A 54,428-nucleotide genomic window follows, 5' to 3' on the forward strand; every position below is an offset into this window, starting at 1 on the left:
GCCCTGCTGGAGGACGGATTCGACGCGGTTGCGGAGTTGTGCGCGGGTCTCGATGACTTCCTCCTCGGTTTCGAGCCACGCGCCTGTCATCTCCACGCCGAACAGTTTCAGGGTGCCTTTGGCGACGCTGTCGCCGATGCGCATGATGGGGCTGATGAGGCGCGCGAACCAGTACAGCGGCGTCGCGCCGTACTCGCAGACCTGCTTGGAGCGCTCGACGCCGAGGTACGTCGGCGTCTGCTCGCCGTGCGTGAGGTGGAGGAGGTTGATGACGAGGAACGCGAGGACTGCGCCGGCACTCACGGACGCCAGCCACGTTTCGTGGAATACGGGCTCGAAGAGGGCGGCGAGCGCGGGTTCGGCGACGATGCCGACCGCAATAGACGAGGCCGTGATGCCGACCTGACAGCTTGTGAGGTAGATTTCGAGGTCGTGGGTCATCTCCCACGCGCGTTCGAGGGCGGGCGTGTCGAACTCCGACTCGGGGTACTGGCGAACCCGCGTGAGCGCGAACTCGATGGCGACGAAGAAGCCGTTCGCGAGAATCAACGCGAGCCCCGCAACCAGACGGAGCATGACCTCCGGCGTGTTCATCGTCCGGGTGGTTCCGTCGCCCACGGAATATCGCTTGGGGCGGGTCGCCCAACCGAAAGCCATTCTTCGGCGCTCGCGCTACCACGTGGTATGCTCTCTATCGCGCTTGCCGGGAAGCCGAACGCCGGCAAGTCGACGTTCTACACCGCCGCGACGCGCTCGGAGGTGGACGTCGCGAACTACCCGTTCACCACCATCGACGCGAACCGCGGCATCACCCACGTGCGCACGGAGTGCCCGTGTCTCACTCGCGAGGAGCGCTGCGGGAACGAGAACTGCCACGACGGCAAGCGCTACGTCCCCGTCGAACTGCTGGACGTGGCGGGCCTCGTGCCGGGCGCCCACGAGGGGCGTGGGCTCGGCAACCAGTTCCTCGACGAACTCACGAACGCGGACGTCATCGTGAACGTCGTGGACGCCGCGGGCGCGACCGACGAGGAGGGCGAACCCGTGGAGGTTGGCACCCACGACCCCATCGAGGACATCGACTTCATCGAGGAGGAGATGGACCTCTGGCTGGCGGGCATCGTCGACCGCAACTGGGAGACCGTCGAGCGCCAGTCCCGCAGCCCCGGCTTCGACATCGAGGAGGCCGTGACGGACCTGATGACGGGGTTCGGCGCGACCGAGTACGACGTCGCTGCCGTCCTCCGCGGGATGGAGTACTCCGAGGACCCGGTGCAGTGGACCACCGAAGACCGCGAGGCGCTCGCGCGCGGCATCCGCCAGCGCACGAAGCCCATCGTCGTCGTCGCGAACAAAATCGACGTCGCGCCCGCCGAGAACGTCCGGCGCCTGCTCGACCTCGACAAGCCCGTGATACCCGCGACCGCGCAGGGCGAACTCGCGCTCCGCCGCGGCGTCGACGCCGGCTTCGTCGACTACGACCCGGGCGACGAGGACTTCGAGATAACGGGCGAAATCAGCGAGGGCCAGCGCGAAGCCCTCGACGAACTCCGCGAGACGGTGACCGAGTACAGCGGTACGGGCGTCCAGGCGGCGCTGAACCACGCGGTCTACGACCTGCTGGGCATGGTCACCGCCTATCCCGTGCAGGACCAGTCGAAGTGGACCGACGCGAGGGGCAACGTCCTCCCGGACGCGTTCCTCCTAGAGAACGGCTCGACGCCCGTGGACCTCGCGTACGCCGTCCACTCGGACATCGGCGAGGGCTACCTCCACGCGGTGAACGCCAAGACCAACCGCGAGGTCGGTGAGGGTTACGAACTCGAAGAGGGCGACGTCGTCAAAATCGTCTCCACCGCGAAGTAGTCACCCCGAAGCGACGAACACGCCCACGGACCGCTCGACGACGAAGCTACCGTCGCCGATTTGCTCGCGGAACTTCTCTTCCAACTCGAAGGCGTCGGTGCCGTCGAAGCCCGGCAGCGAGAGCAGGGACGCGACCAGCGGCTCGGGCTTCGTAATCTCGAGTTCGTCCTCGAAGTCCCGGCGTTCGACGCTCGCGAACTGCTCTCGGAGTTGGTCGGTGCCGTTCTCCAGCGCGAATCCGCCGTCGGCTGGCCGGCCGCCGAACGCGGCGACCGCGTCGAAGACGGCGGCGAGGTCGTCGATCCCGGTCGTCGCCGCGTACAGCGCCCCGTCGGGCTTGAGCACGCGCCGAATCTCCGAGAGTGCCTGCTCGCGGTCCCCGTCAGCGAGGTGTGAGAGCACGAAGTGGGCGGTGGCGGCGTCGAAAGTGTCGTCCGGGTAGGGGATGTCGCGGGCGTCGACCGAGTCGAAGTCGAACTCGCGGTCGACGTCCTCCAGCGCCTCCATCGCGTCCATCATCATCCCCGCGGAGTTGTCCGTCACGGTGACGTCCCAGCCGGCGGGAATCCGGTCGGCGTTGGCGGTCCAGAGCGCGCCGTGCCCCGAGCCCAGCGAGAGCACGACGGCATCCTCGGCGAGGTCGAACTGGTCGAACAGCCACTCGTGGGGAGAGCGGTCGGCCGTGGCGAACCGCGCGTGCAAGACCTGTCGGGCGGCGAGGTTCGATGCGTCCGCGTACTGGTCGGCGAGCGCGTCCTCGTCCTGCCAGGCGTCCATAGCCGTCCAGACGCCGCCCGCACCCTTCAGCACACCGCTCTCGCCGCGAGCGCGCTACGCGAGCGGCCGAAACCAGACCGCGGCGACCAGCACCGCGAGGAAGACGTAGCAGCCCCGCACGAGCAACATCGTCGCGACGGTTGGCTCGGCGCGTGCCGCGAACCACGCGACGACGGCGAACGCGGCGACTGCGGCGACGGCGCTCGGCGGGAAGACGGCGAGCGCGGCGAGCGCGACCACGCAGGCCATCGCAGCCGCCATCAGACCGTACGCGAGCCGCCGCGCACCGGGCTTCCCGAGTACGACGGCGACGCTGCGCTTGTCGATGGAGCGGTCGTAGTCGTAGTCCTGCGCGTCGTCGACGACCTTCACGCCCGAGAGCAGCACGAGCAACACGCCAGCGAACGCGACTGGGCGGACGGCGAGCGACTGGACTTGCGCGTAGTAGCCGCCGATGAGCGCGATGGAGATGCCGAGGGGGTAGCCCGTCGTCGTCGTGACGGGGTTCGTGTCAAGTTGGGGCGCGTGGTGGTATCCGACGAGCCACGCGGGCACGGCGAGCGCGGCCGCACCGGGGCCGACGAGCCACCAGAGGCCGGCGACGCAGGCGAAAAACGACAGCGACGCACCGCGGATGGCGAGCCGGCAGCCGTCCGGAGTGAGCGGGTGGTCGTCGTCCTCGCCGCGCACGTGGAAGTCCACGTAGCCGTCCTTGACGTGGGCGGTGTAGACGGCGAAGAACATCGCGGCGAGGTGGACGCTCGCGACGGTCAGCGAAAACTCGCCCGCGAGCACGGCCCCGAATCCGGCCGCGGCCAGCGGCGGCAGCATGAACACCGGGTGGACCTGCGACGCGAGCGCCGCGGCGGTCGCGCGGCCTCCACTCCCGTGTCGAGTGGTGTGCATACACATAACATAGTTCGCGGGCGGCATAACTGTCAGGGAGCGAACTACGCGGCCCGACGAGTGGAGAACGGAGGTGCCGCTACTGGAGCGCGTTCGTCGCCTCGCGCATGATGCCGAGGGCCTCGCGGAGCTGTTCGGTGTCCGTGGCGTAGGAGATGCGGGCGTAGCCCTCGCCGTGCTCGCCGAACGCGTCGCCGGGCACGACGACGACGCCGCGGTCGATGACCTCGTCCACCCAGCCGTCGGGCACTTTCGGCATCGCGTAGAACGCGCCCTCCGGCTTCGGGACGTCGAGGCCCATGTCTTCGAGTTCGTCGAGCACGAGGTCGCGGCGCTGCTCGAACTCCGTGACCATCTCGTCGACGACGTCCTGCGGGCCGCTGAGCGCGGCTTCGGCGGCGTGCTGGGCGGGCGCGCTGGCACAGGCCTGCGAGTACTGGTGGACGCGCAGCATGCGCTCGGCGCGGCGCTCGCTGGCGGCGACCCAGCCCAGCCGCCACCCCGTCATCGAGTACGTCTTCGAGCACGCGCTCACCACGACGACGTTGTCGGTCTCCGCGAACTCCATCGGCGAGCGGTGTTCGCCGTCGAAGACGATGTGCTCGTACACCTCATCGGAGACGCAGAGTACGTCGTGCTCGTCGGCGATGCGTGCGAACTCCCGCATGTCCTCGGGGGACTGCACCGCGCCCGTGGGGTTCGCTGGCGAGTTCACGACGAACGCCGCCGTGTCCTCCGTAATTCTTTCTTCGACGGTCGCGGGGTCGAGGGTGAGGTCCTCGCGCAGCGGTAGGCCGACCGGCTCGCCGCCCGCGATGCGCGTCAGCGCGTCGTAGGAGACGAACCCGGGGTCAGGGAACAGCACTTCCTCGCCGGGGTCGACGTGGGCTTCCAGCGCAAGGTGGAGCGCCTCGCTCCCGCCCGAGGTCGCGATGACGCCCTCGGGCGCGACGTCGAGGTCGTTGTCGCGCTCGTGCTTCCGGACGATGGCGTCCACGAGTTCGGGCGTCCCGCGGTTCGACGTGTACGCGTCCGCGTCGCCCGCCTCGATGGCGTCGACGGCGGCCTGCCGGGCGTGCTCGGGCGTCGGGAAGTCGGGCTGGCCGAGCCCGAGGTTGATGGCGTCCTCGCCGGCCGCCTCGAACACTTCCCGGATGCCGCTGATGGAGATGGCTTCGACTCGCTGGGAGAACTCCGTCATACGAACGACCCGGGCGTCGGACGCCATAATTCCTCCTGTCCGGCGGCCACCTTCTGCGAGCCGAACCGTTTTCTCCCGCAGTCCACGAACGGGAATATGGACCTCTCTGTCGTCGACCTCTCCCCGGTTCCCGAGGGCGGCACCGCGACGGACGCCTACGCGAACACCGTCGAGGCCGCCCAGCAGGCCGAACGCCTCGGCTACTCGCGCTTCTGGGTCGCCGAGCACCACGGCATGGGCGACACGCTCGCCGGAACCACGCCCGAAGTGTTGCTCGGCCACCTCGCCGCCGAGACGGACGAAATTCGCCTCGGCTCGGGCGCGGTCCTCCTCAACCACTACAGCCCGTTCAAGGTCGCCGAACAGTTCGGCGCGCTGGACGCGCTCGCGCCGGGCCGCGTCGACGCCGGCCTCGGGCGCGCGAACGGCTCGCCGGCCGTCGACCGCGCGCTCGGCACCGAACGCCACGTCCCGAATCCGGACGAGGACCATCGCGAGAAAATCGAGGCCGTCGTCAACCACCTCTACGACGACTACCCCGCCACGCACGCCTACAGCGACGTCGAGATTCCGCTCTCCGGCGAAGCGACCCCCGTTCCGTGGGCGCTCGGTTCCAGCCCCTCCAGCGCGGAAATCGCGGGCAAACTCGGCCTGCGCTACTGCTTTGCGGCGTTCATCCGCCCGCAGTTCGCCACGCACGCCTTCGAGGAGTACCGTCAGGCCTTCCAGCCCTCGCAGTTGGCCGGCAGCGTCGACGAGCCGGAGGGCATGGTCGCCGTCAACGCCGTCTGCGCGGAGACTGACGAGGAAGCCGCGCGGCTGCGCGCGACCGCCGAAGCCTCCTTCGAGCGGATGCAGCGCGGCGTCACGGGCACCGCGCCGTCCGTCGAGGAAGCCATCGCCGAACTCGGTAGCGTCCCGGAGCCGACTCCTGAGACGCTGGACGAGGACGAGTGGCCGCGCGCCATCTCCGGCAGCCCCGAGAGGTTGAACGGCCTCTTAGAACAACTGGCGGACCGCGTCGGCGTCGACGAAGTGATGATTCAGCACGTCGTCGCCGACCACGACGACGCGCTCCGCTCGCACGAACTCCTCGCCGATGCCGTCGGCCTCACGCCGCGCTGACTGTCGTTCGACAGGACGGTCATAGCGGTAGCAGCGCGGAAACTCACTCCCTTCGGGGTGGGTTCCTGACAGGGGTAGTGGCTCGTCCTACGCGGCCTGCTCGTCGACCGGACGGCCCGCTTCGGTCCCGACACCCGAGAATTCGAAGCGCGTGCCGCCCGCGTCGCTCTCCGTGATGGCGACGTCCCAGCCGTGCGCGTCCGCGATGCTGCGGACGATGTTGAGCCCGAACCCGGTGCCGTCCGGGTTCGTCGAGTAGCCCACGTCGAACACCGTCTCGCGGTCCGTTTCGGGGATGCCGGGGCCGTCGTCGCTGACGTAGAAGCCGTCGGCGTCGTCGAGGCTGCCGACGGAGACGGTGACGTCGTCGCCAGCGTGCTCCAGCGCGTCCTGCTGAGCGTGCGAGGCAGGGTTCGTGGAGCCATGTTCGACGGCATTCCGGAAGAGGTTCTCGAACAGTTCGCGGATGCGGCTCTCGTCGCCAGATATCGTGCCGAGCGACGGCTCGGTGTCGAGTGTCGCCGCCTCTGTCTCGGTGGTCGCCCAGGCGTCCTCGACGACCGCGCGCAGGTCGACGCTGTCGAACTCGCTCACCAGTTGGCCGGTCCGCGCGAGCGCCAGGATGTCCTCGACGAGTTCGTTCATCCGTCTGAGCGCGTCCGCCGCCCGCCGGAGGGCGTCACTGTCACGGTTCTCCCGTTCCAGCGAAATCGAGCCCTCCGCGACGTTCATCGGGTTGCGGAGGTCGTGGCTGACGACCGACGCGAACTCCTTCAGGCGGTCGTTCTGACTGGCCAACTCGCGCTCGCGGCAGCGGAGTTGCTCGCGCGCTTCGAGCGAGGTGATGGCGTGCCCGATGGTCTCGCCGAGTTCCATCAACACCTCCCGCTCGGGCCCGTCGAAGACGTACGGGCGGTCGGCGTACACGCTCAAAATTCCGTGGACGGTGTCGCCGTCCACAATCGGGACGACCGCCACCGATTCGACGCCGTGCTCGGCGAACAGCTCCCGCCACGGCTCCATCGACGGGTCCGCCGAGACGTTCTGCGAGTACTGAATCTCGCTCGTGCGGATGGCGCGCCCGCCGGCACCCTGCCCGTGGGCGTCGTCGCCGTCGACAGCGATGACGACGGACTCGTAGTACTCGTCGTCCAACCCTGCCCACGCGTCCGGCCGGAGTTCGCTGTCGGCCGGGTCGTAGCGCCCTATCCACGCCGACTCGTAGGGCTCGGACTGCTGGAGGCGCTCGCAGACCTGCTGTTCGAGTTCGCTGCGGGTGTCCGCGTTCACGATTTCCCGCGTCGCGATGCGGAGCGTGTTGTTGATGCGGTTCAACTGGTCGACCTGAACCTGCTGTTCGCGGCGGCGCGAGTCGTAGACGCCGACCAGGTAGCCGATGAGGCCGCCGAGCGTCGCGGCGTTCAGCAGCGTCAGTGAGGCGTTCGCCGGCAGCGGCCCGGTGACGAGGACGCTCGCGAACAACCACGCCGTCGCCGCAGCGAGCACGACGACGCCGACGGCGACCCACGAGAACACGCGCGTGACGAACTGGTCGGCGACCACGTCGTTGCGCACGAGTTGCACGCCCGCGGCCACCACGAACGTGGCCAGCACTAACGGGAGGAGCCCGTTCACGACGACGCGCGCTGGCGCGCCCCACAGCACGCCGACGGTCCGCACGTGAAACGCGGAGAGGACGAGGCCAAGCACCACGATGGCGGTGCCGCCCGTCCGGGACGAGAGAGACACGAGTATGCCAATCGTTCGTGCTATTCGGGTAAGAGTCTACCCCCGGCGGGACGAGCGAGGGCGGCGTCACACGGCTACAGTTCGATTCGCTCGACGAGTTGGTCGCTGTCGCCGCCGGTGTTGAGCGCGACGATGCGGACGTCGTTCTCGATGCCGGACTTGTGGAGTTTCTCCTTCAGGAGGTTGTCGACCTGGTAGACGCCCGCGGCGTTGCGCATCTCGATTTCCACCAGCACGGGACGTTCGTCGCCCTCCTCGAGGGTGACCGAGTCGATGGCCTGGCTGGAGATGGTGTTGATGCCACGGCCGCCGCGCTCGTAGGGGAGCCGCGACCGCCCGCGCTCCATGTCGAGGCCGTCCGCGACCCGGATGACCCCTGCCTCTGTCGTGAGCGGGTCCTCCTCGGTGTGGTGGCAGAGAATCGCGTGCAGCACCTCGGCTTTCACGCGCACGGCCTCGGGCGTCGCGTAGAACTCCGGGAGGATGCGGTCGAGGAGGTCCGCCGCCAGCGGAATCGAGTAGTACGCGTGCTCGTCGCGGTGGACGACGTGCCCGATGTCGTGTAGCGTCGCCGCGAGCGCGATGATGACACCCTCGTCGGCCTCGCCGAGCCCCTGGTCGGCCGCGCCGTTGAACTCGACGCCGCCGCGCTTCAACAGGTCGTAGAGTTTGAGCGCGCGATTCCGGACGATTTCGATGTGCTTGGTCCCGTGGTCGTTGTACCCCTTCCGCTTGACCGGGTTGACGTTCTGCGCGTCGAGGTACGTCGTAATCTCGGGGTCGTCGGTGACGAACGCCAGCACCTCGTTCAAGCGCTCGTCCGGGAACGCGTGGTCCGCGTTCGGGTCGTACTCGCGGTCGGCGTCGGACTGCGTGGCGTCGCTCATACGTCGCCGATTCGTGGGCCGCCGTGAAAAACCGTGTGACGGTACCGGCTTCCTCGCAGTCGCCTCCCCGGAAGCGAGAGCGGTCGAAAACGGACCGCTCGTGTCCGCTCGTTGGCGTTACTGCGACACTGAAAGGAGCATAAAGCCTATAATTGCGAACAGGCTACCACCGAGTAGCGATGTTCACCAGTACTCCCCTGTTCATCGGCGGGTTGCCGGGCGGCATGGAGTGGGCAGTCATCCTGCTCATCGCCGTCCTCCTGTTCGGCGCGAACAAGATTCCGAAGCTCGCCCGCTCCAGCGGCGAGGCAATCGGCGAGTTCCAGAAAGGCCGCGAAGAAGTCGAGCAGGAACTCCAGGAGATGCGCGACGGCCCCGAAGCCGAGGGCGAGACCGAGACCGAGAGCACGGAAACCGAGACCAGCGCGGACTCGACGAACGCCGACACGGACTCCGAAACTCCGTCCGGCAACTAACGTAACCGTTTTTCTCTGCCCCGTCCTCGCTCGACGTAGAGGGCGTGTGGCCAAGCGGACACGGCGAGAGGTTCCTAACCTCTAGACCGCGGGTTCGAATCCCGTCACGCCCGCTCACTCGCGGTGCTCGTTCACGGGCGTGACGTTGTCTCGTTCGCTATGCTCACGAGACTCCCGTCACGCCCGTGCAAGCCGGAGCGAAGCGACGGCGCATCTATCTTTCCATAAGGAGAGACTCCCGCCGTTTACGCCGGGAGGATGTCACGCGCGGAACTCTGTGTAGCGGCTCACTTTTCGCCCGTCCGCAGCTGGTCGAGTTCGGCCGTTTCGCTGAGGTCGATGAGAGCGCGGTCGAGTAACTCCCGAACGACGAACTCCTCGTAGTGCTGGGTCTCGCAGTATTCACAGGGCTTCATCTCCCGGGCGACTGACTCGATTTCGTCGCCGTGTTGCTCGTAGAGCGTTTCGACGACGGTGGCTAGTTCCTCCGTCGCGGTCTCCCGTGCACGCGAGAGTGTTTTTTCGCTGTCCTTCGGGAGGTCGTACGAGAAGATGCGGGTGTTCGATTTGTAGTGCTTCCTCGTGGCACCACCCGCTTCTTCGAGCCGAGCGATTTCGACCATTCCAGCGTCCTTCAGGACGTTCACGTGGTGTCGAACCGTCGTCTCGGCTTTCTGTTCGCCACGCCGTTCTAACTCCTCGTGTATCGCCTCGATTGTCAGCTCCTCGTCAGCGAGCATATCGAGAATCTTCGCTCGAACGTCGTTCTCCAGTGCTTTCGCTTTCTCCGGATTGGTTGTCACGACGTCCCGGATGGGCACGTCGGATTCGAGCAAGGCCATTATCGTGAACCGCAGTAGGTGTACGACGACAGTAAGAGTGACGCAATCCGTGTTATCGGACTACGACACGAAAGATACCATTATAATTTTTCTCGTAATGGTTATGGGTGTCGTACGATAACGTCACATCGAGATGGGAACGACGCAGAGCCAATTCGACGTCGGCGGGATGTCTTGCTCGTTCTGCGCCGAGAGCATCGAGAAGGCCTACGACAGAACCGAGGGCGTCGAGAACGTAGCTGTGAGTCTCGCTCACGAGGAAGTCCTCGTCCGGTACGACGACGAGGCGGCGAGCGAGGTCGAGGTGAAGGACACGCTCCGCGACCTCGGCTACACGATTCGTGACCCCGACAAGGAAAAGCAGTACGAGGAGCAGCGCGAAGAACTCGCCGAAGGAAAGCGACGACTCGTTCTCGCTGGAGGCGCGTCCATCGTCGTCGCCGCGTCGATGGGCTGGATGCTGTTCGTGGTGGGCCGCTTCGAGTCAGCGTCACTGGCGATGGACCTCGCTACGCTCGCGTTGGCGTTGGGCACGATGTTCGGTCCCGGCCGTTACATCGTCGAGAAAGCCTACCAGAGCCTCCGTCGCGGCATCTTCAACCAACACGTGCTATTGGAGGCTGGCGCGTTCGCCGGGCTGCTCGGTGGCTTCCTCGGCCTGCTCGTCTTCCCCGGCTTCCCGACCGTCCACTTCTTCGCCGTCGCCGTGTTCATCACCACCTATCACGTCCTCTCCGAGTACACCAGTCTCGTCGTCCGTACGCGGGCCTCACGGGCCGTACGGGGTCTTCTCGCGCTCCGGTCGGACACCGCTCGTCGGGTGACCGACGACGCAGTTGACGAAGTCCCCGTCGACGAGCTCGAAGTCGGCAACTGCGTCCGCGTCAAGCCCGGCGAGAACGTCCCCGTGGACGGCGAGGTTGTCGAGGGCGAATCGACAGTGGACGAATCCGTCGCCACTGGCGAGTCCATCCCCGAGGAGAAGGGCGAGGGCGACGAGGTAATCGGGGGCAGCGTCAACGAGACCGGCACGCTGCTCGTCGAGGTGACCGCCACCGGGGAGGACGCGTTCCTGAATCAGGTCGCCCACGAAATCGAGGAGGCGCGGGCGACGAAACCCGGTATCGTTCAACTCGCCGACCGCGTCCTCAGATACTTCGTCCCCGCCGTCCTGTTCGTCGCGGCGCTATCCTTCGGGTTCTGGTTGGTTGCGCCGCTCGCGTGGGGTGCCGACCCGAACGTTCGACGGGGAGCATTCGCGGCGCTCGCCGTCCTCGTCCTCGGCTACCCCTGTGCGCTCGGAATGGCGACCCCGCTCGCGCTGATTCGGGGCGGCGGGGAAGCCGCAAACCGCGGCATCCTGATGCGCAGCGGCGACGCGTTCCAGATATTCCCGGACGTCGACCACGTCGTGCTGGACAAGACCGGCACTATCACCGTCGGTGAATCTGCCGTCAGCGACGTAATCGCCCTCGCAAGCGACGAGGCCGAGGTACTGGCGACCGCGGCGAGCGCGGAGGCCTTCTCGGCGCATCCGCTCGCCGACGCCATCCTCGACCACGCGGCTGAACGCGGCGTCGACTACGCCGACCCCGAGGAGTTCGACTCGGTGACGGGTAGGGGCGTCCGGGCGACCGTCGACGGCGACGACGTGCTGGTCGGCAAACCGCACTGGCTCGCTGACGAAGGGATCGACCTGTCGCACGCGAACGACGACATCGAAGCCCTCCAGCACCGTGGCCTCACGGTCTCGGGCGTCGTCCGCGGTGGCGAACTCGTCGGACTGGTCGGCATCGGCGACGAAATCAAGGACGACGCTACGGAGACGGTCAAACGGATGCAGGACGCCGGAATCACGCCCGTGATGATTACAGGCGACAACGCGCGCACTGCCGAAGCGGTCGCCGAGAAAGTGGGCGTCGACCGCGTGATGGCCGACGTGCTGCCCGACGAGAAACGCGAAGAAATCGGCCGACTACAGGACGAAGGGCATCGCGTGGCGATGGTCGGCGACGGCATCAACGACGCGCCCGCGCTCACCCAAGCCGACGTCGGCATCGCCATCGGTGCCGGGACGGACATCGCTATCGAGTCGGCAGACGTCGTACTGATGGGCGACCGCTTGGGCGGCGTGATGGACGCCTACGAGATTGGGGCGGAGAGCTACCGGAAAACCCGGCAAAACCTCGTTGCCGCGTTCTCGTTCAACGGCATCGGTGTGGCCGCGGCGACGACCGGGCTCGTCCATCCCGTGTTTGCGATGATTGCGATGGTGCTGTCCGTCTCAGTCGTCCTCGCCAACAGTTTCGCGGGCCAACTCCTCTCGGGTGGGGGCATCAACGCGGAGTTCGCCGTCGGAGACAGCGATGGGGGTGAATCCGGGAGAGAAGACGCGGCAGCCGATTAGGCCAATACGTCGTAGCCCGCTCGCTCGATGGCGGCGTGAAGGTCGTCGTCTGACACGTCGTCTTCGACGACCACTTCGACGGTGTCGCCCTCGTTATCGGCGTCGACTCGGGTGACGCCGCTGATGTTCTCGAGAGCGTTCTCGACGTTCTGTTCACAGCCAGTACACGACATACCGGTGACAGTGAGTGTTTCGCGCTTCACGTCGTAGATTATCGTTCCACGCCAAAGACCGTTCCGACGAGCGTTGTACTGGTGTCGCGGTCGTCTTCGTGCTCGTGTAGCTGTCGCGTTGCGGTCTGCGTTCGGCCGTTCACCCGCGCTCGTGGTCGTTCTCCGACAGTTCTCCGTCACCTTCTTGCGTGTCACCGGCGAACTGGAAAGGCATGGACGCGCGCGGGCAGACGGAGATTATCGGGGTGGTGCTGTTGCTCGCCATCACAGTCGCCGGGGTCGGCGTCGTGGTCGTGGCGGGTGGCAGCGCGCTCGACGCCGCACAGGACCAGTCGTCGGTCCAGCGCGCCGAGCAGTCGATGAGTCTCTTCGACGCGCGCAGCGCGCTCGTCGCGCTCGGGCGGTCGGACGGCCAGTCGCTGACGCTGGCGAACTCCGAGCGCGGCAGCTACGAGGTGCGGCCCGACACCGGTCGCATGGTCGTCGTCAGGGAGGGCGAGGACGGTTCGACGACCGAGTACTTGAACACGACGCTGGGGTCGGTCGTCTACGAGAACGGCGACACCGAGGTCGCGTACCAGGGCGGCGGCGTCTGGTACTCGCGGGGCGCTGGCGCGGAGATGGTGTCGCCGCCGGAGTTCAACTACCAGGACGCGACGCTGACGCTCCCCGTGATTCGCGTCACCGGCAGCGAGCAGACGGCGGCCGGCGCGCCGACCGCTCGCGTGACGCGCGACGAGGCCGCGTCGAATCGCTCCGTCTTCCCCGGGCCAGGACGGACGAACCCGCTCCAGAACGGTACCATGACCGTTGCCGTGGAGAGCGACTACTACCGCGGCTGGGCGTCGTTCTTCCGGTCGCGGACGAGCGGGAACGTCTCCGTGATTCCCGACGAGAACCGCGTCGAACTGGAACTCGTCGCGCCCGGGACCGGCGGCCAGTTCACGCTCGACGAGACGCCGCTGGAGCTCCGCGGGCTCGCGGGTGACGACCCCCTGGAGTCGCTGACGTTCACGCTGAAACCGAACAAGAACTCCGACTTCAGCGACCTCCACTGGACGCTCGTCGCCGACGACGGCGGCTCCCAGCGCTTCGAGTTCGACATCCAGGGCTCGAACGTCTGCAAAGACGGCAATCAGCCCGAAGTCACGCTGGAGTACACGAACGGCGGGACGACGCACACGTGGAGTGGCGACAACCGCTTCTCGCAGAACGACTCGACGTACGCGTACTCCTGTTCGGAGGACGACAACACGCCGACGATGCACCTCGACTTGACCGGGGACACGAACCTCACGTATCAGAGCGGCGGCGGAGCACCCGTCGCGAACAACTCCACGGGGAAGCTCGTGAACTACGCGCTCGGCGAGATGGGACCGAACGTCGACTTGAAGCTGCTCTCGAAGGGCAAACAGAACCCGTCGGGGAACTCCGCGAGCACCGACCTCCCGGCGTCCACGGGCCGACTCGAATACGACTCCTCCGGCGAGCACGTCGTCACGTTCCTCCACATCACCAAGAACGCCGTGAACGTGACCGTCCGGTAGTCAGGCCACCGCGACGTCGATGTAGACACCCTGCACGTAGACTCCTTCGCCGGGGAGCGGACACTCGACTTCACCAGTTCGCCCGTCTGCGGGGCCGTCACAGTTCTGTCCGAACTCGGCCTCGAGGTACTGCTCCCAGGCCGCGGCGCGCGGCGACGTGACGGTGAGGTTCGCGGGCGTCGAGAACGACTCGACGTCGCGGGCGCTGACGGTCGTCCGGACGAGCACCCGCTGCGTGCCGTCCGTGGAGACGCCCCGGCTGGCCGGCTCCGTGGCGACGATGGGGACGAGCGTGCGGTCGCCCGCCGAAACGCGCGGCTCGCTGAACAACACCGCACGGTCGCCGTACTGCCGGAACAGCGCGCCGTTCGAGTAGACGAGTCGGTCACCGTCGTCAGCGCGATACACCACTGGCCTGGTCGTGGCTTGGTAGGACGCCCCGCCGTCGGTGGAGACGTTGAACGTCACCGGCTCGCCGAACCCGAGCGCGCCGTCCGACAGCAACACCTCCGTCGCGCGGCTGGGTGCGCCGCGGACCGCGAGGTCGTCGACGTTCGAGTCGAGGATGTCGAACGCGCGCTCGGTGTTCGAGAACTGCTGCGCGTCCCGCGCGCCGGTGAGCGCGTCGAACCCGCCGACGTAGACGACCGCGGTCGTGGAGACTATGATACCGAAGATGAGCACGAATCCGAGCGTGTCGCTGACCGCGCGCCGGTCCGAGAAGCCGTCGACGCGCACGCTACGCATCCTCGACCTCCAGGCGGTTGCCCTCGTAGACCACGACGAAGTCGCCGCCCGAGACGGTCGCGTTCTCGACCGGTATCTCCGTCTGGAATTCGACGGTGATGGTGACGGCCGAGCGGTCGGCGTCGAGGACGACGTTGCCGTTCCCGGACTCGTTGACGTGCACGTCGTAGCTGAAGCCCGCGACGTTCGACGGTGCTTCGACGGTGTACCGAACGCTGCCGCCGTCGCTGGCGCGCGCGAGCGTGTCGGCGGCCGCGAGGTCTGCGGCGACGCGGTCGCCGACGACGCGGAGTTCGGTCTCGACGGCGCGGTCGCGCTGAGTCTCCACGAGCGACCCCGCGGAGAACAACAGCATCGTCACGAGGATGGCGGCGACGCCGACGTTCAGCACGTAGCCCAGCGCCGTGGAGACGCCGCGGTCGTCCCCGCGCCACGACCGGCTCACATCCGCCACACTACCACCTCCACTTCGACGACGGCGTACGCGTGGCCGGGCGCGTTCGGCGCGAAGTAGCGCTCGCCTTCCGTCGCGTCCACGTCCGCGAGGGTCTTCGCCGTCGGCTCGAAGCGAGTGCCGTTGCGTTCGGTCACCGACTGGTTGTCGTAGAGCGTGACCAGCCGCGTGGCGGCGACGGCGTCCGCGCTCGGCTGGCCGTGGAACGCGAGCCGGCGGACGCGGCGCTCGCCGTCAGAACCGACGTAGTAGGCGTTGACGTTGTACGCGACCGCGCGGTCGCCGAACGTCTCCTCGACGGCGAGCAGGAACGACGCGCCGGGGGTTTCGCCGACGTAGTACCCCTCGTTGCTGGCGTTCGTGAACGCCGCCGCGGAGCCGTTCCAGTAGCGTAGCGTGCGCGAGAGGTTGCCGTTCGCGCGCTCAGTCTCCAGCAGGCCGGAAGCCGCCCGCTCGTGCTGGGTCTCGATGTGCTGGCCGGCCGTACTCGCGGTCAGCGGCGTCACCGCGGTCGCCTGAATCGTGAACGCGACCGTCGCGACGACGAGCAGCGCGGCGGCGACGCCCTCCAGCGTGTGTGCTTGCGCCCGCATGCTACCACACCTTCACGACGAGTTCGTAGCGGTCGCCGACGACGGTCACGCTCCGCCACGCGACGGTCGCGTCGGCGTCCGCGGAGACCGACTGCCCGGCCGCTGCGCGCTCGCCGTCGATGGTCGCCACGTCGCCCGCGGTGGTTACTAGCGTCACGTTCGCCGACTTGTAGTCGCGTAGTGCTAACTCGCTGATAGCGTCGCCGTCCGCGAAGAACGCGGCCGTCCGCTCCGTGTCGAGGGCGTACGGCTGATTCGGGGACGCGAGGCGGTCGGTCACGAGGTCGTCGGCGATGCGGTTCGCGGAGACGGGGTCGCCGACGTCCGGGTCCGCGAACGGCGTGATGATGCCGGGGACGAACGCGAACGCGAACGCCACGGTCACGAGGAAGATGCTGACGCCCGCGGCGAAGTCCATGGTGGTCTGTGCCCGGGACATGGTCACGCGAAGGAGAACGCTATCAGCGCGACGGTCGGCAGTATCACTGCGAATTTCACGCCCGAGAGCAGGCTCGCGTCGCGGATGTAGCCCGCGACGAACCCGGAGATGACGCCCTGCATCGTCACCGCGTGGAAGAACATCATCCCCAGCAGCTCGGTGTCGATGTTCCCGCCGAAGCTCAACTGGGCGCCCGCGCCGCCCGCGCCAGCCGTCGACGTCTCCAGCCCGCTCATCGTGCCGAGGAACTTCACCTGGAGGATGAGCATCACCGCCAGCAGCGTGAGGTACGTCATCACGATGATGACGACCTGCATGCGGGCCCGCGAGCGGCGCTCGCGCTCGATGTCGTCCTGGTTCTCGCTGGCCTGTGCGGCCGTCGACAGCACCGCCGTAATCTGGCTGGACGCCTCCTGTGCCTTCGTGATGAGCTTCACCGTGCGGGCGAGCCGCGGGATGTGGTACTTGTTGTTGAACTCGACGAGCGCGCGCTTCAAGCTCGTACCGTAGTTCACCTTCGCGTACATCGTCTCGAACTCCTCGCCGAGCTTCCCGCTAGTGGTCTCCGAGACCGCGCCGATGGACTCCAGAATCGTCATCCCGGTGTCGTTGGCCGAGGAGAGCTTCCGGAGGTTGTCCGAGAGCTTGTTCGTGATGCGGCGCCGCGAGCGCACGTTCCACTCGCGGAACACCGCCAGCGGGAATCCGATCAGGTACAGCGGGAGGTAGACGTAGAGGAACGTCCCCCAGATGGGGGCGGCGACCATGGCGTCGAGCGTCGTCGGCGCGACGCCCGCGAGCACGGCGTTCACGACGAGCACGAGCGTCACCGGCGCGGTGAACGCGAGCGTGAACAGCGGGTTGTCCCGGAAGAACCGCGCGGGGTGGCGCATCACCTGCATCGTCTCGTACGTGCCCTCGCGGCGCTTCACGCGGTCGAAAATCGCGTACTCGCCGACGAAACGCTCGACGAGACCGAGGCTGAGCAGGCCGGGTTCGCGGTGGCCGGTGTCCTCGCCCTCGAATTCGAGGAAGCCGTCCCCGATTTCGTCCTGCTTGACCGTGGAGACGAGCACGAGGAAGCCGAGACCGACGATGGGCGTGAGCACGTAGACGGTGGCGTACAGCAGCCGCATCTGGGCCTGCCCGAGCATGCTCATGATGACGAGGATGATGATGAGCAACAGCGGGAACAGCGACAGCGTCATGTACATCTCGCCGAACAGCTCCAGGGTGTCGAGCGTGAGCTCCTGTTGCTGTTTGGCGGTGCGCATGTGCTTGTCCTTCTTGTCCGAGAGGAACTCCGTCATGTCCCCGCCGGAGTTGATGATGGAGAGCATGTCCGTCAGGAACTGGCTGAGTTCGTCGCTGGGCGTCTCCATCGAGCGGTTCCGCACCGCCGTCCGGTAGTCCGTGTCGAAGTACTCGGTCTCCTGGACGATGCTGCGGAACTCCATGGCGACCTCGCCGTACGTGTCGTCGGCCTTCGCCATCGCCTCCAGAATCTCCAGTTGGTTCATGCCGCCGATGGAGAGCGCGTACATGAACGAGACGGCGTCCGGCAACAGCATGTTAATCTCGCGCTCCCGCGAGCTCGACCGCATGTACGGCACGGAGAGTAGCCCGCCGAACCCGGCCGTGAAGCCGATAAACCCGAAGAAGAGGCCGGTGCCGACGACCAGCGCGGGAATCTTCAGCGCCTGCACGATGGCCAGCAGCGTCTCGTTCGGGACGGGGACGCCGATGAGCGTCTCCGTCTCCACGAGCCCGGTGTAGAACAGGCCGTAGCCGAGCGCGAGCCCGAGCAGCCAGAGCGTGACGCCCGCGAGGACGCCCACGCCGATGGCGCGGGAGACGAACAGCTCCACGGGGTCGTCCATGCGGGCTTCCGCGAGCTTCGTCTCGACGTCCGCGACGAAGTCGCTGCCGTCGCTGAACGCCCACTGGTAGACGGGGAAGAACGCGTCCGCGACGACGTCCGCGCCCTCGCCGAACGACTGCGACCCCGTGCTCATTCGGGGCTCCCCTCGCGCTCGTCGTCTTCCCCGCTGACAGCCTCACCGCCGTCGCTGGCGGCCGTGTCGTCGCTGGATGCCGCCGGCTCGAAGCTCCCGAACCCGTCGTCGCTCTCTGCCACGGGTTCGATGGCGGGGTCGAGGTCGTCGGCGAACGGGTCCCACGTCGACGACTCCGTGGCTTCCTGCTCGGTCGGGAGGTCGGCGTCGGCCACTTCCTCGATGGCGGCTTCGAGGTCGTCGGCGTCCAGTCCGCGCGTGTCCGCGACCACGTCCTCCGCGGCGGCGTCGGGTGTGAGCGCGGTCGCCAGCGATTCCGCGGACTCGCCCTCGTACTCCGTGAGCACGCCGCCCTCCTCGCGGGCGGTTTCGAGGATGGACTCGGCCTCCGCGAGCACGCTCTCGGAGGGGTCCGGGCGGGGGACCATCGCCTCCTTGTCGGGGTCGACGTCGATGAGCACGCTCTCCATCCCGCGGAGGTCTTCGAGCGCCGCCTCCAGTCGGCCGTTGGCGACGAGCGTGAGGATGGTCTCGGGGTCGTTGACGTACGCCTGCGCGGTCGCGGCGACCTGCGCGTACTCGTTGAGCCCCTGCTCGATGAGGTACGCCAGCAGCACGCGGCGCTCCTGCAGCTGGCGGTCGAGTTCCATCTGCGTCCAGCCGCGGTCGAATTTGATGTCCTCGAGCGTCGAGGAGTCCGCGGTCTGCCGATAAGAGTCGTCCTCGGGCTCCCACTGGAAGACGTCGTTGACGTTGATTTCGTCGTTCTCCGGGTCGTAGCGGTTGATTTCCGTAATCGAACGGTTGCGCCGGACCTTCTGCCCGCGCACCCGCGTCTGGGACTGCACGGAGACCAAATCGAGCGCGGTGAAGAGCGTCTTCGAGACGTTGATTGGCTCCGTCGTGAAGCGCTTGAGGACCTCCCCGACGTTGTCCGCGTGAAACGTCGTGTAGGTGGTGTGGCCGGTGCTCATCACCTGGAAGAGCGTGCGGCCCTCCTCGCCGCGCACCTCGCCCATCACGATGTAGTCGGGACGCTGGCGGAGCGCGGCCTCCAGCAGGTCGAACTCGTCGATGTCGCCGGTTTCGTCCTCGCCGAAACTCGGCCGGGTGACGCTGGCGATCCAGTTGCGCTGGGGGAGTTCGACCTCGCGGGTGTCCTCGATGGAGACGATTTTCGCGTTGCTCGGGATGAACAGCGAGACGGCATTCAGGCTCGTGGTCTTCCCGGAGGCGGTGCCGCCCGCGAAGACGAGGCTCTTGTGGGACTCGATGCAGAGCCAGAGGAACGCCATCTCGTCGAGGCTGAACGTCTGCCAATTCACGAGATCCACCGGGGTGAACGGCACGTCCTTGAACTGGCGGATGGTGTAGTTGGTGCCGTGGTCGCTGACCTCCTGGCCGAGCGTGAGCTGGGCGCGGGAGCCGTCGCGGAGCGTGGCGTCGACCTGCGGCTGGCGCTTCGAGATGCCCTTCCCGGAGCGCTGGGCGAGCTTCACTACGAAGTCGTCGAGGCTCTCACGGCCGTGGTAGACGTTCGTGATGAGGTTCTCGTAGTCGGTGTGGTAGACGAACACCGGGGAGTCGTAGCCGTCGCAGGAGATGTCCTCGACGTTGATGTCGTGTTTGATGCCGTCGATGCGCTCGTAGCCGATGAAATTCCGCTGGAGCACGTACAACAGCGTCTCCACCTGGTACTGCGTGAGCGCGTCCGGGTCCTCCGCGAGCACCGCGGGCTCGGGGCGCGCCATGATGCCGTCGAGGTGGTCGTCGGTTTCGACTGGCGGCTCCCCTCGCCCGACGGCCGCCAGCAGCCTGTCGACTAGCGACTGCTCGCGCGCTACGGGACCGTTGTAGAGGTCGTAGCGGTCCAGGAGCTTTCGCGCCTCGTGCTCGATGACGCCGCGGCGCTCGGCCTCGTCGCCGGCCGCCGCCACGTCGTCGCTGGCGTACTTGATGGCGGTCCGGAGCTTCTCCGTGAGGAATTCCTGGAGGTCCGCCTCGATTGGGTTCCGGTAGGGCTCCACGAGGTAGTACTTCTTCTCGTTCTCGCGGTCGGAGTGGAAGATGACGACGAACGCGTACGGCTTGTTCACCCAGTAGCGCTCCACCTCCTGGAAGTGGCGTTTCTTCTCCATCGGCACCGCCTTCTCCAGGTCGTAGCGGTTCGCGATGGTGGTCTTCCCCTCGACCGTCGAGAAGAACGCGTCCTCGTCGACGTCCTCGTGGATGTCGACCGTGCGCTCGTCTTCGAGGTCGAGCATGCCGTCGGCGGCGTCGTCTTTCACGGACAGCCAGTGCTCGACGTTCTCCGGGTCGAAGCCGAGGTACTCCACGGGGTCGAAGCGGACGATTTCGCCGTCCTCGTCGCGGGGCCGCGTTCAGTCGTTCTCGCCGACGTAGTAGTACTCGCGCTTGAAGTGCTCCCACAGCCACTCGTCTTTCGTGACAGGCGTCGTCGCGGGGTCGGTGAACGCGTCGAAGTAGTCGTGGACGTTGCTCGCGCGCCGCGCCGCCGTCCCGAGCACGTCGCCCTTCTCGTCGGGGGCGAACCCGAGGTCGTCGCTCGGGTCGGCGTCGACGTCGTCCCACTTCGGCTCCGGCGGGTCCGCGCCGAGGTCGTCCCATTCGGGGTACGGCGGCCCGATTTCCTCGTCGTCGGGTGCGTCGACGCCCGCGAGTTCGTGGCGGGCGCGTTCGCGGCGCTCCCGCACGCGGTCGGCAGCGTCCTCGGATCCGTACTCGTCGAGGTAGTCCACCCAGGAGTACTCCCCGACTGTCGCGCCGCCGTCGTACTCGCGGACGGCGGGCGTGAGCTGCTGCCAGTCGTAGTCGCGATTCCGCTCGCCCGGTGTGCCCTCCGCTGGTGCGTCGTCGGTGCCGCCGCTGGCGGTCGCCCCACCGGCCCCGGCATCGTCGCCTGCCATTAGCCAGTACTGGCCAGGCAGCCGCAAAAACCCTTGCGACCAATTACCATGCTCCTTGACACGAAGCCGGCGGGCGCTACCGGTACTCGTCGACGACCGTGACCTCGCCGTCCGCGACCTCGATGTCCACCAGCGCCGTCACGCCGTGGGGCGAGTCGGCCATCGCGTTCTCCGAGCCGACCTTCCGGATGACTACCACGACGTCCGCGATGTCCGCACCGATGCCGTCGAGGGCGTCCGTGAGCGCGCGCAACGTTCCACCCGTCGACAGCAGGTCGTCGAGCACGAGCACGCGGTCGCCCTCGTCCACGTCGTTGACGTACATCTCACCCTCCGAGTAGCCCGTCTCCTGGTGGATTTCGACCTCGCCGGGGAGCCCGTACTCGCGCTTCCGGACGACCGTCACCGGGAGGTCCGTCTGCAGGCTCACGGCCGTCGAGATGTGGATGCCCATCGCCTCCGGCGTCACGATTTTGTCCACGTCCTCGAGGTCTGCGACCCGCGTGATGCCGACGACGACCTCCCGCAGCAGCGCGGGCTCGAGCATCGGCACGCCGTTGCTGATTGGGAGGACGACGTACTCGTACCCACCCTCTTTCTCGATGACGGGCGCGCGCTGGAAGGACTCGCGTAACCGCTCCATACCCCGCGTTCGCCCGTCGAGCCAAAAGGATGCGGGGTTCGCGTACTTTCGGTGCTTACGTCGATTTCGTCACTAACGCTCTTGTCGCTGGAGGCTCTACGTCCAACCGAGATGTCTATCGACCGCGAAACCTTCGAGAACGCGAGCGAGGACGAGCTCGCGGGACTGTCCGTTCCCGAGCGCGTCCTCGGATTCCTCGCGAGCCACGACGGCCACGCGTTCGAAGCGAGCGAGATTGCCGCTCGCCTCGAACTCGACGAAGGAGCGGTCAGCACCGCCCTCACGCGGCTCAAGGACCGCGACCTCGTCGAACACAAGGCGACGTACTGGGCGGTCACCGACGACGAGCAGCGACTCGCGGAGTACGACGGCTACGAGCGCGCCACCTCCCTGTTCAACGAGCAACTCGGCGAGGAGGACGCGGACGCCTGGCGCGAGCAGTCGCCCGAGGGAGCGCACCCGAGCGTCGACGACGAACAGTGAGCGACGAGGAACCGACGCTGATTTTCGAACCGGGCGACGTCGTCTACGGCGTAGACCCGTTCGACGGTGCCAAGCAGGCACGCCCCTGGCTCGTCCTCTCGAATCACGAGGATCGACCGTTCCACGGCGAACAGTACATCGCGGTTACGTTGACGACGAAATCGTGGATGGACGGACTCCTCGAAATCCCGGACGACGACTGGATACGCGGTGGAACACCCGAACAGAGCCGTATCGTCCCGTGGGGTGTCCAGTCGCTCAGCTCCGACGACATCGCGTTCTGGCAAGGGCGGCTGAGGCAGCGCCTCGTCGACGACGCCGTCGCGTCACTGGTCGACGAAGTCCAACAGTAGCTACCGGGCTGTCGATTCGCCGTTCAGACCGACACGTCCGAGAAGTCGAAGAACGCCGTCTCGTAGCCCTCGTGGCGAGAAATCTGCGGCGGCGTGTCGACGCTCACGGTCACGTTCTCGATGGCACTAGTGGTGGAGACGACCGCGCCGTAGTGGTAGCCGAGGTCGGCGTCGAGCGTCGGCACGAGGTCGCCGTCGAACGCGCGCTCGCTGCCCGCGTCGACGGTCGCCGACAGCGACGCGTTCGGGAGCACGAACCGGTTGTGTGGCGTGCGCAGCGACGCCGCGACGTACGTCTCGTCGTCGCCAGTCGCGAGACTCCCGAGTCGGTCCGCGGTCCCGACGACCAGATTCGCGCCACCCGTCTCGCCCGTGCCCTGCACCGGAATCGGAAACGAGTCGGCGGGCGGGGCCTGCGAGAGCGTCGCACTCTTCATGTCCATCGGGTCGACGGCGCCTTCCGTCCCCTCGCGGTCGGCGGGGATGTCCTCGAACGGGAGGTCGTCGAGGCTGGCGCGGTCGAACGTGAACGAGAAGTCGAACTCCACGGGGTCCGTAGCGGCAGTCTCGCCCGTCCGTCGCGTGGTCGGCGGGACGACGCGCACGGTGGCGTCGTAGTTGCCCTCCGGGCCGAGCGCGACGTTGTCGCCGTGGTGGACGCCCATCTGCTGGGAGAGCATCTGCCACGGCGTCACCGAGGCCGTCTCGCCCTCCGGCCGCGTGTGCTCGATGGTGACGTTCGCTTCCGGCAGCACTGTGCCCGTCTCCGTGTCCCAGACGGCGACCATCAGGTGGACGTCGTCCTCGCCGCGGACGTCCACGCGGTCGGTGTTCGTGGTGCGCACCAGCCAGAAGCGGTGCGGGAACGTGTAGGTGAGCGCGCACGCGTACCGGCCCCGCGTCTGCATCCCGGCCATTTCCATGCCCTCGACGTGCGAAGGAACGTAGGCGGCGTCGGGGCGGTTCTCGGGGAGTGGCGGCTCGCGGGTCGCACGCTCGGTTTCGAGGAAGCCCAGACAGCCCGCGGTCGCGCCGAGTCCAGTAGCGCCTGCTGCTGCGAGGAACGCGCGGCGACTCGGCTTACGCATCGCTGCCCTCCGGAGTGGGGAGCGCGCGCGTCGGCCGCGGCGGCAGCAGGTAGTTGCCGCGGTGGGTGACCGAGAGGTACTGGCGGATGCCGTTGTTCTGCGTGCGGCCGACCGGCGTCTGGCCGCTCACGTCAGTGGCGTTCATCGCCTCGCGCGTGCGCTCGAAGTCCGCGATTTCGCGCTGGAGCGCGAGGAAGTGCACGCCCGCGTGGCCGCCGTCCGTCGAGTCGAAGTCCCGGCGGAGGATGACCGGGCGGCCGTCCTCGCGGACGCGCTGGAACTTTTGGGCGTGCCCGACGACGCCGCGCTCGCTGCCCGTCTCCACGGGGTCGCCGCAGTCGTCCAACTGGGGGCTGTCGCCGAGGTTCTCGCCCGTGCCCTCGACCGCGCCGCTGTCGGCGTGCGCGGGACAGAACATCTGCGCGACGCGGGACTCGCGGTCGTCTTGCTCGTACCACTGTGTGAGGTTCAGGTCGATGTGGGAGGCGTGTTGGGTGGTGCCGCCCGCGAACGGCCCGGACTGGATGGTGACGCGGTCCTCGGTCGCCTGGCTCTTCTCGAAGCCCGACTCGAAGCCCATGTAGAACGGCGCGTCCTCGGGCACGGGCTCGGAGTCCGGGACGCCGCCGGTGTCCTGGTGCTCCGCCGGGAGGCCGTCGCCGACGAACCCGGAGCGTCGGTCCGCGACCGAGAAGACGTCAGTGAGCGCGGCGTCGACGTCGATTCCGTTGGCGGTGTCGCGGTTGCCGCGCATCGCCTCCTCGGCTTCGAGGACGGCGCTGGCGTGGTCGCTGGCGAGGTGGAGGATGGCGTCGGGCGTGTCCAGCGCGGGGTCTTCGAGGGCCGAGAGCGGCTGCGGTTCGGGGAGGTGGACGGCGTCGGGGAGCGCGCTGTCGAAGCGCTCGAAGTACGCCGGCGAGTAGCCCAGCGTCGCCAGCAGTCCATTATTGGACCACTCGTAGGCGCGTTCGAGCGTGCGGAGCGCGGTCTCGACGGTCTCGCGAGCCGCGTCTGTGGGTTCGCCGTCGAGGTCGAGGTGGACGAGCGCGTGGTGGCGCGGCGGCACGACGTTTCCCACGTCGTCCCGCGAGAGGGCGTCGTTCCACGCGTGCTGGCGCTCGGGCAGCGACGCCGGGTCGTCGACGCCAGTCGGAACGTCAGCGTCCTCGCGGTCCATGCACGCCGCGAGCGCGCTCGCGCCGCCGATAGCGACCGCGGACTTGAGGAACGCGCGGCGGCTCACGCCGCGGGAGTCCGGGAGCATGCTCGGGGCTAGCGCGTTCACGCGAAAAGCCGTTCTGGTGCACCCGTCGAATTCGACGCGCGGACCAGAACCCGCAAGCCCCTCCGCACCAGAGGACGACTATGCATCCGTTCCGTGCCGCTGGCCGCGCCGCCGGCCTCGTCGTCGCCGTCGCCGCGCTCGCGAGCCCGGTAGCCGCCCACTCCGGCACCACGCACGCCGGCACGCCCCACTGGCTGTTGTTCGCGCTCGCGTTCGTCGGCATCGGTGTCGCCGTCGTCACGATGGCCGCGTACCGCCGCGGGCGCATCGACGGCACGACGGGCGCCGCCGCGGGCCTCGTCGCCGCGCTCGCCGGCGGGTTCGGGCTCGTCGGCCTCGTCGAACTCCAGGTCGTCGCCGACACCGGCCCCCAGATTCGCTCCGTCTACCCGACGCTGAGTCTCGTCGTCGGCGCTGCGATGGCGGTCGGCAGCCTCGTCGTCGGCCGCCTACGGTGGCCCGAACGCCCGCGCTACGTCGCGCTCGGCGTGCTGCTGGCGGCGTGGGTCGTCTACCCCATCGTGATGCCCAACGGCGGCACCTACCACGTCCTCGGCTACGTGGTCGTCGCGACCGTGGTGTTCGCGGTGGGCTACGTTCTATACCGCGACGCGTGGGGCGTCGTCCAGAGCCTGCGCCGCGACCGCCGGCCGCTCGGCGCGGGCCTCGCCGCGGGCGCGCTGTTCGTCGGCTTCTTCGCGTTCTCCGCGGGGACGCTCACCCTCAACCCCGACCCCGGCGTCGGCGCGCCGACCGAGTCGACGGTCGTCTTCCTGCCCGTCGCCGACCCGCTGGTCGCGTGGCCGGCCGTCGAGTTCGTCTTCCCGTCCGTCCCGATGGCGGGGTTCGTCTCCGTCGGCACCGTCATCATGATGGGACTGCTCGGGAGCCTCGTCGCCGTCAACGTCGGCGTGCTCGTCCAGCAGGCGCGCGCCGAGAGCGCCGCGGACGGCGGTACGTCCGCGCTCGGGATGGTCGCCACGACCGGGGCGACCGCGTGCTGTTGCTGTGCGCCCGCGTTCTACGGCGTGCTCTCCGTGCTCTTCGGCGCTGCTGCCACCCCCGCGTACTGGGCGTTCCTCGACCCGACCTCGCCAGTCGGCGGCGTGTTCTTCGCGGCGAGTGTCGTGCTGTTGCTCGGGAGCATCGTGCGCGCGACGGGCGGCAACCGGCCGGTCGCCGCCTAGTCGAAGAAGTTGTCGAGGAGGCGCTCGAAGCGGTCGACGAACCGGTCGGCCGCGGACGGGTCGACGTCGGCGAGGAGCCGGATGGTCTCTTCTGGACGCGCCAGTACGAGCGTGACGCGGTTGCGCTCGTCGCGATGCTTCTCCACGACGTCGTGCGTGGTGAGCGCGTCGAGGTGGTGTTCGAGCGTCGAACGCGCGACGCCGACGCTGTCCGCGACGTCGGCCGGCCGCGACGGCCCGGTGTCGAGGAGATAGTAGACGGCGTCGCGGGCGGTTTCGCGGCGCGCGAGCGCGACGACGCCGCGCTCCCAGTCGTCGAACGCGGGCGGGAAGTAGTGCGTGCGCCCGGAGATGCGTTCGACCGCGAGGTCGCCCGCGCGGACCAGCCGGCGGGCGTGGTGCTGGACTTGGCCGGGGGCGAGGTCCGTCGCCCGGACGACCGCGTTGAAGTGGACGCCGGGGTCGTTGTGGACGTGCGCGGCGATGCGGTCGCGGGTGTCGGTCACTGTTCGTCACCTCCCGTGGGCGTGCCGGAGACCGAGCGCGCGTACCAGACCGCGGCGATGACGAGCCCCGCCATCAGGACGTCGAGGCCGTGTTCGAGGACGTGGTGGACGTCGCCCGCGAGCAGGCCGCCGACGCTCGCGCCCGCGACGACCGAGCGCGCGAGCAGCGTGCCGAGCGCGAGCGCGACCAGCAAGTAGGGACGGGAGCGCCGCCGCAGGAACGCTGCCAGCGCCGCGCCCGTGAGCAGGGCCGACGCGACGCCCGCGGCAGCGAGCGCGACCACGAGCGGGACGTCCAGGCCTGCAGTCTGGGCGTGCGCGACGGGAAACACGCCCGACAGTTGCGCCGCGGCGAGTGTAGGTCGTTCGGTTTCTCGCGGCGGCCTGCGGCGTCGTAGCGTGGTGGCGGACAACGCTTAACACGCCGCGGCGCTATCTTCGAGTATGGACGATATTTTCGCCGGCCGACTGATGTCGGACAGCATCCACACCGTCACCCCCGACACGCTCGTCGAGGACGCCGCCGAGCTCATGCTCGACAACAGCATCGGCTCGGTCGTCGTCGTCGACGACAACGGCCACCTCGAAGGCATCCTCACCAACACCGACTTCGTCACTATCGTCGCGAAGAGCAAGCCGAAAGCCCAGACCACCGTCGAGCGCTACATGACCACGGACGTCGTCACCACCGGCGCGCAGGACTCCATCCGTGACGTCGCCGACGCCATGCTCGAACACGGCTTCCACCACATGCCCGTCGTCGACGAGGAGGACAACGTCATCGGCATGATTACCACGAAGGACCTCGCGTCGTACATCTCCACCGTTCAGACGCCTAGCCCGGCGTAACCCTCGTCTCGCGTCTTTTTCGCGGAGGCTCGTTCGGTAGTCTCGGATTCCCCGGTAGAGACTCCCCCGCTCAGAACCCCCAGCGGAGCCCGGACATGGTGCCGACGATGGCGACCATGAGCACGAGTTCGACGAGGCTCAGCATGCCGTACTTCTTGTTCAGGTCCGCGAGTCGCGCGTGGTCGGTGTCGTTGGCGGCGATTTCGTCGAACATTCCGGCCGTGAACGTGTGGAGCGGGCCGAATCCGAGCACGAGCAGCGCGGCGGCGAGCGCGACCGCCGCCCACAGCGACGGCGTCGGGGAGTCCCAGAGCCCCATCAGGCCGGCGAGGCCGACGCCGGAGCCGACGACGCCGAGCGACACCGGCTCCATGAGCAGGTTCATCTTCGGGACGAAGCCCTCCGCGAACTCCACGTTCGCCTCCTCGGAGAGGCTCCCCATGACCGGGCCCAGGACGACCGCGCCGAGCACCGCGGTGCCGAACCAGAACGCGCCGAGGAAGAGGTGGACGGTGAACATGATTTGGACGTCCCCGGAGAGGTAGCCCAGGACGGGCAGGACCAGGGGGACGGCGACGGCTCCGACCGCGAACGGTCGGGTGGCGGCGTCGGCCATCGTGCGGTAGCGTTCGCGTCTGTTCGCGGGTCGCTGTGCGTCGGTCAGTGACATTCGGTGGCTCCCCTCACAACGAGTCGTAACTCTGTTGACACTAAATAAGTGATGGGGTTGAAACAATTCGTGGAACGCCGCGAGCGCGTCAGTAGATGCGCTCGGTCGCGATTTCGGCACCCTCGGCGTCCGCGACGGTCGCGTCCCACTCGTCGGGGTCGACGCCCTCGCCGTCCTGGCGCTGCTCCCGGCGGTCGAGCAGTTCCGGCGGTCGGGGAGGCTGCCGGTGTGCGTCGTGCGAATCCAGTCGTCGTTCGCTGTCATTAGATATTCACATAAGTAATAAATACGGGATAAAATATAATTCACAGTATTTACATCCGCGCCCTGGTCCGGAGTCGCTGACTGCTGAGCGCGCGTCGACTCCGCGACGAGCGCCGACGGCCGAAACACAGCTATTATTGCCACACGGCCGCCCGTTCCGAGTAGACGCTACATGGGTTTTCGCACTGCGCTCCGGCAGGAAGTGACGGCATTATGGGGCGGCGGGAAGGGCGTCTCCCTCGTCGCCATCGCGACCGGCTGGGGGCTGCTGAACGGCGGGCGGATGGTCTACCCCGTCATCATCCCCTACCTCCAGACCGACTACGGGCTCTCCCTGACCGTGTCGGGCCTGCTCGTGACCGTGCTGTGGTTCTTCGCGGCAATCGGCCAACTCCCCGGTGGGATGCTCGCCGACCGGTACGACGAGCGCGCGCTCATGGCCGTGAGCGCGGTCGTCGTCGCCGGGGCGCTCGGCCTCGTCGTCACGTCCTCGTCGCCGATCGTCCTGTTCGCGGCGACCGCCGTGTGGGGACTCGGCCACTCGCTGTACCCGATTGCCAGAATCACGATTCTCTCGAAGCTCTACACGCAGCGCCTCGGCAGCGCGCTCGGCGTCACGATGGCGACCGGCGACATCGGCCAGACCGTCCTCCCGCCGATTGCCGCCGCGCTCGCCGCCGCCGTCGCGTGGCAGGCCGGCCTCGGCTTCGTCGCGCCGCTCCTCGTCGTCGCCGGGATTCTCGTCTACGCCACGTCACCGAGCCGGGACGACGGGACAGACGCCGGGACGGACTCGGGGAGCACGCAGTCGCTGCGGGACGCCGTCGACGTCCTCGCGGAACTCCGGACGCCGGAAATCGGGTTCATGACGGTCATCCTCTTCCTCTACATGTTCGTCTGGCAGTCGTTCACCGCGTTCTACCCGACCTACCTCACGTCGGTGAAAGACCTCTCCACCCAGCAGGCGAGCGTGCTCTTCGGGTTCTTCTTCGCGGTCGGCGTGCTCGTCAAGCCGCTGGCCGGCGCGGCCTACGACCGCATCGGGATGCGCCGCTCGCTCATCGGGATTCTGCTGCCGGCCGCCGCGGGCTTCCTCCTGTTGCCCGTCGTCTCCGGCATCTGGCCGCTCGTCGGCATCACCGCGCTCGTCAGCACGATGCTCGGCACCGGCGCCGTCACGCAGTCGTTCCTCGCCGAAGCGTTCTCCGAGGCGACCCAAGGCACCGGCCTCGGCGTCATCCGCACGCTCACCGCGTCGCTGGCCGCCGCCGGCCCGGTCGTCTTCGGCGTCGTCGGCGACCACGGCTACTTCGACGAAGGCTACGTCTTCCTCGCGGTCGTGATGGCCGTCGTCATCGCGCTCACGTACCGGATGCCAGAATCGACGTGAGAGCAGGTGTGCGTCGTCCGTCGAATTCGAGGATTCAGATAGTACACGCTGTCGTTGTTACTCATGGATTCGTACACACGACTTCGCCCGCCGACGTATCCCGGGTCATTCAACGGGTGACTTCAGTCTGACTTCTCGCGTGTTGGGGTCAACGACCTGATTCGATGAGTGAGGCGCGACAAAGGATGCACACACGCTTCGCGGGTTCGAGTGCGGATTCAGGACAGTGATCTCTTGGCGTACTATGCCGTAACTTTGTGCGGAAACTCACTCTGGGAATTCGATAAACCTCAAAGTCCAGTATGACTACTTACTGAATTTGTTGCTCCGCTCTACCCGAATTATGTGTTATCACTTCTCCTCAAAAACACGCTACGAGAAATTGTCGGTTCCTGTCTTCACACCTTTCATATTCGCGCCTGACATATTGCCTCCACGGTACTATCCGCGAGATTGATTATAACAACAAGATTATTATCCCTGGCAGAGCCAGTTGGCATCAGCAACCGATTCCCAACCCATGTCCCCTGAAATCACTTTCGGGCCGGATGCTGCAGAAACTGTTCTGGAGCAGTTCGGGAAAACCACCGACGACGAGGATTATATTATTGACGAAGAGTCAGAGGAGCGCGAGAAGTCATACTACAAAGAGGAAGAGATTCATATTGAGGAGTTAGGTGGACTTATCGATGGGTCTGTTGGCCTAGTCAAAGATGATTTCACAGAAATTCACGAGTATGTGAAGGACAAAGAATCAGACGGGGATGACTAAATGGAAGGGGTTTGGGACAAAGCTCGTCGGCTAGCTACAGATCAGATTCGCAGTGGAGATGTTGATTTGTCAACTATCGAGGAGCTGCGAATTGTGGAACGAGGAAGTGATAGACAACTTATTGACGTTAACCCATCTGAGAATCTATTAAGCATAAATCTTGATGCTCTCGGGGAAGAGGATCGTCAGGGGATGCTTGATGGAATTGTTGCGGCCTTCGAGAGCCAGCAGCGCTTATTTGCTGGGGAACCAAACAAAGTCCGGTCTGCGACTAAGAAAGCACTCACAAGTAGCGACGTGCGAGAGGCTATTAACCAGTTCAGTCAGTTTCTTGACAGCGGCTATCTGATGCTGGTCGAGGAAAGCTTAGTGCTCAACCAAGGCCAACTTGTGGAGCGGCTCCCTAATGACAAAGGTGATGACCTAAAGGAGGATATTGCAAGTACATTTGAGGATGATGTCACTGGTGGAAGTTTTGACCAAGCAATCACAGCTATCCACTTAGCAAGTTCAGGTCACCTTACTTCAGATGGTACTGTGGTTTCTATATTTGAACAACTGAATGATGAAACCGTAGACTATCATCGGATATTTTCTACTATCCTCAAGGAAAATCCATTTCTGCTTATGGTTGGACGCAGGAACCGACGAGACCAAGACGAGCTCGTTGAGGCCTTCAAAAACAAAATGCGGCAAGCAGACCAATATCAGTTCAAGGTTCCGTTTATAGAGGGTCGCGCTGCCGGTGGTCGGAACAGGCAGGCTTTGGAAGAAGTGATTTTGACTGTTCAACGAGATGCATTAACACTGAACTATGACTGCGCTGTCAGAACCGGTGAGACGGTGTATCAGTTGTTCCCTGGGAGCTGGCAGGGAGATCGGAACTGATGGCCACCCGGAAACTGAACACCCTTCTTCGTGATGCGAATTATTTGCTAATCTTTCTTCCTCTAGCGAACCTCCTCTACGTCTTCTCACAAACTGGTGCGGAGTTGGAGTTATTCTTGACTTGTATTGCGGGTCTTGTTTGTGCATATTGGTTAAACTATACTGTCGGTATTCCGGACCCAGCTAAAACGACCTCAGATAACTCGGATCCAGGAGTGTTTGGGGTAATCTATCTCTTCTCGCTCCTTCTTTTGGCAGTTGCTTGGATATACAGTACATACCGTATTTACGAATATACTGGGGCGTCACGAATCTATGCCAATATATTCCTAATCTTCTCAATAGGGTGGCCGATGCTTGTGAGTATTCATTATCTTTTGGACAGCTATATTGGTAGTGTTCAGATAAGCTGATTCCATGCGAAGCTGAAGGATCTGAGCCAATCGTCGGCGGTGGCTGCGTCGGCGTTGCTGAAACAGTTTGAGAACGATGAGGTTCGTCGTTTTATCTCTCGAAAGACACGTTCGACAGCATTCCGATTCCCATGTTTTTCATACTGGAATCGGAGGCCGTGTCGGTTGCAGGCGTCTTTCAGCGGGGGTGCGCCATCAACGAGAAACACGGCATCATCGACGTCGTGTTTCTCCCGGAGCTGTGCGAAAAACGAGCGAGCAATCACGTTCGTACGCGTCGGTTCAAGCTTTGTATGGAGTAATTTGTTTGTGTCGGGATCGACAGCAGCGTACAGCCAGTATTGCTCGTTATTGAGTCGGATCACGGTTTCGTCAACCGCGACGTGATCCGGATTCCGTCCAGACTCGGGCTGTAGGTCGGCCTTGTGCACCCAATTATGAACGGTGGATCGAGCTCGATTGACACCAAATATCTCAAGAATTGAGACAGTATTCGAAAGCGAGAGTCCAGCAAGATGGAGCTGAATACTGAGCTTCATCAGCAACTGCGGTGTCGCTTCTCGTTCAACAAACTCTAAGTCGATCTGGTTGATATTCCCGTTGAGGCGGGTGTTTTCGGGCATAGACACTCAGAAAACGCTCCGCCTCACCTTTCAATCCTTATCTGAACACTGCCGCTATATTGATGAGTACCAGAATTCCCTTTTTTCGGCTGATGAGGGCGACAAAAACGGGTAATGGCGTCTTCGCTCTGACCGAGCTTAGACTCTAGGTGGCTATTCAGCAATAAGAGGTCGGTAGATATGCATCCTACTTCGTGCTTGTCTCAAACTCCTACGGAATTTATGCAACTATGTGGGCGGTGTTTTGCATTAGTGGCCCTGGCCACATCACTAATGAAGAACCTGATACCCCCGTGAGGTTCTCTCTGTGGTGCAGTCGGCCCAACTGTGCTGACGACACTCTACCGAATCAATACACCCGTAGCCCCGTGCCACAAACACGTGTGTGGACTCGTCGGGAGTCTCGTGAGCGGAGCGAACGAGACATCGACGAGTCCACGACTGAGGGAGCGAAGCGACCGAAGGAAGTGGACTCGTCGGGATTTGAACCCGAGGCCTTCCCCGTGCCAGGGGGATGATCTACCACTGATCTACGAGCCCTCGAACGCATCCAAACGTTTCCCGTGGTCGTTGATAAACCCCGCGAATTCATTCGGCGACTCCACGGGGAGATGGAAACCCTTTATGTGCCCGAGGGCATTCTCGGCTGTAGGGAACCACACGGCCGTAGATCCGACGGCGCCGCGCGGGTTCGGACGCAAATTGCGTTCGCTGGCGCGGCTTGGGACTGCGGTAGTGTTCCGGCACCAGTCGGTGCCGCCAGCGTTTCGTGTAGTTCCAATCCGAAAATCATGGCACGAATGCACACGCGCCGCCGTGGGTCGTCCGGTTCGGACCGCCCGGCGGCAGACGAACCACCGGAGTGGAGCGACGTAGACGAAGACGCAATCGAGGACCGCGTGGTGGAGCTCGCCGAGCAGGGGCACGACCCCTCGCAGATTGGCATGAAGCTCCGCGACGAGGGCGTGCAGGGCACGCCGATTCCGGACGTCAAGCTGGCGACCGGGAAGAAGGTCACCGAGATTCTCGAAGAGAACGACGCCAAGTCCGACCTGCCCGAGGACTTCCGCAACCTCCTCGAGCAGGCGATTCGGCTGCGCGAGCACGTTCAGGAGAACGGACAGGACCACCAGAACAAGCGCGCGCTCCAGAACACGGAGTCCAAAATCCGTCGGCTCGCCAACTACTACCGCGGCGACGAGCTCGACGAGGACTTCAAGTACTCCTACGAGAACGCGGTCGAACTGCTCGAATAGATGGCGACGACGGGACGCACCACAGCTGCGACCGAGCCCGACGCCGAGTCGGTGCTGGTCGACGCGGAGTTCGTCCGCGTGATGGCGGCACCGACCGGCGGGAGCATCGCGGCCGCCGCGATGCTCGCAGGGGCGTGCGACGAGCACGACGTACCGTACCAGGTGCGCGTGACTCGCGGCGCGCCGTCGGCTCCGGACGCGGCCGAGACGTCCCTCGTGGCCGTCGGCGTCGAATCGCCGGCTGCCGACGCGTCGTTCGTCGAGGACGCACCGAACGCGGCCTTCGACGCGGCGCTGGAAGCCGGTGCAGCCCCCGACCCAGTAGTGGCGTTCGCGGGCGCACTCGCTGACGGCGTCGAGCCGGCAAGCGACGTCCGGGAGGCTGCCGGGTTGACGCGGCATTCGGGCGTCGGGATTCCGACCGCGGACCTCGCGGCGGGCCTGGCGCACTCGACGCGCGTCCACGCGTCGTTCTCGGGGGACGAGCAGGCGGCGGGCGCGACGCTCGCCGAGCTCGGCCTCCCGCCGGAACTCGACGACGCGGCACAGCGCCGCCTCGCGTCCGTGGTCGCACTCGACGCGACCGGCACGACGGCGCGCGCCGCAGACCGCGTCGCGGACGTCCTTCGCCCGCACGAGACTCCCGCCGGCCCCTTCGAGACTGTCGAGGGGTTCGCGGACGTGCTCGGCGCGCTGGCGTGGGCCGCGCCCGGGCTCGGCGTCGCGCTGGCGCTCGGTGCGGTCGACGCACCGACGGCGCTGGACGCGTGGCGCGACCACGCGACCGACGCGCACGCGGCAGTCCGACGCGCGGACCCGTCGCGGTACAGCGCCGTCGAGGTCGTCGAGGCCGACGCTGCGCAGCCGACAGTCGCGCGACTCGTCCGAGACTACCGGGCTCGCGAACCCGCAGTGCTCGTCGTCGGCGACGACACTGCCGCGCTCGCGACGTCCGACTCGAACGCCCGCGACGTCCTCCCTAACAGCGTGGGGACGTCGACGCTGGCGGTCACAGACGCCGAACCCAACCTCGTAGAGACTGTACGGGGCGAACTATGACGCGGCACGCGACGATGACGACCGCGGTACCGGACCCGGAACTGGTCGCAGCCGCCGTCCGCCCCGACAACACCGCCGAGATGGACACGCGAGTCACGGAGGACGCCGTCGTCACGCGCATCGAGCGAGACGACACCGGCGGCCTCCAGTCGACCGTCGACGACTACGTCGTGAACGTCACGGTGGCGACCGAAGTCGCACAGCACGCAAACCGACACACGACAAACGAATCATGAGCGAACGTTCCGTATCAAAGCAGAGTCAGGAGAAACGGTGGTACACCGTGCTCGCGCCGGAGGAGTTCGACCGGCAGGAGCTCGGCGAGACGCCCGCCGAAGAGCCAGAACAGGTCTACGACCGAACCATCGAGACGACACTCGACGAACTCGTCAACGGCGGCGAGAACAACGTCAAGCTCACCTTTCAGGTGACCGACGTCGGGAGCGACACCGCGTCCACGGAGTTCGTGAAGCACGAACTCACGCGGGACTACAAGCGTAGTCTCGTGCGCCGCGGGTCGTCGAAGATTGGCGTGACCATCACGGTCCTCACGACGGACGACTACCGCGTGAAGATTCAGCCGGTCGCGTACACGACGAAGCAGGCCGACCAGAGCCAGCAGAAGGCCATCCGCCGCACGATGATCGACCTCGTCGAGGAAGCCGGCGAGGAGCGCACGTTCGAAGCGCTCCTCGACTCCATCACGGAGGGTCGGCTCTCCTCGGCCATCTACGACGAAGCGAACACGATCTACCCGCTTCGCCGTGTGGAAGTCCAGAAGGCGACGCTCGAAGCGCCGCCCGAGGAAGTCCACGAGGAAGAGGAGACGGCCGTCGGCGTCGAAGACGAAGCCTAACCGCTTCCGAACCGTCCGAATTCACAATTTTCGCGCACTACTTCGACAGCGACGCGGCCGGCGGTCGCGTCACTCGGTGACGACGACCTTCCCGAGCATCCCCGCGCCCTCGTGGGGAATACAGAAGTAGTAGTAGTCGCCGGCGACCTCGAACGTGTGCTCGTAGGTCTCGCTCGGTTGAACGATGCCGCCGCCGTCGATGCTGTTCTCCCACGCCTCGCGGGCGGCGTCCTCGCTCTCGAAGCCGCCAGAGGCCCAGTAGTCGGCCCCTTCGGGGACGCCGTCCTCGTAGGCGGTGACGGTGTGGTTCCGGGAGCCGGTGTTCGCCCAGACGACGGTGTCGCCGACGCTCGCCTCGAACGTCGGCACGTCGTTCCCCTCGACGGCGGGCTCGGGGACGAACGCGTTCGACTGCATGCCGACGTCGTACTCCGAGTTGGACAGCGACGGCCCGATACAGCCGGCCAGCGCCGCGGTGACGCCAGCCCCTGCTGCGGCGAGGAACGCCCGGCGTTGCATGGTCGACAGTCGGGTCGTCGGGCATTTATACGGCGCGGTCCCGCCGACGCGAGCCTCGAACCGGTGACAACGCGGGGACACGACGGGAGCACGGATGTAAACACGTAAGGACGCCTGCCGAGATGCGTGGAACATGCAACCCCGCTTCGTCGGCCGGTTGGGCGTCGCGGACGCCGTGACCGCGGCGAACGCGGCACTCGGCTTCGTGGCGGTCGTGGCGGCCACCGTCGACGTGGCGCTCGCCGCGCGGCTGGTGTTGCTCGCCGCCATCGCGGACGGGCTCGACGGCGTGCTCGCGCGCAGGTACGGCGGGACGCCGGCCGGCGAACACCTCGACTCGTTGGCGGACGTGGCGTCGTTCAGCGTCGCGCCCGCATTCCTCGTCGCCGTCGTCGCGCGGAACGCGTGGAGCTTCGAGAGCGCGTGGGGGCTCGTCGCGCTCGCCGCGTGCGCGGTGTTCGTCGCCGCGGGCGTCGTCCGTCTCGGCCTCTACACGGCCTACGACACGGGCAACGACCACACGGAGGGCGTGCCGACGACGCTCGCCGCGACCCTGCTGGCTGCGGGCGTGCTCGCTGGCGTCGGCGACCCGCGAATCGCCGTCGCCGCAATCAGTATTCTCACCGTGCTGATGGTGTCGTCGATTACGTACCCCGACCTCTACTCGCGGGACGCGCTCGCGATGGGCGCGGTGCAGGCTGCCGCCGTGCTCGCGCCGACGCTCGGCCCGCGGCTGTTCCCCCGCGTCCTGCTGGCGTGGGCGTGTGCGTACCTCCTACTCGCGCCGCGGTTCTACTGGCGGGGCGAAGGGAAACGCTCATAGGCGCGCTGGCGGAATCAATTGGTATGAGCGACGGGGACGAGGAACCCGAGGAGTCGGCCGACGCGCCGGCCCCGGACGTGGACGTAGAAACGCTTCAGGAGCGTCTCGACGACGCCGTCGACGCCCTCGAAAGCGCCGAGACGGAGGCCGGACTCGACGACGTCGAAGCGATTCTCGACGCCGTCGAGTCCGACCTCGAAGCGGCGGACCTCCCGGAACCCGAGGAGGAAGACGAGGAGGCCCCCGCCGAGGCACTCGAGTCCTGGCTGTCCGAGCTCCGCGAGGACCTCGAAGCCCAGCGCGGGCCGTACGCCGAGGATGTCGTCGCCGCAGTCGAGGACGCCCAGTCCACGCTGGAGTCGACGCGCTGGACGGAACAGGGCGAACAAGCACTGCAGACGGCCGTGAGCACGTACCTCGACGACGCCGGCGAGGCGCTGGACGAGACGTTCGTCGGCGGCGAAGTCGCCGACCCGGAGGCGCTCGCCGAGGAACTCGACGAGGTCGTCGACGCCGTCGACGCCGCGGCCCTCGACCCCGACGAGAACGCCGAGACAATCGAGGCGCTCACGGAGGCGACCGACGCGCTCACCGCGGGCGTCGAGGACGCCCAGGAGTGGGACGACCTCTCGGTCCGCCAGAAGCTCCGCGCGGAAGGCTACTACGAGGTCATGGGGCAGAAGCGCAAGGACTTCCCGCCGGAGTGGACGGCACTCAAGCAGTGGGAGCAGCGCGAGAACGTCGAGATGATTCTGCTCTGCCTCGAACACATGGGAGACACCGAGTTCATGGAGCGCCACTGCCTGGAGGCGCTCAAGCGCGTCGCCAGCCCGGAAGCACTCGACGAGATCGGCCAGCGCGCCGCGCGCCGGAACACGCTCGCGGTCGAAATCGTCGGCCGCATCGGCAGCGAGGACGGCATCGAACACGTCGTCGACTTCGTGGACGCCGAGGGCAACCCCGACCTCCGCACGACCGCGCTGAAGTCGCTCGGCGAAATCGGCAGCGAAGACACCACCCAGGACGTCGCCAACCAGTTGGTCGCCGACAACGAGAGCGTGCGCAGCCGCGCGGCGCGCTCGCTGGGCCTCATCGGTGACACGCGCGCCATCGAGCCGCTGACGGACGTGCTCGCCGACGACGACAGCGACACGGTGCGCGCGTCCGCGGCGTGGGCGCTCGTCCAAATCGGCACCGAGCGCGCACTCGAAGCCGCCGCCGAGTACGCCGACGACCGCGCGTACATCGTCGAACAGGAAGCCGAGAAGGCCGCCGACGCGCTCGACGCGGACGCCGCCGAAGCCGCCGCGTAACCCTTCTCGCGTTCCCCGACCTTTACGTACGAAGCCGGGACCAACCCGGGGCGTGCTCGCTCGCCTCGCGGTCGCCGCGCTGCTCGCGTCGGCGACGATTACGGCCGTCGCACCCAACCCCGCCAGCGACGGCGACGCCGGCGAGTTCGTCTCCGTCACGTTTGCCGAGCCGACGAATACCAGTGGTTGGACGCTCGCCGACGGCAACGACGCCGTGCGACTCCCGAACCGCACGCTCTCCGGGACGGTCGCGCTCTCGACGCAGCCCACAGACGCCCGCAACCGAACCGACCTCCGGGTCGTCGGTCTGAACGGTTCGCTCGCGCTCGCGAACGGCGGCGAAACGGTCGAACTCCGCGCGGGGAACCGGACCATCGACGACCTCACGTACCCGCGCGCTCCCACCGCCGAGGAGTGGAATGGAAGCGAGTGGACGCCACTGGGCGCCTCCTCGTTCGCGCCGTTCGCTGCAACGAACGTCTCCGTGTCCGCGTTCGCGCTTCCCGACGCCGCCGGCCCGCCCATCGAGACCCTCGAATCCGCCGAGCGCCGACTCTACCTCGCGGGCTACACGTTCACGTCCGCACGCGCCACTCGCGCGCTCACCGCGGCCGCCGAGCGCGGCGTGGACGTACGCGTACTCGTGGAGGGCAGCGTCGCTGGTGGCGCGCCCAGCCTCGAAGACGAGCGCCTCGACGTGCTCCGTGCTGCGGGCGTCGACGTGCGCGTCCTCGACGGCGAGCGTGCCCGGTACAGCTTCCACCACGCGAAGTACGCTGTCGCCGACGACCGCGCAGTCGTGCTCTCGGAGAACTGGAAGCCCTCGGGAACTGGTGGGCACGGCAACCGCGGCTGGGGCGTCACCGTCACGGATTCACGAGTCGCCGACCACCTCGCGGGCGTATTCCGCGCAGACACCGGCTGGGCGGACGCCAAGCCCTGGCGCGCCGTCCGCGAGAACTTCACCATCGTCGGCGGCGACCCGGCGACCGAGTCGTACCCGACTCGGTTTCCGCCAGTCGACGCGCGAGCCGACAGCGTTCGCGTGCTGGTCGCGCCCGACAACGCGCGCTCCGGGGTTCGGGAGCTCGTCGCGTCCGCCGACGAGTCGCTGGTCGTCGAGCAGGCGAGCCTCGACCGAAACAGCGCCTTCACGAACTGGACAATCGACGCCGCGCGGCGGGGCGTTCAGGTGCGCGTGCTGCTCTCCGGGAAGTGGTACGCTCACGCGGACAACCGGAACACGACGGAGCGCCTGAACCGCATCGCCGCCGATGAGAACCTGAATCTCGATGCGAAGCTCGTCGAGCCGCGGTCGCGCTTCGAGAAAGTGCACGTCAAGGGCGCGGTCGTGGACGGCGAGCGCGCGCTCGTGGGCAGTCTCAATTGGAACGAGCACGCCGCCACCGAGAACCGCGAAGTCGTAGTCGTCGTCGAAGACGACGCGGTCGCGGACTACTTCGGGCGCGCGTTCCGCGCGGACTGGCGCGGCGGCGCGTGGCGGCTCCCGGTCGCACTCGCCGTGGTCGTCGCCGCCGGTGCAGTCGCCGCTGCGGGCTGTGTCAGACGCGTCGAGTTCGGCGGCGACAGCGACGTCGGCCGCGACGGCTTCTGGCAGGAGAACGGGGAGCGGTGACTACCGCTTCGGGGCGGTGTGGAGTTCCTCGTCGAGTTCGGCTTCCGCCATCTTCTCGATGAGGGCGTCCAGAACTTCCTCGCGCATCCCGGGGACGAAGCGGATAGAGCCGACGACGAGGTGGCCGCCGCCGGAGACGCCCGCGCCCGGCAGTTCCTCGTTGAGTTCCTCGACCATCGTCGGGATGTCGAGGCGCACGCCGTCGCTGCGAAGCACGGAGAAGTCCGGCCCGTAGCCGATGGTGATGACGGGCTCGCCGGTCTCCTCAACCTTCTCGTCGTGGATTTCGCCCGTGGTCTTCCCCGGCGCGGGGTACGTGAACCGGTGGGCGTGGTTCTCGACGTCGATGCGGTAGAGGTTCGCGCCGTTCGCGACGCGCTCGTGTTCGACGTGCGGGGACGCCGCGTCGAGCTGTTCGGCGACGTCCTCGTCGGCGCGGTTCGCGAGGAACGGTACGAGTTCGCGGTGCCGGTCGTCGTCGCCGTTCACGTTGAGGATGTCGTTGATGAGCTGCGTGCCGGGGTCGTAGCGCAGCATGTACGCCTCGTAGTCCAGCGCCTCGCTGATGTTCTGGAGGAACTGGTCGTCGTAGCCGGCCTCGCGGGCGAGTTCGAGGTAGTCGGTCATCTCGTCGGCCTTCGAGCGGTCCGAGAGCCCCGCGACCGCGGGGACGTGTTCGAGTTCCTCGGTGAGCCCGGGGTAGATCATGCGCGCGAGTTCGACGCAGAGCATCCCCGTGGTGATGCGGTAGTCCTCGCCGTGGAGGTAGGGGTTGACGTGCTCCTCGACGAGCGGATTCACGGCGTCGGGGTCGGGGTGGTGGTGGTCGACGACGACGATGGGGATGTCGTAGTTGTCCAGGGCCTTGTACGCGGGCGTGTCCTCCTCGGTGCTGCCGTTGTCCAGCATGAGGAGCAGCGGGAGCTTCTGGCCGTGGCGCGCGCGGTCTTCGAGCGCGAAGTTGAGGTCGCGGGTGGCGTCCTCCATCTCGTAGTACGGGGCCTTGCTCGGCAGGCGCTTGAGGAGGTGGCGCGCGGCGTCGGTGTTCTGGTGGGCGTCCTCGATGAACTGCGTGAGCGCGTACTGGACGGGGACGCTGGCGGCCATGCCGTCGCCGTCGGCGTGGTGGCGCATCCGAATCGGGCGGCCTTCGAGGACCGCGCGGCGGAGCGTGCGCGCGACCGAGCGCAGTTCCGGCAACATTCCTTCGAGGGCCGGCCAGTCGACGAGCGGGTCGACGTCGACGGGTTCGGCGCGTTCGGTGAGCGCGGCGTCGAGGCGGCCCGCGACGTCGGCGGCCCCCTCGGCTTCGAGCACGTCGATTTCCGTGACCTCGACCTGGTAGGTTCCCTCGCGCTCCTCGACGTCGCCTTTCACGTGCACGAGGTCGCCGACTTCCACGACCGGGTGCGCGCGGACGCCCGCAGCCTCGAAGGCCGTACACGGGACGGCGCTGGTCTCGTCGCGCACGCGGAAGATGGTCGGGCCGCCGGTTTGCTTGATTTGGACGACCTCGCCCTCGACGTGGACGGTTTCGCCGACGTGGTCGCCGACGGTTTCGGCATCGATGCGGTCGTAGCTGTGCTCGCGCTCGACGGTCTCGTAGTCGTCGAGAGACGCGAGTTCGAAGCTCAGGTCGCCGTTCTCGCGGACTTCCGTGAGATTCACGACGACCTCGCCGCCGACATCGAGGTCCTGTTCGCCGTCGAACGTGGATTCGTGGACGAGCCCGGAGACGTGCTCGGAGAGGTCGACGAAGACGCCGTAGTCGACGACGCCGTTGACGGTCGCGTGGTAGTACTCGCCGGGTTCGACCTCCTGCACGGTACACGAGGAGTGGAGGTCGACGACGACCGGGCGGTCGGCCCCGTCGTCGGAGGAAGCGTCAGTCATCTTGGGCCTAGATTCGGTGTCGGCGTTTTTAACCCTTTTCAAGGCTGTTTCGCGTGCGAACGTGCGGAACGGATGGTTCGCGTCCAGCGGTGTTCCGGAAGCCTCAACAGTCACCGCCGCCGACTAGCAGGTATGCTGTTCGGTGGGCGTCCCGACGTCGTCGGCATCGCACGGGAAGCCCTGGAGTTCGCGATGGAAGCCGCCGAGGACAGCCACCCCAACGAGTACCTCGGCCTGCTGCGCGGGACGCCCGCCACGGAGTTCGACGTCGGCCCCGACGACGGCTACGTCGTCACGGACGTGTTGATGGTGCCGGGCACGGAGACGAACCCCGTGAGCGCGACGTTCAACTCCAGCCAAGTCCCCAACGACATGCGCAACGTCGGGAGCGTTCACTCCCACCCCAACGGCGTGCTCGCGCCCTCCGACGCCGACCGCGCGACGTTCGGCCGCGGCGACGTCCACATCATCCTCGGCGCGCCCTACGACCCGAACTCGTGGCGCGCGTTCGACAACGAAGGCGAACCGCGCACCCTCGACGTCTACGACGTCCCGCTCCCCGAACCCGAATCGTTTTTCGACTTCACGCAGGAAGACATCGACGAGGAACTGTGAGACGAGTCGTCGCGCAGGGGACCTTCGACCTGATTCACCCCGGCCACATTCACTACTTGGAGAACGCTGCCGCGATGGGTGACGAACTGCACGTCATCGTCGCACGCCGCGAGAACGTCACCCACAAGGAACCGCCGGTGCTCCCGAACCGCCAGCGCCGCGACGTCGTCGCCGCCCTCGACGCCGTCGACCACGCCCGCGTCGGCCACGAATCCGACATCTTCGCCCCCATCGAGGACATCGACCCGGACGTCATCGCGCTCGGCTACGACCAACACCACGACGCCGACGCCATCGAAGCCGAACTCGCCGACCGCGGCGTCGACTGCGAAGTCCGCCGCGCGTCGGGTCGCGAGAAGCGCTACGACGACGAACTCCTCTCGACCGGTAACATCATCGACCGGATTCTGCAACAGCGCTGCTAGGTTCGCTTTTGGTAGTCGTCTTTGGTCTCGAACTTTCCGTCAACATCTCCTCGAAAGCCCCCGCTCGCTCGCGGTCGCTCGCCAGCATATCGCCTCCCTCCGGTCGGCGATAGCGGCTGGCGAGACGACCACGTGAACGCGAGCGAGCGGCCCCTTTCAGTCCGCCCGTTACCGGCTGACCAGCCGGCCTTTCGCCCGTTGAATTTCTGGTAGGGCGGGACTGAGCGAACGCTACGCGTTCGCGAGGTTCGGAAGACGAACGTAGTGAGTCTTCCGGGACTTCGAAAGGGGCTTTCGGAGAAGTATCGTCTATTCTCGGAATACGCAGAAACCGTGCCTACAGTCCCAGTTCGCGGCCGATGACGAGGTGCTGAATCTCGCTCGTTCCTTCGCCAATCTCCATGAGTTTGGCGTCGCGGAAGAACCGCTGCGGGGCGAAGTCCGTGGTGTAGCCGTAGCCGCCGAGCGTCTGGACGGCGTCCTCGGCGACCTCGCGGGCGGCCTCGCTGGCGTCGAGTTTCGCGAGCGCCGATTCTTGGGTCACGGATTCACCGTTGTCGTAGCGCGTCGCGGCCTTGTGCGTGAGGAGGCGCGCGCGCTCGGTCTTCCGGTGCATGGAGACGAGCTTGTTCCGGATGGCGTCGAACTCCGAGATGGGCTGGCCGAACTGCTCGCGTTCGACGGCGTACTCCTTCGCGGCTTCGTAGGCCCCCTGTGCGAGGCCCGTGGAGAGCGCGGCGATGGAGATGCGGCCGCCGTCGAGGGTCTTCTTCGTCTGCTCCCAGCCCTCGCCCTCCTCGCCGAGCAGGCGGTCTGCGGGAATCCGGCAGTCGTCGAAGTTGATCTCGCAGGTCGGCGAGGCGTTCAACCCCATCTTGTCCCACTCGGTCGTGACCTCGAAGCCGTCGTCCTCCTCGGGGTCGACGATGAACGTGGAGATGCCGCCGTAGCCTGCGTCCGGGTCCGTGACGGCCTTCACGAGCACGCTGCCCGCAACGGAGGCGTTCGTGATGAACTGCTTCGTGCCGTCGAGGACGTACTCGTCGCCCTCGCGCTCGGCGGTCGTGTCCATGTCGCTGGCGTCGCTGCCGCTGTCGGGCTCCGTGAGCGCCCACGACCCGAGGTACTCGCCTTCCGCGAGCGGGCGCAGCCACCGCACCTTCTGCTCCTCTGTGCCGAACAGTTCGATAGGCTTCGACGCCAGCGAGACGTGCGCGGCGTACGACAGCCCGATGGAGCCCGAGACCCGGCCGAGTTCCTCCGCGACGAGCGCGTACATCAGTTGGTCGCCGCCGAGGCCGCCGTACTCCTCGCTGACGGGTACGCCCATCATGTCGAGATCCGCGAGCTCCTCGAACACCTCCGCCGGGAAGCGGTGTTCCTCCTCGATGTCCCACGCAATTGGCTCGATTTCCGCCTCCGCGAACTCCCTGACGGTATCCCGAATCATCCGGTGTTCGTCGGGAAGGTCGAAGTCCATACTGCAAGCTTTGCCACCGCCAGCATAAACACACCGGAACGACCGTGAACGATTCCCGTCTCGTCGGTGCTCGGGCGCTCTCCGGGAGCGAGGGCGGCTTGTGGGTCGTGCTGGTCGGGCACGCGGCTCGCGGCTCACTCTGCTCACGGTTCACTGCGTTCACCGTTCGTCGTTCCGTGCTCTCCCATCCGGTCGAGCACGCGTTCGCCGCTCGCTACAACGTGGGCTCCCTACGGTCGCCCACGCTGCCGCCGGAAATTTATTCGCGCGGCCCCTCCCGTCGGTGTGAGCATCCGCCAGTTCGTCCGCGGGACCGTCCCGTGGGACTCCTTGGAAGCCGTCGCCCGCGAGGTCGCCGACCGCTACGACCAGGAGACGGTCCAGGTGACGTTCCTGGAGACGGACAACTGGCTGTCGACGCCCTGCGTCGTCAACGACCGCTGGTTCGTGAAGGTGGTCTCCGGGCAGAACGCGCTCGTGCACGCGCTGTTCACGGGCGCGCGGAACCTCGGCGCGTTCTCCAGCGGCCGCGAGGGCTTTTTCGAGCCGTTCGACGGCCCCGTCGAGATGGCCGAACACGAACTCGAAGCCACGCGGAAACTCCGCGACCTCGGCGTGAACGCGCCCGAACCCGTGGAGGCGGTCGAGGTGGACGGGCTCGGCGTGCTCGTCCTCGAATATCTCCCGGAGTTCCGCCCGCTCGACGAACTCCCCGCCGAAGCCGTCGAACGCCACGCCCCCGAGCTGTTCGGCGCGCTCGCGACGATGCACGAGAACGGCGTCGCGCACGGCGACCTGCGCGGCGAGAACGTCCTCGTCTACGAGGACGACCTCTACTTCATCGACGCGACGAACGTCGCCGGCGACGGGCTGGAGGGCGCTCGCGCGTACGACCTCGCGTGTGCGCTGGCCGCGCTCGAACCGCTCGTCGGCGCCCAGACCGTCGTCGAAGTGGCGCTGGACGCCTACGACACCGGCGACGGGTCGCGAACGCGCGCGGACAACGCCGCGGCGCTGCTGGACGCCCAGGACTTCCTGAGTTTCGTCCAGATTCGACCCGACCACGCCTTCGACGCGGCGGCGCTGGCCGGCGAAATCGAGAAGGCCGCGAGTTCGCGCGGCGACGCGACGCGGTGACGCGTTCCCGGAATCGTTGCACAAGGTGTACCTTTTTCACCGCGCCGGTCGCAGTTTTTGCCGATGACGCACCAGCAGTACATCGACGGCGAGTGGGTCGACGGCCACGGGACCGAGACCTTCGAGAGCGAGAACCCCGCGACCGGCGAGTCGCTCGGCGAGTTCCACCGCGGCACCGAGGCCGACGTCCGCGAGGCCACCGCGGCCGCCGACGAGGCCTTCGAGGAGTGGCGCGAGCTCTCCCACATCGACCGCGCGGAGTACCTCTGGGACATCTACCACGAGCTCAAAGACCGCCACCAGGAGCTCGGCGAGGTCGTCACCAAGGAGTGCGGCAAGGAGATTAGCGAGGGGAAAGCCGACGTCACCGAGGCGTGGCACATGGTCGAGTGGGCGGCCGGCGATGCCCGCCACCCGAAGGGCGACGTGGTGCCCTCCGAGATTCCGAGCAAGGACGCCTACATGCGCCGGAAACCACGCGGCGTCGTGGGCTGCATCACGCCGTGGAACTTCCCGGTCGCGATTCCGTTCTGGCACATGGCCGTCTCGCTCGTCGAAGGCAACACGGTCGTCTGGAAGCCCGCCGAGCAGACGCCGTGGTGCGGCCAGATTATCGCGGAGATGTTCGAGGAGTCCGGCATCCCGGACGGCGTCTTCAACATGGTCCAGGGCTACGGCGACGCGGGTGCAGCCGTCGTCGACGACGACCGAGTGGACACCGTGCTGTTCACTGGCTCCGCGGAAGTCGGCCACGAAATCGCGAGCGAGGTCGCCAGCGACCCCGGGAAGCTCGCGGCCTGCGAGATGGGCGGGAAGAACGGCATCGTCGTCACTGAAGAAGCGGACCTCGACATCGCGGTTCATTCCGCGGTGATGTCCTCGTTCAAGACGACCGGGCAGCGCTGTGTCTCCAGCGAGCGCCTTGTCGTCCACGAGGACGTCTACGACGAGTTCAAGCAGCGTTTCGTCGAGGCCGCCGAGAAGGTCGCTGTCGGCGACCCGCTGGACGACTCGACGTTCATGGGCCCAGCCATCGAGGCCGAGCACGTCGAGAAGATTCAGCAGTACAACGACCTCGCCCGCGAGGAAGCGACGAACGTGCTCGTCGACCGCACGGAACTCGGCGACGAGGAGATTCCGGAGGGACACGAGGACGGGGCGGCTACCGCCGCCAATCCGGAGCGTAGCGGCAGCTACGCGGACGGCCACTGGGTCGGCCCGTTCGTCTACGAGGTCGACTACGACCCGAGCCTCCGCTGCCTCAAGGAGGAGGTGTTCGGCCCGCACGTCGCGCTCGTGGAATACTCCGGCGACATCGAGCGTGCGGTCGAGATTCACAACGATACGCCCTACGGGCTCGCCGGCGCGGTCATCAGCGAGGATTACCGGCAAATCAACTACTACCGCGACCACGCCGAAGTCGGACTGGCGTACGGGAACCTCCCGTGCATCGGCGCGGAAGTCCAACTGCCGTTCGGCGGCGTCAAGAAGTCCGGCAACGGCTACCCGAGCGCCCGCGAGGTCATCGAAGCCGTCACCGAACGCACCGCGTGGACGCTCAACAACAGCAAAGAAATCGAGATGGCCCAAGGGCTGAGCGCGGACATCAAGACGGAAGACGACTGAGCAGCCCGTCGCGGCTTTTATTTACGCAACCCCGACAGTCACGGCTCGCGGGTGCGTGAGAGAGGAAGGCGGAAGGGGTGGCGGTTGACTTCCCGCGGACTGCGGCCGTGGGCCGGGACACGGCCGCGTCGGCGGACGCGGAGCGGACGTGGACGCGAGGTTCTTGCCGGTTCGACGAGAAAAGCGTCGACTACCGGCAACACGGAGTAGCGCGCGACGACACTTAAATTCACGTATCGCGGGTGTTCGCGAGTTGGTGCCGGCGGTCGTCGAGTGCGGGGAACTCCTCGCGGACGGTGGCGACGCGCTCGGGGTCGAGGTCGGCGTAGACGATGTTGGGCTGGTCGCCCGTGCTCGCGACCGGGGTGCCCCAGGGGTCGTACACCGCCGAGCGGCCGAGCAGTTCCGCGTCGTCGAATTTACCGCTGCCGTTGACGGCGGCGACGTACGCGAGGTTCTCGACGGCGCGCGCCTGCGGCAGCAGCTTCCAGTGCTCGACGCGCGGGTACGGCCACGCCGACGGCACGAGCAGGAGGTCGACGCCGTCGGCGACCAGTTCGCGGTAGAGCTCCGGGAACCGGAGGTCGTAGCACGTCGTGACGGCGGCGGTGAACCCGCCGAGTTCGGCGGTCGGCACGCGCTCGCCGGGGGTCAACAGTTGGGCTTCCGCGGACTCGTAGCCGAACAGGTGGTGTTTCCGGTACGCGAGCAGGCGCTCGCCGTCGCTGTCGAAGAGCACGCTCGTGTTCGCGAGGCCGTCCTCGTCGGGGCCGCCCTCGGTTTCGGCCAAGTCCTCGACGATGCTGCCCGCGAGCACGGCGATGTCCGCCTCGACGGCCGCCTCGCGGACCGCGGAGAGGGAGGGGCCGTCCAGCGGTTCGGCCTCGCGCTGGTAGGCGTCGAACGCGAAGAAGCCGACGTTGAACAGCTCCGGCAGACAGACGAGGTCCGCGCCCCCGCTGGCGGCCTCCCGGATGGCTGTGACAGCGCGCTCGACGTTTGCGTCCACGGCGGCACCCTCGACGGCAATCTGGGCGAGTGCGACGCGCATCTCAGGCCTCCGCCTCCAGCGCGGCCTGGAGGCCGTCGAGTTCGTCGTCCAGGTTGCGCTCGAAGAACGTCTCCACGCCCAGTACCTTGCCGTCGACGACGAACCGGTTGGTCACGCGGGAGCCGCCGTTCGCCGCTTCGACCTCGTGCTCGCCGGTGACGTCGAAGATGCGGGACTTCCCCACGAACTTCACGTACCGCGGGGGCTCCGTCTCGACATCCCGCGTCTCGACGGGAATCGTGCTCCGGACGACCGGAATCGGGAGGCGGACGTGCCACGTCGTCGTGTCGCCCTCGTGCTCGTAGCTGTCCACGACGCTGATGGCGCCCGCGCGCTTCTCGGGGTCGGCGATGAACGCCCACACGTCTTCGGGCGATACCGACACCTCGAACGTGCGCTCGACCCGAACTGTCATACGCGGCGTTGTCCGCCCGCCAGCAAAAAGCCGCCGATTACGCGGGTTCGACGCGCCACGTCGTCGACTTCGAGCGACTCCACTTCTCGATGTCGACATCCTCGGTCTTCTCCGCGAGTTCGGGGAGCCGCACACCGACCTGCTTCGAGGAGAGGCCGAGGTGGTTCGCGATGTTCTTCGAGCGGAAGTACCGCTCGCCCTTCTCGACGCTCTCGTGGAGGAACTCCAGAATCCGGCGTTCCTCGTCGGTGTATTCGTCGGTCATTACTATGGAACTACGGCCGAAGGCGGTTTATCGCTTTTGCTACCCCCACACGTGGAGGGCGGCGACGCACAGCGCCGACAGCGTGACAGCGCCGGCGAAGCCGAGTGCGGTTTGGAACTGTCCGGGCGCGACGAACGTGTACGCGGCCGCGGCGACGGCGAGCAGGCCGAACGCGAGGCCGACGCCGACGCCCATGTCCGTTTCCTGCGTGGACCCAGTCGTCATGGCAGGGCGTTGCGTGTGGTATCCCTTAACTGGTTCTACTCGGTGCGACCGGGGAGGCCGACAGACTTTCACTGTGCAAGCACCCCGAATCGAGCATGGACGTCCGCGCGCTGCTGTTCGGGAGCACGATACGGGTCGCCATTACTGTCGTCGCCGGCCTCGGACTGGTCGCCGGCGGCGCGTTCGTCGGCGGCTTACTCGGCGTGCCGAGCGTCGAACAGGTCGACAACGAGTTCGGTGAGGTCAACGACACCTACACCGAAGTCGAGACCGACCTCGTGATACACAACCCGAATCCGGTCGGCGTCCGGCTCGGGGACACCAGCGTGAACTACACGGTGGCGATGAACGACATCCGGATGGCCAGCGGGGACAAACACGGCGTCGGCATCGGCACCGGGAACTCGACGGTGAACCTGACGACGTACCTCCACAACGAGCGCATCCCCGCGTGGTGGGTGAGCCACATCCGGGGCGGCGAACACACGAGCCTCACCGTGTCCGCGACCGTCCAGCCCGGGTTCGTCGGCCAGTCGGCGTCGTTCCAGCCGGCCGCCGAGACCATCGAGACGGACCTCCTCGGCCAGTTCAACTCCACGGAGGATCGCCCGGTGAACGCCGAGATGGCGCTCGTCGAGGACCCCGTACTCATCATCGAGCGGACGAACGCCTCCTGGGGCAACGTCACCGACGAACAGACCCCTATCGACCTGGAATTCGGCGTCTACAACCCGAAGACGTCGCCAGTCGTCGTCTCGAACGTCGGCTACAACATCACGATGAACGGCGTGCCCGTCGGCGCGGGCGAAACCGAAAACGGGCAGACCATCCCCGGGAAGAGCTCCCGCGTGGTGGAGACGCCGACGGCCATCGACAACGAGAACCTCGACGAGTGGTGGGTGACCCACGTCGAGAACAACCAGACGACCGAACTCCGCATCGACTTCTACGCGGAAATCGAGCCGCCGGGCTCCTCGGAGACGATTCGCGTGCCGCTGGACGAACTGACGTACACCCAGACCATCGAGACCGACATGTTCGGGAACAAGGGCGACTCGGGCGGTGACGCCGGCGGCGACACGAGCGGCAACGAGACGACAACCAACGACGGAACGACGAGTGACGACGGCACGACCACCGGGACCACGACCAGCGACAGCACGACAACAACTAGCGGCGGAACGACCGGCAGCACGACGACGGACGGGACGACCACGGACGACGGCACGACCACCAGCGGTGACGGGACGACGACCGACGACGGCTTGCTCGCGCGCGGTTCGCAGCCAGCCTGACTGGAGTTCGTGAAACTGCCGCGCGCCGGGGATAGATTTTTACGCGCCGCGTCGCTTCGAGCATACATGAACCGGAGTACTCAGGCTCCTGGTCGCGTTCTCCGACTGTGAACAGTCCATCGCCGTCGAGCCAGACGGCGGCGATATCCGCGTCACCGTGGACGGCGAAACCATCGAACTCTCCCGCGAGCACGCCGCCGAACTCCGGGACGCCGTCGGTGACGCGCTGACGAGCCGCGAGGAATTCTTCCGCACTGCCGCCGAGCACCGCGAGGACGGCAGCTACGTCGTCGAACGCCGCGGCGCGGAGTCGACGGGCAACTCCGCAGTGTTCGACAGTTTCGCGGCGGTCCGCCGGCTGTTCGACCGGCTCCCCGAGACGTTCGGCGCCCAGAACCTCTCCGCGGCCGGCTTCACGGGGTCGCGCCGCCACATGCTCGTGCGGCACTTCGCCGAACACCCGGCGTTCCCGTGCACGCTGGCGTCACGCAACCCCCTGCGGGGTGAGAAAACAGAGACTAGCTGATGGTGGTGTGGCTGGACTGCTCGTTGAGCGCGAGGTTCGCCGCGATTTCGGCGTTGCGCATCGCGTACTCGGCGGTGTGCCGGAGGCTCACGAGTACTTCCCGGACTTCGAGGATGTCCTCGTTGTCCATCTCCGGGAGGTCGTCGAGGATGTCGCCCTCGCGGTCGCCGAGTTCCGCGAACAGCTCGCGGACCTCGATGGTGGCGTCGTAATCCCGGGTGACGACGGCTTCGACGGCCGCGGCCGTGATTTCGTCGACCTGGTCGGTGAACTCCCGGATGCGCCGCATCGTGGACTGCTCGACGTCGAGGGTGTGGCCCTCGGTTTCGAGCACGATTTCCGCGATGTCCTCGGCGTTGTCCGCGGTGAGTTCGAGGTTCTTCACGACCGACCGGTAGCCGATGAGCGGGAAGCCGTCGTCGAGGCCGACGGCGCGCGCGAGGTTCGGGTTCTGGTAGGCGGTGAAGATGAGCCGCAGCAGCAGGACGAAAATCTTGTTCGCCTGGCGCTCGCGGTTGAGCGCGCGCTGGGCCATGTCCGGGCTGCCGTGCGCGAGCGCCTTCACGGCCTCCTCGCGCATCGTCGAGCCCGTGCTCTCCAGCCGTTCGAGGAGGTTGTCGAGGTCGAAGTCCTCGGGGTCGACCGAACACCGGATGGTGATGCGTTCGGGCGTCTCCTCGACGACGCCCAGTCCCATGAGCTGGGTTTCGGCCTTGTAGACGGCGTTGATGTGTTCGGAGTCGAGGGCGTCCTCGCTCTCGACGTGGATGATGCGGCGGCCGAGGACGTACTGGCCGACGATGGCGCGCTCGACGGCGTCCGCACCCACAGAAGGCGTCGCGTTCTGATCGGCTGCGGAAGACGACTCCGTCGTCTTCTGAACGTCGAAGTTCTCGGCGTGAATCGTCGCCTCGGTCTCCTCGCCGTGCGCGGACTCGGGCGTGACCGTCAGCGAGCCCTTCCCGCTCTCGCGGACGGTGACCTCGTCGCCCTTCTCGACGTCCTGCTTGCGCGCCCACTCCGCCGGGAGCGTCATCGCCAGCGTAGACGGTCCCAGGCGTTGGACTTTCCGGGTATCCATACGCCTGGAATGCGCTGGAACGTCCTTAATCTTATCCCTCTAACCTTATACTTGCCTTAAGGTGTGGGCAGACGCGCGGAATTCTGCCCCCGAATTCCGGGACCCTTTTGGCTGTCCCGCCCCTGGGAGTAGTCATGGGTTTTGGTAGCTACGACGAGTCCGAGCAGGAGAACCAGAATACGGACATCGACGAAGACGGCGCGGTCAACGTCCACGAGAACGACCACGACGGCAGCGTCAACTTCGACACCGACGCCGACAGCGACGAACTCATCGACCAGCTCCAGTCGATGAAAGACGACGACTAACGCGGCTCTCTCTCAGTCTTTTCCTGCTTCCACCGCGCGGCTACACCACTTTCATCATGCGTCGTTCGAAGCGACCAGTCCGGATTTTCGTCCAGCCGCGTAGCGACTCGTCGGCCGCCTCGTCGCCGGTGTCCACGCGGAGCACGCCCGTCTCGTCGAGCTTGCGTGGCGACGCGAGCACGCGGACCTCGCTCTGTTCGACGACCGCGGGCGAAATCTGGTGGTTGCCCCGCCCGAACACGAACCCCTGGCCGCCGATAGGCGAGACGAAAATCACGTTCTCGTCGCCGAGCGCGGCCAGAATCTCGGCCTCGCTGCCGTCCCGCACGACGAGTTCGCCGTCCCGGTAGACGTCGACGCCCAGCGGCGAGCCGTCGACGCCGAGCGCGTCCGCCACGTCGCCGAGCGTCCCGCCGGGTCCGAGTACGTACGTCACGCCGGGTTCGACTTCCTCGGCGACCGCTTCCGCGAGCGCGTCCGTGCTCCCCGCGTGCACCTGCTTGGCGGACTGGAGGTCCTCCGCGACGGGCACCTCGACGACACCCCGGAGACGCGTGCGCACCTCGCCGCCGCGGTACGCCTCCTCGTCGATGTCGTTGACCTCGCGTGCCTCGGTGTCCTCGAACGTCGCGGCGACGCGGCCAGCCGCCTCCGGGCGCACCGCAAACACCGACGAGTACACCTTCACGCCCGCTGGTACGCCCAACACGGGCACGTCCGCCTCAACCTCGTCGAGCGCGGTCGCAACGTCGGTCGCGGTGCCGTCGCCGCCGACGAACAGAATCAGGTCCACACCGCGGGCGACGAACGCACGCACGGCGTCCTTCGTGTCTGCTGCTGTCGTCTCGTCGTAGTTGGGTTCGCCGACGACTTCGGAGTCGAAGCCCGCCGCGCGCGCCTCGTCTGCACCCATCTCGCCGCCGTACGCCAAAATCGCGGTGTCGGGTGCGCGCTCGCGGAGCGCTGCGAGGGCGTCGCGTGCGCGGTCCGGCGCGCGCTGCTCGGCACCGCGCTCGCGGGCCGCCTCGACGTTCCCGTCTGTCCCCTTCAAGCCGACGCGACCCCCCATCCCGGCGATGGGGTTCACGACGACGCCGACAGTTCGCATACCCGAACTACGGCGTTCGTGCCGAAAAGCCGACCGGTCGGGTGCTTCGAGAGTGTCGTGGTCGCAGTGCGACGCGACCGAGTGAACCAAGAATTAAGACCGGGCAGGCGGAACTACCGGCCATGAGCTTCCTGCTGGCTGCGACCGATGGCACTGCACTCCCGATAAACTCCGTCGGCTGGGCCGTGACGATACTCGGGCTCGTCCTCGCGGTCGCGTGGACCGCCTACCTCTACCGCTAGACGCGTTCGCGCAGCCACGCGGCTGCGTCGTGGACCGTCTCCTCGTTCTCGTGTTGAATCTTCACGCGCACGCCGTCGCCGGGGTAGCTCCCGACGGTGACGCCGAACTCCGCCTGTAACTCTTCTAACGGTGTCACCAGCGAACTCTCGGGGGCGTCCACGTGGACGAACTCGACGTGGTTGGTCGTCCCGGTGAACTCGCCGGCGACGGATTCGAACATCGCCTTCATCTCGGCGGGGACGCCCGGGAAGACGTACGCGTTCTCCACGACCGCGCCCGGCGCGACGCCCACCTCGTTCTCGAGGAGGCGCGCGCCCTCGGGGAGCGCCGCGGTGCCGTCCGTGAGGTCGGCGAACTGGTAGCTGTCGTGGGTCTGGAAGTACGAGACCGCGTCCGCGTGCTCGACCATGTCGCGGTCGAAAGCGGCCGCGACGCCGTCCATCGTCACGTCGTCGTGGGTCGGGCCGACGCCGCCCGTGACGACGACCGCGTCGTAGCGGTCTGAAAGCGGCCCGACCTCCCTGGCGATGGCGTCGCGCTCGTCGGGCACTACCACGATGCGCTCGACGGTCGCGCCCCGTTCGGTGAGGCGCGCGCCCAGCCACGACGCGTTCGTGTTCTCAGTGTCGCCGACGAGGAGTTCGTCACCGACTGTGACCACCGCAACCTGCATGGCCACTCGTAGACAGTGGAGGGTGAAAAGTCACGTCCCCGCAAACTACTGCTCG

The 54,428-nt window shown here is 66.8% G+C and carries 58 protein-coding genes, 2 tRNA genes and 2 pseudogenes (2 of these 62 running past the window's edge); 28 read left to right on the forward strand and 34 right to left on the reverse strand.

What is annotated here, in order from left to right; translation table 11 throughout:
* A protein-coding gene (locus LT974_RS03985; protein WP_232589371.1) for a CNNM domain-containing protein crosses the window boundary here: on the reverse strand, positions 1 to 594 show its 5' portion. Its footprint begins 465 nt before the window's first position; the window shows 594 of its 1,059 coding nt (coding positions 1-594); it begins with the start codon at positions 592 to 594; its stop codon lies off the left edge, out of view.
* A 90-nt stretch (positions 595 to 684) separates the two neighbouring features.
* On the opposite strand from LT974_RS03985, the gene LT974_RS03990 reads away from it, so the two are divergent.
* Positions 685 to 1,866 (forward strand): redox-regulated ATPase YchF, encoded by a 1,182-nt coding sequence (locus LT974_RS03990; protein WP_232589372.1) that lies wholly within the window; start codon positions 685 to 687, stop codon positions 1,864 to 1,866.
* Here LT974_RS03990 and LT974_RS03995 read toward each other — a convergent pair whose 3' ends face one another.
* The 3 genes from LT974_RS03995 to LT974_RS04005 all read right to left on the reverse strand — a co-directional run bounded on the left by LT974_RS03995 (position 1,867) and on the right by LT974_RS04005 (position 4,750).
* A complete protein-coding gene (locus LT974_RS03995) occupies positions 1,867 to 2,643 on the reverse strand; it encodes a class I SAM-dependent methyltransferase (RefSeq protein WP_232589373.1) in 777 nt (258 codons plus the stop codon).
* A 54-nt stretch (positions 2,644 to 2,697) separates the two neighbouring features.
* Positions 2,698 to 3,549, reverse strand: a complete 852-nt coding sequence (locus tag LT974_RS04000; protein ID WP_232589375.1) for a UbiA family prenyltransferase — start codon at positions 3,547 to 3,549, stop codon at positions 2,698 to 2,700.
* Positions 3,550 to 3,628: 79 nt separating this feature from the next.
* Complete coding sequence (locus LT974_RS04005; RefSeq protein WP_232589376.1) at positions 3,629 to 4,750, reverse strand: pyridoxal phosphate-dependent aminotransferase; 1,122 nt, start codon at positions 4,748 to 4,750, stop codon at positions 3,629 to 3,631.
* A gap of 96 nt (positions 4,751 to 4,846) precedes the next feature.
* Between LT974_RS04005 and LT974_RS04010 the strand changes: the two genes are divergently transcribed.
* Positions 4,847 to 5,875 carry an LLM class flavin-dependent oxidoreductase gene (locus LT974_RS04010; RefSeq protein ID WP_232589377.1) on the forward strand — a complete coding sequence of 343 codons (1,029 nt, stop codon included), beginning with the start codon at positions 4,847 to 4,849 and terminating at the stop codon, positions 5,873 to 5,875.
* 87 nt (positions 5,876 to 5,962) lie between these two features.
* On the opposite strand, the gene LT974_RS04015 is transcribed toward LT974_RS04010, so the two are convergent.
* A complete protein-coding gene (locus LT974_RS04015) occupies positions 5,963 to 7,624 on the reverse strand; it encodes a receiver/sensor box histidine kinase (RefSeq protein ID WP_232589378.1) in 1,662 nt (553 codons plus the stop codon).
* Between the two features lie 74 nt (positions 7,625 to 7,698).
* On the reverse strand, positions 7,699 to 8,511 hold the full coding sequence (locus LT974_RS04020; protein WP_232589379.1) for an HD domain-containing protein: 813 nt from the start codon (positions 8,509 to 8,511) through the stop codon (positions 7,699 to 7,701).
* 179 nt (positions 8,512 to 8,690) lie between these two features.
* Here LT974_RS04020 and LT974_RS04025 point away from each other — a divergent pair, with 179 nt between their 5' ends.
* Positions 8,691 to 8,987, forward strand: coding sequence for a twin-arginine translocase TatA/TatE family subunit (locus tag LT974_RS04025; protein WP_232589380.1), 297 nt, complete (start codon positions 8,691 to 8,693; stop codon positions 8,985 to 8,987).
* A gap of 40 nt (positions 8,988 to 9,027) precedes the next feature.
* Positions 9,028 to 9,100, forward strand: a tRNA-Arg gene (locus tag LT974_RS04030).
* Between the two features lie 174 nt (positions 9,101 to 9,274).
* Here LT974_RS04030 and LT974_RS04035 read toward each other — a convergent pair.
* Positions 9,275 to 9,829, reverse strand: a complete 555-nt coding sequence (locus LT974_RS04035) for a winged helix-turn-helix domain-containing protein (RefSeq protein ID WP_232589382.1) — start codon at positions 9,827 to 9,829, stop codon at positions 9,275 to 9,277.
* A gap of 133 nt (positions 9,830 to 9,962) precedes the next feature.
* Between LT974_RS04035 and LT974_RS04040 the strand changes: the two genes are divergently transcribed.
* The gene (locus LT974_RS04040) at positions 9,963 to 12,236 is read left to right on the forward strand and encodes a heavy metal translocating P-type ATPase (protein ID WP_232589384.1); all 2,274 of its coding nucleotides are present in this window, start codon (positions 9,963 to 9,965) and stop codon (positions 12,234 to 12,236) included.
* On the opposite strand, the gene LT974_RS04045 is transcribed toward LT974_RS04040, so the two are convergent.
* Positions 12,233 to 12,439 carry a heavy-metal-associated domain-containing protein gene (locus tag LT974_RS04045; RefSeq protein ID WP_269785441.1) on the reverse strand — a complete coding sequence of 69 codons (207 nt, stop codon included), beginning with the start codon at positions 12,437 to 12,439 and terminating at the stop codon, positions 12,233 to 12,235. The genes LT974_RS04040 and LT974_RS04045 overlap by 4 nt on opposite strands.
* A 182-nt stretch (positions 12,440 to 12,621) precedes the next feature.
* Between LT974_RS04045 and LT974_RS04050 the strand changes: the two genes are divergently transcribed.
* Positions 12,622 to 13,956 carry a DUF7289 family protein gene (locus tag LT974_RS04050; protein WP_232589386.1) on the forward strand — a complete coding sequence of 445 codons (1,335 nt, stop codon included), beginning with the start codon at positions 12,622 to 12,624 and terminating at the stop codon, positions 13,954 to 13,956.
* Here LT974_RS04050 and LT974_RS04055 read toward each other — a convergent pair whose 3' ends face one another.
* From LT974_RS04055 to hpt, 7 genes and pseudogenes are all read right to left on the reverse strand, one after another.
* Entirely contained in the window at positions 13,957 to 14,703 is a 747-nt protein-coding gene (locus LT974_RS04055) for a DUF7289 family protein (RefSeq protein ID WP_232589387.1), read from the reverse strand.
* Complete coding sequence (locus tag LT974_RS04060; protein ID WP_232589388.1) at positions 14,696 to 15,157, reverse strand: DUF7266 family protein; 462 nt, start codon at positions 15,155 to 15,157, stop codon at positions 14,696 to 14,698. Before LT974_RS04060 ends, LT974_RS04055 begins: the two co-directional genes overlap by 8 nt.
* Positions 15,145 to 15,750 carry a DUF7288 family protein gene (locus tag LT974_RS04065; protein WP_232589389.1) on the reverse strand — a complete coding sequence of 202 codons (606 nt, stop codon included), beginning with the start codon at positions 15,748 to 15,750 and terminating at the stop codon, positions 15,145 to 15,147. The genes LT974_RS04060 and LT974_RS04065 overlap by 13 nt, the downstream gene beginning before the upstream one ends.
* Before the next feature lies 1 nt (position 15,751).
* Entirely contained in the window at positions 15,752 to 16,189 is a 438-nt protein-coding gene (locus LT974_RS04070; RefSeq protein ID WP_232589391.1) for a DUF7287 family protein, read from the reverse strand.
* Positions 16,190 to 16,191: 2 nt separating this feature from the next.
* Positions 16,192 to 18,204, reverse strand: coding sequence for a type II secretion system F family protein (locus LT974_RS04075; RefSeq protein WP_232589393.1), 2,013 nt, complete (start codon positions 18,202 to 18,204; stop codon positions 16,192 to 16,194).
* Positions 18,201 to 21,131 (reverse strand): annotated as a pseudogene (locus tag LT974_RS04080) (type II/IV secretion system ATPase subunit). Before LT974_RS04080 ends, LT974_RS04075 begins: the two are co-directional and overlap by 4 nt.
* A 76-nt stretch (positions 21,132 to 21,207) precedes the next feature.
* Positions 21,208 to 21,774 carry a hypoxanthine/guanine phosphoribosyltransferase gene (gene hpt, locus LT974_RS04090; RefSeq protein ID WP_232589395.1) on the reverse strand — a complete coding sequence of 189 codons (567 nt, stop codon included), beginning with the start codon at positions 21,772 to 21,774 and terminating at the stop codon, positions 21,208 to 21,210.
* A gap of 111 nt (positions 21,775 to 21,885) precedes the next feature.
* Here hpt and LT974_RS04095 point away from each other — a divergent pair, with 111 nt between their 5' ends.
* Positions 21,886 to 22,257: a MarR family transcriptional regulator gene (locus LT974_RS04095; RefSeq protein ID WP_232589396.1), complete on the forward strand. Its 372-nt coding sequence runs from the start codon at positions 21,886 to 21,888 to the stop codon at positions 22,255 to 22,257.
* Complete coding sequence (locus LT974_RS04100) at positions 22,254 to 22,610, forward strand: type II toxin-antitoxin system PemK/MazF family toxin (RefSeq protein ID WP_232589397.1); 357 nt, start codon at positions 22,254 to 22,256, stop codon at positions 22,608 to 22,610. The genes LT974_RS04095 and LT974_RS04100 overlap by 4 nt, the downstream gene beginning before the upstream one ends.
* Before the next feature lie 23 nt (positions 22,611 to 22,633).
* On the opposite strand, the gene LT974_RS04105 is transcribed toward LT974_RS04100, so the two are convergent.
* Both LT974_RS04105 and LT974_RS04110 read right to left on the reverse strand, forming a co-directional pair.
* On the reverse strand, positions 22,634 to 23,698 hold the full coding sequence (locus LT974_RS04105; RefSeq protein WP_232589398.1) for an iron transporter: 1,065 nt from the start codon (positions 23,696 to 23,698) through the stop codon (positions 22,634 to 22,636).
* Positions 23,691 to 24,962, reverse strand: a complete 1,272-nt coding sequence (locus LT974_RS04110; RefSeq protein ID WP_232589399.1) for a Dyp-type peroxidase — start codon at positions 24,960 to 24,962, stop codon at positions 23,691 to 23,693. The genes LT974_RS04105 and LT974_RS04110 overlap by 8 nt, the downstream gene beginning before the upstream one ends.
* Before the next feature lie 101 nt (positions 24,963 to 25,063).
* Here LT974_RS04110 and LT974_RS04115 point away from each other — a divergent pair, with 101 nt between their 5' ends.
* The gene (locus LT974_RS04115; RefSeq protein WP_232589400.1) at positions 25,064 to 26,170 is read left to right on the forward strand and encodes a hypothetical protein; all 1,107 of its coding nucleotides are present in this window, start codon (positions 25,064 to 25,066) and stop codon (positions 26,168 to 26,170) included.
* Here the strand turns inward: LT974_RS04115 and LT974_RS04120 are convergent.
* Positions 26,167 to 26,676, reverse strand: a complete 510-nt coding sequence (locus LT974_RS04120; RefSeq protein WP_232589401.1) for a winged helix-turn-helix transcriptional regulator — start codon at positions 26,674 to 26,676, stop codon at positions 26,167 to 26,169. The genes LT974_RS04115 and LT974_RS04120 overlap by 4 nt on opposite strands.
* The gene (locus tag LT974_RS04125) at positions 26,673 to 27,008 is read right to left on the reverse strand and encodes a DUF7471 family protein (protein ID WP_232589402.1); all 336 of its coding nucleotides are present in this window, start codon (positions 27,006 to 27,008) and stop codon (positions 26,673 to 26,675) included. The genes LT974_RS04120 and LT974_RS04125 overlap by 4 nt, the downstream gene beginning before the upstream one ends.
* Positions 27,009 to 27,120: 112 nt before the next feature.
* Between LT974_RS04125 and LT974_RS04130 the strand changes: the two genes are divergently transcribed.
* A complete protein-coding gene (locus tag LT974_RS04130; RefSeq protein WP_232589404.1) occupies positions 27,121 to 27,525 on the forward strand; it encodes a CBS domain-containing protein in 405 nt (134 codons plus the stop codon).
* A gap of 70 nt (positions 27,526 to 27,595) precedes the next feature.
* Here the strand turns inward: LT974_RS04130 and LT974_RS04135 are convergent, their stop codons facing one another.
* Positions 27,596 to 28,195: a hypothetical protein gene (locus tag LT974_RS04135; RefSeq protein ID WP_232589405.1), complete on the reverse strand. Its 600-nt coding sequence runs from the start codon at positions 28,193 to 28,195 to the stop codon at positions 27,596 to 27,598.
* A 124-nt stretch (positions 28,196 to 28,319) separates the two neighbouring features.
* A pseudogene (locus tag LT974_RS17860) lies at positions 28,320 to 28,459 on the reverse strand (methionine synthase); the annotation flags it as partial.
* 172 nt (positions 28,460 to 28,631) lie between these two features.
* On the opposite strand from LT974_RS17860, the gene LT974_RS04140 reads away from it, so the two are divergent.
* The 4 genes from LT974_RS04140 to LT974_RS04155 all read left to right on the forward strand — a co-directional run bounded on the left by LT974_RS04140 (position 28,632) and on the right by LT974_RS04155 (position 31,922).
* The gene (locus LT974_RS04140; protein ID WP_232589406.1) at positions 28,632 to 29,849 is read left to right on the forward strand and encodes an MFS transporter; all 1,218 of its coding nucleotides are present in this window, start codon (positions 28,632 to 28,634) and stop codon (positions 29,847 to 29,849) included.
* A 520-nt stretch (positions 29,850 to 30,369) separates the two neighbouring features.
* Positions 30,370 to 30,621, forward strand: a complete 252-nt coding sequence (locus tag LT974_RS04145; protein WP_232589407.1) for a hypothetical protein — start codon at positions 30,370 to 30,372, stop codon at positions 30,619 to 30,621.
* Positions 30,622 to 31,509, forward strand: coding sequence for a hypothetical protein (locus tag LT974_RS04150; RefSeq protein ID WP_232589408.1), 888 nt, complete (start codon positions 30,622 to 30,624; stop codon positions 31,507 to 31,509).
* Positions 31,509 to 31,922 (forward strand): hypothetical protein, encoded by a 414-nt coding sequence (locus tag LT974_RS04155; RefSeq protein ID WP_232589409.1) that lies wholly within the window; start codon positions 31,509 to 31,511, stop codon positions 31,920 to 31,922. The genes LT974_RS04150 and LT974_RS04155 overlap by 1 nt, the downstream gene beginning before the upstream one ends.
* On the opposite strand, the gene LT974_RS04160 is transcribed toward LT974_RS04155, so the two are convergent.
* Together LT974_RS04160 and LT974_RS04165 are read right to left on the reverse strand one after the other, a co-directional pair.
* Positions 31,910 to 32,545, reverse strand: coding sequence for an IS6 family transposase (locus LT974_RS04160; protein WP_232589411.1), 636 nt, complete (start codon positions 32,543 to 32,545; stop codon positions 31,910 to 31,912). The genes LT974_RS04155 and LT974_RS04160 overlap by 13 nt on opposite strands.
* Before the next feature lie 468 nt (positions 32,546 to 33,013).
* A tRNA-Ala gene (locus LT974_RS04165) sits at positions 33,014 to 33,085 on the reverse strand.
* Between the two features lie 251 nt (positions 33,086 to 33,336).
* On the opposite strand from LT974_RS04165, the gene LT974_RS04170 reads away from it, so the two are divergent.
* The 4 genes from LT974_RS04170 to LT974_RS04185 are packed head-to-tail and all read left to right on the forward strand — an operon-like array spanning position 33,337 to position 35,716.
* Positions 33,337 to 33,801 carry a 30S ribosomal protein S15 gene (locus LT974_RS04170; RefSeq protein WP_058981981.1) on the forward strand — a complete coding sequence of 155 codons (465 nt, stop codon included), beginning with the start codon at positions 33,337 to 33,339 and terminating at the stop codon, positions 33,799 to 33,801.
* On the forward strand, positions 33,802 to 34,860 hold the full coding sequence (locus LT974_RS04175) for a hypothetical protein (protein WP_232589412.1): 1,059 nt from the start codon (positions 33,802 to 33,804) through the stop codon (positions 34,858 to 34,860). It begins immediately after the preceding gene.
* Complete coding sequence (locus LT974_RS04180) at positions 34,857 to 35,096, forward strand: KEOPS complex subunit Pcc1 (protein ID WP_232589413.1); 240 nt, start codon at positions 34,857 to 34,859, stop codon at positions 35,094 to 35,096. The genes LT974_RS04175 and LT974_RS04180 overlap by 4 nt, the downstream gene beginning before the upstream one ends.
* Positions 35,093 to 35,716, forward strand: a complete 624-nt coding sequence (locus LT974_RS04185) for a 30S ribosomal protein S3ae (RefSeq protein ID WP_232589414.1) — start codon at positions 35,093 to 35,095, stop codon at positions 35,714 to 35,716. Before LT974_RS04180 ends, LT974_RS04185 begins: the two co-directional genes overlap by 4 nt.
* Positions 35,717 to 35,785: 69 nt before the next feature.
* On the opposite strand, the gene LT974_RS04190 is transcribed toward LT974_RS04185, so the two are convergent.
* Positions 35,786 to 36,235, reverse strand: a complete 450-nt coding sequence (locus LT974_RS04190) for a plastocyanin/azurin family copper-binding protein (RefSeq protein WP_232589415.1) — start codon at positions 36,233 to 36,235, stop codon at positions 35,786 to 35,788.
* Positions 36,236 to 36,368: 133 nt separating this feature from the next.
* Between LT974_RS04190 and LT974_RS04195 the strand changes: the two genes are divergently transcribed.
* The 3 genes from LT974_RS04195 to LT974_RS04205 are packed head-to-tail and all read left to right on the forward strand — an operon-like array spanning position 36,369 to position 40,007.
* Positions 36,369 to 37,058, forward strand: a complete 690-nt coding sequence (locus LT974_RS04195) for a protein sorting system archaetidylserine synthase (protein ID WP_232589417.1) — start codon at positions 36,369 to 36,371, stop codon at positions 37,056 to 37,058.
* A 23-nt stretch (positions 37,059 to 37,081) separates the two neighbouring features.
* Positions 37,082 to 38,371, forward strand: a complete 1,290-nt coding sequence (locus LT974_RS04200; RefSeq protein WP_232589418.1) for a HEAT repeat domain-containing protein — start codon at positions 37,082 to 37,084, stop codon at positions 38,369 to 38,371.
* Between the two features lie 52 nt (positions 38,372 to 38,423).
* Positions 38,424 to 40,007 carry a phospholipase D-like domain-containing protein gene (locus LT974_RS04205; RefSeq protein ID WP_232589419.1) on the forward strand — a complete coding sequence of 528 codons (1,584 nt, stop codon included), beginning with the start codon at positions 38,424 to 38,426 and terminating at the stop codon, positions 40,005 to 40,007.
* On the opposite strand, the gene LT974_RS04210 is transcribed toward LT974_RS04205, so the two are convergent.
* The gene (locus LT974_RS04210; protein ID WP_232589420.1) at positions 40,008 to 41,900 is read right to left on the reverse strand and encodes a DHH family phosphoesterase; all 1,893 of its coding nucleotides are present in this window, start codon (positions 41,898 to 41,900) and stop codon (positions 40,008 to 40,010) included. It abuts the gene before it with no gap.
* 132 nt (positions 41,901 to 42,032) lie between these two features.
* Here LT974_RS04210 and LT974_RS04215 point away from each other — a divergent pair, with 132 nt between their 5' ends.
* Together LT974_RS04215 and LT974_RS04220 are read left to right on the forward strand one after the other, a co-directional pair.
* Complete coding sequence (locus tag LT974_RS04215) at positions 42,033 to 42,515, forward strand: Mov34/MPN/PAD-1 family protein (protein WP_232589421.1); 483 nt, start codon at positions 42,033 to 42,035, stop codon at positions 42,513 to 42,515.
* Positions 42,512 to 42,940: an FAD synthase gene (locus LT974_RS04220; protein WP_232589422.1), complete on the forward strand. Its 429-nt coding sequence runs from the start codon at positions 42,512 to 42,514 to the stop codon at positions 42,938 to 42,940. Before LT974_RS04215 ends, LT974_RS04220 begins: the two co-directional genes overlap by 4 nt.
* A 337-nt stretch (positions 42,941 to 43,277) precedes the next feature.
* Here the strand turns inward: LT974_RS04220 and LT974_RS04225 are convergent, their stop codons facing one another.
* The gene (locus tag LT974_RS04225) at positions 43,278 to 44,420 is read right to left on the reverse strand and encodes an acyl-CoA dehydrogenase family protein (RefSeq protein WP_232589423.1); all 1,143 of its coding nucleotides are present in this window, start codon (positions 44,418 to 44,420) and stop codon (positions 43,278 to 43,280) included.
* A gap of 285 nt (positions 44,421 to 44,705) precedes the next feature.
* Between LT974_RS04225 and LT974_RS04230 the strand changes: the two genes are divergently transcribed.
* Both LT974_RS04230 and LT974_RS04235 read left to right on the forward strand, forming a co-directional pair.
* Positions 44,706 to 45,557 (forward strand): RIO1 family regulatory kinase/ATPase domain-containing protein, encoded by an 852-nt coding sequence (locus tag LT974_RS04230; RefSeq protein WP_232589424.1) that lies wholly within the window; start codon positions 44,706 to 44,708, stop codon positions 45,555 to 45,557.
* Between the two features lie 63 nt (positions 45,558 to 45,620).
* Positions 45,621 to 47,183, forward strand: a complete 1,563-nt coding sequence (locus LT974_RS04235) for an aldehyde dehydrogenase family protein (RefSeq protein WP_232589425.1) — start codon at positions 45,621 to 45,623, stop codon at positions 47,181 to 47,183.
* Positions 47,184 to 47,412: 229 nt separating this feature from the next.
* Here LT974_RS04235 and LT974_RS04240 read toward each other — a convergent pair whose 3' ends face one another.
* From LT974_RS04240 to LT974_RS04255, 4 genes are read right to left on the reverse strand one after another with little or no spacing between them, the layout of a single operon-like run.
* Positions 47,413 to 48,234 (reverse strand): carbon-nitrogen family hydrolase, encoded by an 822-nt coding sequence (locus tag LT974_RS04240; RefSeq protein WP_232589427.1) that lies wholly within the window; start codon positions 48,232 to 48,234, stop codon positions 47,413 to 47,415.
* A 1-nt stretch (position 48,235) separates the two neighbouring features.
* The gene (locus LT974_RS04245) at positions 48,236 to 48,649 is read right to left on the reverse strand and encodes a CoxG family protein (protein ID WP_232589428.1); all 414 of its coding nucleotides are present in this window, start codon (positions 48,647 to 48,649) and stop codon (positions 48,236 to 48,238) included.
* A 37-nt stretch (positions 48,650 to 48,686) separates the two neighbouring features.
* Entirely contained in the window at positions 48,687 to 48,914 is a 228-nt protein-coding gene (locus LT974_RS04250; RefSeq protein ID WP_058982011.1) for a DUF7123 family protein, read from the reverse strand.
* A gap of 39 nt (positions 48,915 to 48,953) precedes the next feature.
* A complete protein-coding gene (locus LT974_RS04255; RefSeq protein WP_058982012.1) occupies positions 48,954 to 49,139 on the reverse strand; it encodes a DUF7525 family protein in 186 nt (61 codons plus the stop codon).
* Between the two features lie 95 nt (positions 49,140 to 49,234).
* On the opposite strand from LT974_RS04255, the gene LT974_RS04260 reads away from it, so the two are divergent.
* Entirely contained in the window at positions 49,235 to 50,434 is a 1,200-nt protein-coding gene (locus LT974_RS04260; protein ID WP_232589429.1) for an LEA type 2 family protein, read from the forward strand.
* Positions 50,435 to 50,552: 118 nt separating this feature from the next.
* Positions 50,553 to 50,960 (forward strand): DUF7528 family protein, encoded by a 408-nt coding sequence (locus LT974_RS04265; RefSeq protein ID WP_408611705.1) that lies wholly within the window; start codon positions 50,553 to 50,555, stop codon positions 50,958 to 50,960.
* Here the strand turns inward: LT974_RS04265 and LT974_RS04270 are convergent.
* Entirely contained in the window at positions 50,953 to 52,041 is a 1,089-nt protein-coding gene (locus LT974_RS04270; protein ID WP_232589431.1) for a phosphate signaling complex PhoU family protein, read from the reverse strand. The genes LT974_RS04265 and LT974_RS04270 overlap by 8 nt on opposite strands.
* Positions 52,042 to 52,175: 134 nt before the next feature.
* Between LT974_RS04270 and LT974_RS04275 the strand changes: the two genes are divergently transcribed.
* Complete coding sequence (locus LT974_RS04275) at positions 52,176 to 52,349, forward strand: DUF5786 family protein (protein ID WP_230888537.1); 174 nt, start codon at positions 52,176 to 52,178, stop codon at positions 52,347 to 52,349.
* A 40-nt stretch (positions 52,350 to 52,389) separates the two neighbouring features.
* Here the strand turns inward: LT974_RS04275 and LT974_RS04280 are convergent, their stop codons facing one another.
* The 3 genes from LT974_RS04280 to LT974_RS04290 all read right to left on the reverse strand — a co-directional run.
* Entirely contained in the window at positions 52,390 to 53,457 is a 1,068-nt protein-coding gene (locus LT974_RS04280; protein WP_232589432.1) for an ATP-NAD kinase family protein, read from the reverse strand.
* Between the two features lie 238 nt (positions 53,458 to 53,695).
* Positions 53,696 to 54,373 carry a competence/damage-inducible protein A gene (locus LT974_RS04285; protein WP_232589433.1) on the reverse strand — a complete coding sequence of 226 codons (678 nt, stop codon included), beginning with the start codon at positions 54,371 to 54,373 and terminating at the stop codon, positions 53,696 to 53,698.
* Positions 54,374 to 54,418: 45 nt separating this feature from the next.
* On the reverse strand, positions 54,419 to 54,428 hold the 3' end of the coding sequence (locus LT974_RS04290) for a DUF5803 family protein (RefSeq protein ID WP_232589435.1). The gene runs 713 nt beyond the window's last position; the window shows 10 of its 723 coding nt (coding positions 714-723); its start codon lies beyond the right edge, outside the window; the stop codon is at positions 54,419 to 54,421.

Source organism: Halobacterium noricense (genome assembly GCF_021233435.1).
GTDB classification, from domain to species: domain Archaea; phylum Halobacteriota; class Halobacteria; order Halobacteriales; family Halobacteriaceae; genus Halobacterium; species Halobacterium noricense.

Bases quoted from the DNA above. Each gene is read 5' to 3' on its own strand.
- LT974_RS03990 (WP_232589372.1), top strand. From the start codon at position 685: ATGCTCTCTATCGCGCTTGCCGGGAAGCCGAACGCCGGCAAGTCGACG.
- LT974_RS03995 (WP_232589373.1), bottom strand. From the start codon at position 2,643: ATGGACGCCTGGCAGGACGAGGACGCGCTCGCCGACCAGTACGCGGAC.
- LT974_RS04000 (WP_232589375.1), bottom strand. From the start codon at position 3,549: ATGCACACCACTCGACACGGGAGTGGAGGCCGCGCGACCGCCGCGGCG.
- LT974_RS04005 (WP_232589376.1), bottom strand. From the start codon at position 4,750: ATGACGGAGTTCTCCCAGCGAGTCGAAGCCATCTCCATCAGCGGCATC.
- LT974_RS04010 (WP_232589377.1), top strand. From the start codon at position 4,847: ATGGACCTCTCTGTCGTCGACCTCTCCCCGGTTCCCGAGGGCGGCACC.
- LT974_RS04020 (WP_232589379.1), bottom strand. From the start codon at position 8,511: ATGAGCGACGCCACGCAGTCCGACGCCGACCGCGAGTACGACCCGAAC.
- LT974_RS04025 (WP_232589380.1), top strand. From the start codon at position 8,691: ATGTTCACCAGTACTCCCCTGTTCATCGGCGGGTTGCCGGGCGGCATG.
- LT974_RS04035 (WP_232589382.1), bottom strand. From the start codon at position 9,829: ATGGCCTTGCTCGAATCCGACGTGCCCATCCGGGACGTCGTGACAACC.
- LT974_RS04040 (WP_232589384.1), top strand. From the start codon at position 9,963: ATGGGAACGACGCAGAGCCAATTCGACGTCGGCGGGATGTCTTGCTCG.
- LT974_RS04050 (WP_232589386.1), top strand. From the start codon at position 12,622: ATGGACGCGCGCGGGCAGACGGAGATTATCGGGGTGGTGCTGTTGCTC.
- LT974_RS04055 (WP_232589387.1), bottom strand. From the start codon at position 14,703: ATGCGTAGCGTGCGCGTCGACGGCTTCTCGGACCGGCGCGCGGTCAGC.
- LT974_RS04065 (WP_232589389.1), bottom strand. From the start codon at position 15,750: ATGCGGGCGCAAGCACACACGCTGGAGGGCGTCGCCGCCGCGCTGCTC.
- LT974_RS04070 (WP_232589391.1), bottom strand. From the start codon at position 16,189: ATGTCCCGGGCACAGACCACCATGGACTTCGCCGCGGGCGTCAGCATC.
- LT974_RS04075 (WP_232589393.1), bottom strand. From the start codon at position 18,204: ATGAGCACGGGGTCGCAGTCGTTCGGCGAGGGCGCGGACGTCGTCGCG.
- hpt (WP_232589395.1), bottom strand. From the start codon at position 21,774: ATGGAGCGGTTACGCGAGTCCTTCCAGCGCGCGCCCGTCATCGAGAAA.
- LT974_RS04095 (WP_232589396.1), top strand. From the start codon at position 21,886: ATGTCTATCGACCGCGAAACCTTCGAGAACGCGAGCGAGGACGAGCTC.
- LT974_RS04105 (WP_232589398.1), bottom strand. From the start codon at position 23,698: ATGCGTAAGCCGAGTCGCCGCGCGTTCCTCGCAGCAGCAGGCGCTACT.
- LT974_RS04110 (WP_232589399.1), bottom strand. From the start codon at position 24,962: ATGCTCCCGGACTCCCGCGGCGTGAGCCGCCGCGCGTTCCTCAAGTCC.
- LT974_RS04115 (WP_232589400.1), top strand. From the start codon at position 25,064: ATGCATCCGTTCCGTGCCGCTGGCCGCGCCGCCGGCCTCGTCGTCGCC.
- LT974_RS04130 (WP_232589404.1), top strand. From the start codon at position 27,121: ATGGACGATATTTTCGCCGGCCGACTGATGTCGGACAGCATCCACACC.
- LT974_RS04135 (WP_232589405.1), bottom strand. From the start codon at position 28,195: ATGTCACTGACCGACGCACAGCGACCCGCGAACAGACGCGAACGCTAC.
- LT974_RS04140 (WP_232589406.1), top strand. From the start codon at position 28,632: ATGGGTTTTCGCACTGCGCTCCGGCAGGAAGTGACGGCATTATGGGGC.
- LT974_RS04145 (WP_232589407.1), top strand. From the start codon at position 30,370: ATGTCCCCTGAAATCACTTTCGGGCCGGATGCTGCAGAAACTGTTCTG.
- LT974_RS04150 (WP_232589408.1), top strand. From the start codon at position 30,622: ATGGAAGGGGTTTGGGACAAAGCTCGTCGGCTAGCTACAGATCAGATT.
- LT974_RS04155 (WP_232589409.1), top strand. From the start codon at position 31,509: ATGGCCACCCGGAAACTGAACACCCTTCTTCGTGATGCGAATTATTTG.
- LT974_RS04160 (WP_232589411.1), bottom strand. From the start codon at position 32,545: ATGCCCGAAAACACCCGCCTCAACGGGAATATCAACCAGATCGACTTA.
- LT974_RS04170 (WP_058981981.1), top strand. From the start codon at position 33,337: ATGGCACGAATGCACACGCGCCGCCGTGGGTCGTCCGGTTCGGACCGC.
- LT974_RS04175 (WP_232589412.1), top strand. From the start codon at position 33,802: ATGGCGACGACGGGACGCACCACAGCTGCGACCGAGCCCGACGCCGAG.
- LT974_RS04180 (WP_232589413.1), top strand. From the start codon at position 34,857: ATGACGCGGCACGCGACGATGACGACCGCGGTACCGGACCCGGAACTG.
- LT974_RS04185 (WP_232589414.1), top strand. From the start codon at position 35,093: ATGAGCGAACGTTCCGTATCAAAGCAGAGTCAGGAGAAACGGTGGTAC.
- LT974_RS04190 (WP_232589415.1), bottom strand. From the start codon at position 36,235: ATGCAACGCCGGGCGTTCCTCGCCGCAGCAGGGGCTGGCGTCACCGCG.
- LT974_RS04195 (WP_232589417.1), top strand. From the start codon at position 36,369: ATGCAACCCCGCTTCGTCGGCCGGTTGGGCGTCGCGGACGCCGTGACC.
- LT974_RS04200 (WP_232589418.1), top strand. From the start codon at position 37,082: ATGAGCGACGGGGACGAGGAACCCGAGGAGTCGGCCGACGCGCCGGCC.
- LT974_RS04210 (WP_232589420.1), bottom strand. From the start codon at position 41,900: ATGACTGACGCTTCCTCCGACGACGGGGCCGACCGCCCGGTCGTCGTC.
- LT974_RS04215 (WP_232589421.1), top strand. From the start codon at position 42,033: ATGCTGTTCGGTGGGCGTCCCGACGTCGTCGGCATCGCACGGGAAGCC.
- LT974_RS04225 (WP_232589423.1), bottom strand. From the start codon at position 44,420: ATGGACTTCGACCTTCCCGACGAACACCGGATGATTCGGGATACCGTC.
- LT974_RS04235 (WP_232589425.1), top strand. From the start codon at position 45,621: ATGACGCACCAGCAGTACATCGACGGCGAGTGGGTCGACGGCCACGGG.
- LT974_RS04240 (WP_232589427.1), bottom strand. From the start codon at position 48,234: ATGCGCGTCGCACTCGCCCAGATTGCCGTCGAGGGTGCCGCCGTGGAC.
- LT974_RS04245 (WP_232589428.1), bottom strand. From the start codon at position 48,649: ATGACAGTTCGGGTCGAGCGCACGTTCGAGGTGTCGGTATCGCCCGAA.
- LT974_RS04250 (WP_058982011.1), bottom strand. From the start codon at position 48,914: ATGACCGACGAATACACCGACGAGGAACGCCGGATTCTGGAGTTCCTC.
- LT974_RS04255 (WP_058982012.1), bottom strand. From the start codon at position 49,139: ATGACGACTGGGTCCACGCAGGAAACGGACATGGGCGTCGGCGTCGGC.
- LT974_RS04260 (WP_232589429.1), top strand. From the start codon at position 49,235: ATGGACGTCCGCGCGCTGCTGTTCGGGAGCACGATACGGGTCGCCATT.
- LT974_RS04270 (WP_232589431.1), bottom strand. From the start codon at position 52,041: ATGGATACCCGGAAAGTCCAACGCCTGGGACCGTCTACGCTGGCGATG.
- LT974_RS04275 (WP_230888537.1), top strand. From the start codon at position 52,176: ATGGGTTTTGGTAGCTACGACGAGTCCGAGCAGGAGAACCAGAATACG.
- LT974_RS04280 (WP_232589432.1), bottom strand. From the start codon at position 53,457: ATGCGAACTGTCGGCGTCGTCGTGAACCCCATCGCCGGGATGGGGGGT.
- LT974_RS04285 (WP_232589433.1), bottom strand. From the start codon at position 54,373: ATGCAGGTTGCGGTGGTCACAGTCGGTGACGAACTCCTCGTCGGCGAC.